The following is a 57,445-nucleotide window of genomic DNA, read 5'->3' as shown; positions in this document are numbered from 1 at the left end:
GTCTCTCCGATCGCGCGGATGCGGTCGTTCCCCCGCGCGACCGACGCGACGCGTGCGATCGCGTCGTCGAGGGTCACGTCGTACGGCTCCTCCGGGTCGAGCCCGTCGGCCGCGACCTCCCGGACGCCCGCGTGCCGCACGGCCTCGTTCGGGTGGATCGCGACGGCGCCCAGCAGCGCGTCGTGGGACCGGACGACCGCCGAGGTCCACTCGAGCGCCTCGAGGTCGCAGCCCACCTGGACCATCCGGGTCACGCCGACGGACGCAGCGCGCTCGAGCTGGGAGCCGAGGTCGGCGGCCGTCTCCCACCCGTCTGCCCGCCAGCCGAGCACCGAGTCGAGGTGCGTGTGGTTGTCGACGACCGCGAGAGGCAGCGGCTCCGGGGGCGCCGGCCAGCCGCGCTCCGTCTTCGAGCGGGCCATCAGGCCTGGCGCAGCCGGTCGAGCTCCTCCTCGACGATCGAGTCGTCGAGCTTGGTGAAGACGGGCGTCGGCTTGGCCACTTGGGTGCCGGGCACCAGCGGCTTCGACGCCCACGGCGCGACGGTCCGGCCGAGCTCGTAGTCACCCGTGATGATCGGGTAGTGGCGCGAGTCGTCGTCCAGGTCGGTGACCTCGTCGATGCGCGGCAGGGGCGAGAACACGCCCGTCCCGCCGAGGACCTCGTGCACCTGCTGGGCGGAGTGCGGCAGGAACGGCGCGAGGAGCGTGTTGGCGTCGCTGACCGCCTGTGCGGCCGTGTGCAGCACCGTGCCCAGGCGGTCGCGGTCGGTGGTCAGCTTCCACGGCTCGGTCTCGGAGATGTAGCGGTTGGCCTCCTGGACCACCCGCATCGCCTCGCCGATCGCGGCCTTGTTGCGGTGGCCGCCGAGCAGCTCGCCGACCTTCCCGAACCCCGCAGCCGTCGTCGTGAGCAACGCCTGGTCCACGGGCTGCAGCGCACCCTGCGCAGGGATCTCGCCGAAGTTCTTGGCGATCATGCTGGCGGTCCGGTTGACGAGGTTGCCCCAGCCCGCGACGAGCTCGGTGTTGGTGCGCGTCTTGAAGTCCGCCCACGTGAAGTCCGAGTCCTGGTTCTCGGGGCCGTTGACCGACAGGAAGTAGCGCAGCGCGTCCGGCTGGTAGCGGGACAGGACGTCCCGCACGTAGATGACGACACCGCGCGACGAGGAGAACTGCTTGCCCTCCATGGTGAGGAACTCGCTCGAGACCACCTCAGTGGGCAGGTTCAGCGTCCCGAGGGGCCCCGGCGACCCGCCGCGCGTGCCGCCGCCGTCGTAGGCGAGCAGCTCCGCCGGCCAGATCTGCGAGTGGAACGTGATGTTGTCCTTGCCCATGAAGTAGTAGCTCAGGGCCGTGGGGTCGTTCCAGAACGGGCGCCAGGCGTCCGGGTCGCCGGACCGGCGCGCCCACTCGATCGACGCCGACAGGTAGCCGATGACGGCGTCGAACCACACGTAGAGCCGCTTGTTCGGGTTGGTCTCCCAGCCCTCCAGCGGCACCGGGATGCCCCAGTCGATGTCCCGCGTCATGGCGCGCGGGCGCAGGTCGTCGATGAGGTTCAGCGAGAAGTTCAGGACGTTCGGGCGCCAGTCCGTGCGGGTCCTGAGCCACGCCTCGAGCGCGGACGCGAACGCCGGCAGGTCGAGGAAGAAGTGGTTGGACTCGACGAACTTCGGTGTCTCGCCGTTGATCCGGCTGTGCGGGTTGATGAGGTCGATCGCGTCCAGCTGGTTGCCGCAGTTGTCGCACTGGTCGCCGCGGGCGCCGTCGTAGCCGCAGATCGGGCAGGTGCCCTCGACGTACCGGTCCGGCAGCGTGCGGCCGGTGCTCGGGGAGATGGCACCCATGGTCGACTGCTCGATCATGTAGCCGTTCTTGTGCACCGTGCGGAACATCTCCTGCACGACCGCGTAGTGGTTCCGCGTCGTGGTGCGCGTGAACAGGTCGTACGACAGCCCGAGGTTGGTCAGGTCCTCGACGATGACGCGGTTGTACCGGTCAGCGAGCTCCTGCGGGCCGACGCCCTCCTGCTCGGCGAGCACCAGGATCGGCGTCCCGTGCTCGTCGGTCCCGGAGACCATCAGCACCTCGTTGCCCGCCATCCGCATGTATCGGCTGAAGATGTCCGACGGGACACCGAAGCCGGCGACGTGACCGATGTGGCGGGGGCCGTTCGCGTAGGGCCATGCGACGGCAGACAGGATGCGGGACATGCGCCCGATCCTATTTGCACGCGAGGGTGCCGGGTTCGCGCCGTTCACCGACCGAGGTGCGGGTCAGCCGATCGCCACCCGCAGGATCCGGTCGTCGCCCGGGCGCGGGTCGCCGCGGCCGTCCGTGTTGTTCGTGAGCACCCACAACGACCCGTCCGGGGCCACCTCGACGGCACGCAGGCGGCCGAACTGCCCCTCGAGGAGCGACACCGGGGTGCCGACGCCGTCGGAGGTCAGCGGGACCCGCCAGAGCCGCGCGCCCTTGAGCCCGGCCAGGTAGACGGCGTCGGCGGTGACCGCGAGGCCGCTGGGCGAGGCGTCGTCCGTGGCCCACGTGGCCACGGGGTCCACGAACCCGCCGACCCCGCCGACCCCCTCGACGTCCGGCCAGCCGTAGTTGCTGCCCGGCTCGATGACGTTGAGCTCGTCCCAGGTGTCCTGGCCGAACTCCGAGGCGAACATCCGGCCGTCGTCGGCCCACCCGAGACCCTGGACGTTGCGGTGCCCGAAGCTCCAGACCGCCGTGCCGAACGGGTTGCCCGGTGCCGGAGCACCATCGGCGGTCACTCGCAGGATCTTCCCGTTGAGGCTGCTCGGGTCCTGGGAGCTCGGGCGGTCGCTGGCGTCGCCCGTGGTCACGTAGAGGTAGCCGTCCGGGCCGACCGCGAGCCGGCCACCGTCGTGGTTGCCCGCCTTGTGGATGCCCGTGACGATCGGCGTCAGCTCACCGAGCACGTGGCCCTGGAGCGTGCCGCGCAGCACGCGGTTGTCGTCGGCCGCGGTCGCGTAGAGCACGAGGTCGACGGACGTGGGGTGCACGTCGAGCACCGCGACCCCGAGCAGACCGCCCTCCCCGCTGGGCCGCACGATCTGACCGAGCTGGTCCGCACCCGGTCCGGTGACCGGCGTGACGGCCCCGGAGCCGTCCACGACGATCAGCTGGGCCGCGTCACGCAGCGTCACCACGGCCCGCCCGCCGGGCAGGAACGCCAGACCCCAGGGCACGTCGAGGCCCGTGACGACGTCGGCGACCGACGCGACCGTCCCGGCAGGGCTGGGTGCGACGGGCGTCTCGGACGGGACCGCAGGGGTGGGCGCCGTCGACTTGTCGGGGACGATCGCGGTGCTCGTCGGGCTCGGCGCGACGCGCTCGTCCGGCGAGCAGCCCGCGAGCGCAACCAGCAGCACCGCGACCGCCGCGATGCTGCGTCCCCGAGCCATGGTCCAGCCCAGCACGCTCCGAGCAGCGACGCACTCCGGGAGCACCCTGACCCGCCGCTCGGGGACCACCCGGAACCAGCCCCGGTCTTGCCCTGGGAACCGGTCCGGGCGCCTGTGCGTGGGCCTAGCGTCAGCCGGGTGACCACTGTCGACGTCTCCCGCGTGCAGTTCGCGCTGCTTGCCGGCATCCACTTCCTGTTCGTGCTGGTGACGCTCGGACTCGGCCCGGTGGTCGCGATCTTCCAGACCCGCTGGGCGTTCACCGGTTCGATCGTCATGGAGCGAGCGACGCGGTTCTGGGGCCAGCTCTACCTGGTGAACTACGGGCTCGGCATCGTCGCGGGGATCCTGCTCGAGCTCCAGTTCGGGCTGCACTTCCCCGGCCTGCTCGACGTGGCCGGCGAGGTCTTCGGTGCGCCGCTGGCGGTCGAGACGATGGTCGCGTTCTTCCTGGAGTCGACGCTCCTCGGGCTCTGGATCTTCGGCTGGCACCAGCTGAACCGCGGGGTGCACACGATCGTGTTCTGGCTCGTCGTCCTCACCGGGTACGCCTCGGCGTTCGCGGTCATGGTGGCCAACGGCTTCCTGCGCCACCCGGTCGGCTACGAGCTGGTCGACGGCGTCGCCCACATCACCGACACCGCCGCCCTCGTGCTCAACCCCGCTGCCGTGCTCTCGCTCGGGCACGTCGTCGGCGCGTGCCTGGTGGCCGGCGCGTTCGTCGTCATCGGGATCAGCGCGTGGCACCTGCGTCGGCAGACGGGTCACGACGAGCTCTTCCAGCGCTCGCTGCGCACGGGCGTGGTGGTCGGTGCCGTCGGTGCGCTGCTCGCCGTCGGCTTCGGGTTCTCGCAGTTCGGGTATCTCGGCGAGACCAACCCGAGCTCCGTGGTCGGCGTCGCGCTCGGTGTCATGGTCCTCGGCGGGTTCGCCCTGTTCCTCGGCGCGTTCCCGATGCTGGCGCTCATGCCCGGCGGGACCTTGTTCCGGCTCCCGCGCGGACTGCGCAACACGATCTACGGCTTCCTCACGCTCGTCATCCCCGTGCCGTTCGTGATCGCGATCCTCGGCTGGCTCGCGCGCGAGATCGGGCGGCAGCCGTGGGTGGTCGTCGGCGTCCTGAAGACCTCCGACGCCGCGTCCGCACACACGCCGACCACCGTCCTCGTCTCGCTCGGGGTGCTCGTCGGACTCATCGCGGCGCTCGCGGTCGTCGACTGGGCTGTCCTCGCACGTCTGGCACGGCGCGGCCCGCAGGAACCGACCCTCGGAGCACCCCCCGAGGTCCTCGAGTTCGCGGAGGCGTCCCGGTGACCGCCCTCTGGATCATCCTGCTCACGGGTGCGTTCGCCGGTTGGGCGGTGCTCGACGGCGCCAACCAGGGCCTCGGCGCGACGCTGCGACGGGTCGGCGCGACACCCGCTGAACGGCGCACCGTCCTGACCGCGCTCGGACCCTTCCTGCTGTCCGGGGAGGTCTGGCTGATCGCGGGCGTCGGCGTCCTGCTGGCGGGCTTCGCGACGTTCGAGGCCGAGCTGTGGTTCGTCGCCTATCCGCTCGTGATCGCGCTGCTGGTCGCGTGGGTGCTGCGCGACGCGGGCGTCTGGCTGCGCAGCCGGCGCCCGGCGCCCGGCTGGAGATCCTTCTGGGAACGCGTCGTGGTCGTCGCGTCGGTAGCCCTCCCGGCCGCCGCCGGTGCCCTGCTCGGGGCCGCGCTCGCCTGGCTGCCCGGGCTGCCGCTCGCCTCGCGGGCGATCGTGCCGACGCTGGCCGCGGTCACCGCCGTGGCGACGACGCGGGTGCTCGGGTCGGTGTTCGTCGCCACCCGGACGTCGTCCGTGGTGCGCGAACGCGCGCTCGACGTCGCGGTGCGCGCCCTCCCGCGCGCGGCGACGCTGCTCGCCGTGTGCGCGATCGGGTACGGCATCCTCGTCCCGGCCGCGCACGTCGCCTGCGCGATCGTCCCCCCGATCCTCATCGTCGGGGCGGCCGGGAGCCTGCTCGTCGCGCGGCGGCTGCTCGCGGTCCGACACCTCTCCTCGGCCCGCCTCGCGGTCGTCGTCGCGGGAGCCCTGCCGGTGGTCGCCGCGGCCGTCGGCCTCTGGCCCGCGCTGGCCGACAGCGCCGCGAGCGCGTCCGGGCTCGGGTTGGTGCTCGCGGCGTGCGTGCCGGTGCTGCTCGCGGCCCAGTGGTGGGTGTGGTCGACGTTCCGCCACCCGGTCGGTCCGCGGGACGCCGTGTTCTTCTAGGCCCCGACCACTCGACCTCTGGGACCGTGGCGTCGGTGCGGGCTCGCGGCGTAACGTCGAACGGACCAGGAACCACGGTGCGGACGAGAGCGGGCGAGCAGCGATGAGCATGATGGCGGACATGATGAAGTCCATGTCGATGCAGGGGACGGCCGGCATGTCGGGCATGGACATGTCGATGATGCAGGGCTGCGTGGAGGCGTGCTCCGCGGCGGCGATGGCGGCCACGATGTGCGCCGACGCGGACGGCGGGGAGGGCATGGGCCGATGTGCGTCCATGTGCATGAACACGGCGGACGTGGCCACGACGATGATGCGGATGATGATGCGCCCGGCCGGCTACGACATGGGCGTCATGACGTCGATGATGACCGCGTGCATGGCGATGGGCGAGGCCTGCGCCGCGGAGTGCGACATGCACGCCGCCATGTCCGAGCACTGCCGCATCTGCGCGTCGGCGTGCCGGGCGATGGTCGCCGCGTGCTCGTCGGCGATGTCGTCGATGCAGACTGCCTGACCTAGTCGATGCAGACGGCCTGACCTAGGAGACGGTCGGCCGGCGCGCGACCCCGGCGTCCTGGACGGCCAGGCTGCGCGCGGAGTACCACGCGCCCCCGACCGCGACCAGCTCCGCGACGGGGTGCACCGCCACGGGCTCCCCCGGCGCGGGCGTCGCGCGGGTGGTCAGGGCCGTGACCTGGCCGTCCAGCAGGGCGACGGTCAGCACGTCCTGGTTGCGGGACACGGCGATGCCGTCGCGCCACGCGCTGGGCGAGGCGGTGGCGACAGCCTCCTGGATCGGAAGGACGTCGATACGGGTGTGGTCGAGCATGTCGGCTCCATCGGGTCGTTCTGCGAGACGTGTCGGTCCGCTCCGTCCCCGGGTCACGGGATGCACGGTGGCGGGCTGCGCCGCGAGGCGGCGGGTCAGGTCCCACTTCCACCGACCAGGCGTGAACGCCTTCGTGGGCTCGCTAGAGCTGCGGGGACCGGGACGACTGGGTCGTCAGAAACACATTCGACAGAGACACTCGTGCGTCGACGCGACGTCGACGGAACCCGCGGCACGCGGGGTCACTGGCACGGGTGTGGCGATGGACATGAGACGAGTCTGAGCACCAGTCCACATGCTGTCAAGGAATCTCACATGTCGGACGGATGATGTTCGCGGTCGCTAGCCCGGGACGCTCGTCAGGCGGTCGAGCTCCGCGTAGGCGCCCCCCGTCGCGACGAGCTCGTCGTGCGAGCCGATCTCGACGAGCCTGCCCGCGCGCATGAACGCGATGCGGTCGGCACCGCGGATGGTGGACAGTCGGTGCGCGACGACGAACGTGGTCCTGCCCGACATGAGCCGCCCGAGCGCCTCCTGCACGAGCCGTTCCGACGCGGTGTCGAGCGCCGACGTCGCCTCGTCGAGCACGAGGATCCGCGGGTCACGGACCAGCGCGCGGGCGATCGCCAGCCGCTGTCGCTGCCCGCCCGACAGGCGGGCACCGCGTTCGCCGATCACCGCGTCCAGGCCACCCATCTGCTCGACGAACTCGAGCGCGTTGGCGTCCCGCAGGGCGTCGTGGACGACCTCGTCGGTCAGGTCGGGGCTGCCGTAGGTGACGTTGTCGCGGACCGTCCCCTCGAACAGGAGCGACTCCTGCGGGACCACCGCGAGCGACCGCCGGTAGGAGCGCAGGTCGAGGTCGGCCATGTCCCGACCGTCCAGCAGGATCCGGCCCGACGCCGGCGTCAGGAACCCGATCACCATGTTGAGCACCGTCGACTTGCCCGAGCCCGAGGGTCCGACCAGCGCGATCGTCTCCCCCGCGCGCACGTGCAGGTCGAGGCCCTCGACCGCGACCTCGTCCGGAGCGTCGTCGTACCGGTACGTGACGTGCTCGAAGTCGACGTCACCGCGCACCTGCTCGACCGTCGCCTTGCCTGCGTTGCGCTCCAGGTCCGGCTCGGTGAGCACCTCGGACATGGACCGCACCGACTCCAGGCCCTTGGTGATCACGGGGGCGAGGCTCATCAGGGCGGTCACCGAGGCGGTCAGCGCCACGAAGTAGCTGCTCAGCATCGTCACGTCGCCCGCGGACATGCCCCACAGCCCGGACCACGCGACCCAGGCGGCGCCGACGAGGCACCCGACCGACAGCAGCTGCATCGCCGTCCAGGACATCGCGCCGAACCGGCCGTTCGTGATGTCCAGCCGGATGCCGGCGTCCCGCACGTCGCCGAGCGTCGCGTCCATGCGGTCCAGCTCGTCGCGCTCCAGGGCGTGCGCGCGGGTGATCGGGATCAGGTGGGTCATCTCGCTGACGCGCGCGGACATCCGCTCGACCTGCGCGCGGAAGTCGGCGTTGCGCGACGTCATGCGTCGCCGCATCGAGACGACGAGCGCCGCCGACGCCGGGACCGCGAGCGCGAACACCGGCAGGAACTCGGGCACGCGGAAGGCGGTGATGACCAGTGCGCCGGCCAGCGTGGTGATCGCCGCCATGCCCGAGTCGAACGTCTGGCGGCTGCTCTCCACCACGTTCTCGACGTCGCGCACGATCTTCGCCTGCAGCACCCCGGCGCTCATCCGGCGGTGGTAGCCGATCGAGAGCTCCTGGAGCCGCCGCGACAGCGCCATCCGCAGGTTCGTCTCCACCGTGCGCACCGCGATCGAGAGCTGCCGGTTGTACACGTTGGCGAGCGGGAGGTTCTGCGCGACGACGAGCGCCATGAGCGCCGCCGCGATCCACAGCTGGCGCAGGGGCTGGTGCTGGACCACGACGTCGATCACGTTCGCGGTCAGCGCGGGGATGACCCAGATCGGTGAGTGCTTGGCGGTGAAGGCGAGCGCCGCGACGACCATGCGGCGCCGCTGCGGGCGAAAGAGGTGGCCGAGCGTGCGGACGGGGTGGGTGCCGTCGTACGACTCCTCGAGCGGCGGGTGGGCTGCGTGCACGCGTTCATCGTAACGATTCGAGCCACTTCATTCGATGGTCGAACTTTGTGGTTCAGCGGGACTTCGCTGCCAGTGCCGCCGCGTACAGCTCCCGCTTCGGGACGCCGGCGGCCGCCGCGACCTCGGCGACGGCGTCCTTGAGGCGCTCTCCGAGGTCGGCCCGTGACAGGACCTCGGCGACGAGGTCGGCGGTGGACAGCTCGACCGCGCCCGACGCACCACCGACCACGACGACGATCTCACCGCGCACCTGGTCCGCCTGCGCCCAGGCGAGCAGGTCGGCCAGCGGCCCTCGTCGGATCTCCTCGTACGTCTTGGTCAGCTCGCGGCACACCGCGGCGGGCCGGTCCGCGCCGAACGCCTCGGCCATCGCTGCGAGGGTGTCGTCCAGACGGTGCGGCGCCTCGAAGAAGATCATCGTGCGGCGCTCGTCGGCCAGGAGCTCGAAGGACCGAGCGCGCTCCCCCGGCTTGCGCGGGGGGAACCCCTCGAAGCAGAACCGGTCGGTCGGCAGACCGGACAGCGCCAGCGCCGTGAGGACCGCGCTCGGCCCGGGCGCGGCGGTGACGGGCAGACCGGCGGCGACGGCCGCCGTGACCACGCGGAAGCCCGGGTCGGAGACGGCCGGCATTCCGGCGTCGGTGACGACGACGACTGTGCCGCCGCCGGCCACGACGGCCAGCAGGTCCGCGGACGACGACGACTCGTTGTGCTCGTGGTGGCTGACGACGCGCCCACCGATCGTCACGTCCAGCCGGGAGGCCAGCGCGCGCAGGCGGCGGGTGTCCTCCGCGGCCACGACGTCGGCCTCCGCGAGCAGCCGGCGCAGGTGCGCGGAAGCGTCCTCCGCGTTGCCGATGGGGGTTGCGGCGAGCACGAGCCGGCCGAGTGAGGGTGCATCCACCCGGTCAGCCTGCCACCTGCACCGTCGGGTACAGCCGCCGCCCCTACGATGACGGCGTGCCGCCCTCCGAAGACGACGCCGCGCCGCCGCCCGCCGACACCACGCCGCCGGTCGCGGTTCCGTGGGCCGCGCTCTACGGCGCACCGCACGGCGCGAGCACCACCGACACCCCGCGGTCGCCGTGGCCGTCGGACCCGACGCCCCTCGATCAGGGCGAGACCGGTCCGGAGCTTGCGCTCGAGGAGAACCGCCCCCGGCTCCTGCGCTCCCTGCTCGGCACCGACACGCTCACCCTCGACGACGCCCCGGGTGCGCGGCTCAAGGGGTGGCTGTGGCCGCTCGCCGTGACCGTCCTGGCGGGCCTCCTGCGGTTCTGGGACCTCGGCCGCCCGCACAGGCTCGTGTTCGACGAGACGTACTACGTCAAGGACGCCTGGTCGTTGCTGGTCCACGGCTACGAGGCGAACTGGGCGGACAACCCGAACCCCGCGTTCGAGTCCGGGGACGTCAGCGGCCTGGGCACGAGCGGCGAGTACGTCGTGCACCCACAGGTGGGCAAGTGGCTCATCGCGCTCGGGATCCACGTCGGCGGCGGCATCGGGAGCTCGAGCGCGTGGCGGCTCTCGGCGGCCGTCTGCGGCACGCTCGCCGTGCTGATGGTCGCGCGTATCGGGCGGCGCCTCTTCGCGTCGACGGCCCTGGGCACGCTGGCCGGCCTGCTGCTCGCGGTCGACGGCGAGGCGATCGTCCTGTCGCGCGTCTCGCTGCTGGACCCGTTCCTGATGTTCTTCATGCTCGCCGCGTTCGGGGCGCTCCTGCTCGACCGCGACCAGGCGCGACGGCGGTTGGCGGAACGCACCGCGGTGATGCTCGACGTAGGCGCACCGCTCGGCTGGGGACCCGGGCTCGGGGTGCGCTGGTGGCGGATCGCGGCAGCGGTGCTGCTCGGGCTCGGCCTGGGCACCAAGTGGTCGGCCATGTACTTCCTCGCGGTCTTCGGGCTGCTCAGCGTGCTCTGGGACATCACCGCGCGGCGCACCGCGGGCGTCCGTCAGTGGGTCTGGGCCGGGATCGTCAAGGACGGCCTGATCGCGGGCGTCTCGATGGTGCTCATCGCCCTGGCCGTCTACGTCGCCAGCTGGTGGACCTGGTTCACGCATCCCGAGTCGTACGGACGGCAGTGGGCCGAGCAGCACCCTGGCGAGGGCGTGCAATGGCTGCCGTCGACGCTGCGGTCGTTCTGGAAGTACCACCAGGACATGTGGGCGTTCCACAACGGTCTGGAGACGCCGCACTCGTACGCGGCGCACCCACTGGGCTGGATCGTCCAGTGGCGGCCCACGTCGTTCTTCTACCCGACGGAGATCTCCGGGCTGACCGGCCAGCAGGCGCAGGACGCGTGCGGGTCGGACAACTGCTCGCAGGCGATCACGGCGCTGGGGAACCCGGTCCTGTGGTGGTGCGCGGCCGCCGCGATCCTGGTCGCCCTCGTCTGGCTGATCCGGTACCGCGACTGGCGCGCCGGCGCGGTGCTGTCCGGCATCGTCGCGGGCTGGCTCCCGTGGTTCGCCTACTCGCACCGCACGATCTTCACGTTCTACGCGATCGTCTTCACGCCGTGGGTCGTCCTGACCCTGACCTACGTGATCGGCCTCATGGTCGGTCCCAAGGACCTCGAACCCGTCGGCAGACGACGTGCGATCGTCGGCTGCGGCGTGCTCGTCGGACTGATCGTGCTGGTCAGCGCGTTCTTCTACCCGATCTGGAGCGCGTGGGTGGTGCCGTACGACTTCTGGCACGCGCACATGTGGCTGAGGACCTGGGTCTGACCCGGAGCTCCTGCCCCGGGCTCGCTACCAGTCGACCTGAGGGCTGCGGTACCAGGACAGGCCGAGGCGGTCCCAGAACGCACCCTGGCCGGCGACCCGCGTGCGGAAGTCCGACCAGTCGCGCTGCTCGGGCGCGGTCCACGCGACCTCGGCGATCGCGGCCAGGCGCGGCAGCAGCATGGACGTCAGTGCCGGCAGGTCACGCAGCGTCTCGGTCCACACGGCTGCCTCGACGCCGATGACGGACGCCTCGGGAACGCCCGGGATGAGGGTCGAGGGCTCCCAGTCGTAGGCGTCGCGCAGCTCGATGTACCCCGCCCACTCCAGGCCCAGCACGGTGCTCGGGTCGTACTTCATGTCGAGGTACGCCTGGGAGCCGGGTGACATCAGGAACAGCGCACCCGCGGCCGCCGCCTCGACGAAGGGCTCCGGGTCCACCCGCGTGTCCCAGTACTGCACGACCGTGCCGGGCTCGAGCGGCGTGTGCGCGATCTCCTGCCACCCGACGACCTTCTTGCCCGCTGCGCGGACCGCCGCGGCGGCCGTCGCGACGAGGCTGGCGTACTCGTCGGCCTCCATCGTCAGCACCTCGTCGCCGCCGATGTGCACGTAGTCGCCGGGGGTCATCGCCGCCACGTCGGCGAACACCTCGCGCAGGAAGTCACCGGTCGCGGGCAGGTCCGCGTAGAGGCGGCTGAACCCGACCTCGATGCCGAGGTACGCGTCGGTGGGCTCGCCGCTCGGGGTGAGGTTGCCGTAGGCGTGCGTCGCCGCGTTGACGTGCCCCGGGACGTCGACCTCCGGCACCACCCGGATCCCGCGGACCGCGGCGAACGCGATGATCTCGGCGTAGTCGTCGGCCGTGTAGAAGCCGCCGGGGTCGCCGTTGACCGACGTGCTGCTCGACAGCCGCGTCAGCTGCGGGCGCGAGCGCACCTGCAGGCGCCAGCCCTGGTCGTCCGTCAGGTGCAGGTGCAGGACGTTGAGCTTGTAGTGGGCCATCAGCCCGAGGATCACCTTGAGGTCCCGCTTGGCGACGAAGTGCCGGGCGACGTCGATCGACAGCCCGCGCCACCGGTACCGCGGCGCATCCTCGACGCGCAACGCCGGGACCTGGAGGGTGCCGTCCGGCGCCGCCGTCATCAGCTGACGCAGGGTCACGATCGCGCGGACCAGACCGGCGGGCGACCGGGCCTCGAGGTCCACCCGACCCGCGTTCGAGACCAGCTTGTAGGACTCGTCGTCCTCGGCGCCCTCCGGCCCCGTCAGACGCAGGCGCACGACGTCGGGCGCATCCGACTCGGCGTAGCGGATCTCGATCGTCCGCCCGCTCACGCGCCCCAGCAGGTCGGCGGCCAGGACCGCGATGGCGATGAGGTCGGAACGCCCGTTGACGACGACCGTGGTCGTCTCGGAGAACACGAACGGGTCGCCGCCCGTCGCTTCCAGGCGTGCCGGCTTCGGGATGACGGCGGGGACGTCGGGCACGAGGCTCCTGATGTTTCCGTACGGGTCGAGGGTTGCCGGGGAAACGCTACTCGACGCGGGCTGCGAGACGGCGCGCCAGCACCGCGCACGTCGCGAGCTGCAGCTGGTGGAAGACGATCACCGGCAGCGTGACGCCCGCCGCGACGGCCGGTGTGAAGAGCACCGCAGCCATAGGAAGGCCGGTGGCCACGCTCTTCTTCGAGCCGACCATGAGCAGGGCGATGCGGTCACCGACGGCCAGTCGCCGCCCACCCGCCCAGGTGATCGAGAGCATCGCGGCGAGCAGGAGGGCGCTGACACCGACGAGCGCGACGAGCGCGGGCACCGTGACGTGGTCCCAGGCGCCCGAGCCCGTCGCCTGGCTCACGGAGACGTACGCAACGAGCGCGATCGTCGCACGGTCCGTCGTCCGGGTCAGGCTCGGGTGGCTCCGGAGCCACGGTCCGGTCCACGGCTGGACCAGCTGCCCGACCGCGAAAGGCAGCAACAGCTGGAGGACGATGTCCGTGGCGTCGATCGTCCCGTTCGTCTGCACGAGCAGGAGCCCGACCAGGAGCGGCGTCAGCACGATGCCGACCAGGTTCGAGATCGTGGCACCCGTGAGCGCGGCCGCCACGTTGCCCCGCGCGATCGAGGTGAACACGACCGACGACTGGACCGTCGACGGGAGCAGGCTCAGGAAGAGCAGACCGCGCTTCGCCTCGGCGTCGAGCCCGGGGACCAGCTGGAGCAGGAGCCCGAACGCGGGGAACACCACGTACGTCGCCGCGAGCATCCGGCCCTGCAGGCGCACGTGACGCAGGCCGTCCCAGACCTCGCGGGTCGCCATCCGTGCGCCGTACAGGAAGAACAGGAGCACGATCGCTGCCGTGCGGACCGTCTCGACGACATCCGCGGCGCGACCCGTCGCAGGCAGCAGGAGCCCCACGACCAGCCCTGCCAGGACCACGATCACCTGCGGGTCCAGCCACGCACGCACCCGGGTCACGGGCGACAGTCTGCCCCGTCTCGACGAGCGGTCCCGGCCGTCGCGCCCTATCGTCGCTGGTTGTCGTGGGGGGCCCGTCTTCGAGAAGGAGTTGGACCATGACTCAGAACGGCATCCTCAGTGCCATCGTCATCGGCGCGATCGTCGGCATCCTCGGCCGGCTGGTCGTGCGCGGCAAGCAGCGGATCTCGATCCTCGTGACCGTGCTGGTCGGCATCGTCGCAGCCCTCGTCGGCACGTGGCTCGCGACGCTGATCGGCGTGCGCGACACCGGCGGCATCGATTGGATCGAGCTGTTGCTGCAGGTCGGCCTGGCCGCCGTCTTCGTCGCTGCCGTGTCGTCCCGCGGGCGTCGCCGTCGCTCGATCCTCTAGGCCGGAGCGCGCAGCGAGCCAGGGACGAGCACCCGCACGAGCTCCGGTCCGCGCGCGGAGCGTGCGGTTCATCGGCGCGGCGCGACATGACGACGGCGGCCCTCCGGAGGGGGCTGCCGCGGTCGGCCCGAGCGTGCCCGGCCGGGGCCGGGCGACACCATGGTCTGGCGCACCTCCGGGGGTAGCGAGTACCTTGCGAAGGGTCGTCCGATTTCTACCTTTTGTCCCGACTCGACGCCGTCTGTTGACCGCCTGAGCCGGCCAGCGCACCGATCGAAGGTGTCGCCAGCGCCACGGTGTGCGCTGGGCGGGGGTCCTGGAGCGAACCGCTCGGAGGCGGGCTCATGGAGAGGTCGTCGCACGTTGCCCGAGGTGCAGGGAGCGGCAGCGCTCGAACGACTCGGGCCGTGCGAGCGACCCAGCGTTCGCACCCCCACATACAGACCCTTCTCACCGTCGACGTGGACCCGCGCACGGGCATCGACGCCGCGCACCTTCCCGACGTCGTGCGCCACCACCAGGCATGGGCCGCCGGCATCGTCGGCATCGCGCTGGGGCTGGCCTCCGGGATCACCGTCGGCGTCGGGGACGGCCCGTCGAGCATCGGACCTGCGGCGCCGTCGGAGGCGAGCGGTGGGCTGGTGTCGACGGTCCGGTGCCGGCTGCCGCTGTGCGACGCCTGCGACACCTACGACCGCGTCGGGATCCCCCACTTCGGCCGCTGAGGGATGTCAGCGGATGCGGCGGCCCATGCGCCACGCGCCGAGCGCGGCGAAGACGACGACCACCACGAGCAGGACGACGACCGCCGTCGCGGTCGTGACCTCGGTGCCCCCGACCGAGGCCGTGATGCCGAAGAAGGACTCCACCTCGGCCAGCGCCGCGGGTCGGCCGTCGGTCAGTGCAGCGATCGACGCCTCCGTGAACGGTTGGCGGACGAGCATGGCCGACTGCGCGAACGGCAGGGCGTTCATGACGTTGACCGCGCCTGCGGGGAGCGCGCCGATCGGGATGTAGGCACCCGCGAGGAAGCCGACCAACGTGCCGACGATGGTGCTGAGCGCCGCGAAGGCGCCGTTCGTCCGCACGAACGTGACCGCGAACGCCGACAGCGCCGAGAACGCACCGGCGGACAGGAGGATGACGAGGAAGCACCGCCCGAGCTGCGGGGCGGACATGACCGAGTCTCCGCGGGCGAACGTGTACAGCTGGGAGACGACCAGGAAGAACGTGGTCATCCCCACCGCGATCACGACGGTCGCGCCCATGTAGCCCAGGACGAGGCTCGACCGGCGGATCGGCGAGACGAGGAAGTCCCTGAACCGGCCGCTCTCGCCGTCCTCGACGAAGACGCTGAGCGCAGCGAGACCCGTCGTCAGCGCGGTGATCATGGTGATGCCCGCGAACACCCAGGCGTCGACGAACCCCCGGACGTCGTCGCCCGAGGCGCCGGGGAACTGCTCGGTGAGGCTCTTCACCTGCAGCCCACCCAGGAAGAACGCGTACACGGCCAGCAGGATCAGCGGCGACAGCAGCGAGAAGAACACCGCCGTGCGGTCGCGAACGAACAGGAGCAGGTTCCGACGAGCGATCACGCCGGCCACCGAGAGCACCGTGCCGGCCCCCACGCGCGTCGACTCGCTGGTGCTCGTGCTCAGGCCCGCGCTCATGCGTCCACCGTCCGGTCCGTCAGCGCGAGGAAGACGTCGTCCATCGTCCCGTGCCGGAACTCGAAGTCCTCGATGTCGGCGTCGTGCAGCTGCAGGATCGCGCGAGCGGTGGCACTCGAGTCGACGCGGATCGTCAGCACGCCGTCGGCGCCCTCGCACGTGAGGCCCCGCGCTGCGCAGGTCGCCCTGATCGGGACAGGGTCCCGCGGTGTGAGGGTCAGGATGCTGCTGCTGTGGCGTTCGCGCAGCGCTCCCGGTGTGCCCTGCTCGACGATCCGGCCCGCGTTGATGATGCAGACCTGGTCGGCCTCCTCGGTCTCGTGCATGTAGTGCGTGGTCAGGAAGACAGTCAGGCCCGCGTCACGTCGCAGGGTGTGCACCGTCTCCCACACCTGCTCGCGACTGGCCGGGTCGAGGCCCGCGGTCGGCTCGTCGAGGAAGAGGACGGTCGGCCCGTGCACCAGCGCCCGGGCGATGTCCGCGCGGCGCTTCTGGCCGCCTGACAGGTCGCCGTACCGCTTGTCGAGGAACCCGTCGAGGCCGATGAGCGGGGCGACCCGCCCGATGCTGCCGCGGCGGGCGGGCTTGTCGAGACCGTAGAACGCCGCTCGCACCTCGAGGTTCTCGCGGACCGTGAGGATCGGGTCGAGCAGCGACTCCTGGAACACGACGCCGACCAGCCGTCGCACCTCGTCGTCCTGCGTGCCGACGGCCATGCCGCCCACCTCGATCGTCCCGGCGTCCGCCGCGAGCACCGTGGTGACACAGCTGATCGTGGTGCTCTTTCCCGCGCCGTTGGTGCCCAGGAACGCAAAGATCGAGCCCGGTGCGACGTCGAACGAGATGTCGTCGACGGCACGGACAGGCCCGTAGGACTTCGACAGGTTGCGGACTGTGATCACGGAGCCGACCCCCTCGGTTCGGAGCCAACGTAGCGGACCCTCCAGGGACCCGGACGGCCTCGCGCGACCCGGCGCGACCGCCGCTGCGACTCGCACCGACAGACGGCGACGGCGGCCTCCCGGAGGGGGCCGCCGTCGTCTGCGGGTGGAGCTGAGGGGATTCGAACCCCTGACCTTCTCATTGCGAACGAGACGCGCTACCAACTGCGCCACAGCCCCGCGAGCGGGCTAAAGACTAACACCACGGCGAGGCCGTTCGCGAAATCGTCGGACCCGTCGGGGACCGGCGACCGGTCACTCCCCGGCGGCGCGGCGCTTGGCGAGGACGGCGTTGAGGTCGATGCTGCCGGTCGTCTCGACCGGTGCCTCCAGCGGGGCGCGCTCGCCGTCGGTCGTCTCGGCCGTCGCGTCGGAGACCGTGGAGGTCCGCACCGCCGTGGAGCCTTCGAGGTTCTCGAGCGGAGCGGGCTCGCGACGGGGCGCGGACGCCTTCATCGTGTACGTCGGGCGCGGGACCGGGACGGGCGACCAGGCCTCGTCCGTGCTGCCCTCCGACACCGTGTCAGGCGCGGCCACGGAGACCTGGTCGACGGGCTCGGTCAGGACCGACCGCCGCACGACCGGGATCGCGCCCGTCGCGTGCCGGACCGGACCACCGGTCTCGCCCTTGTCCTCGACGATGCGCTCGAACACCTCGGTGCTCGCGTCGGACGGGTGGACCGCACGACCGGTGACGAACGACCGCGTCGACTCGCGGCGCTCCTCGGTGGCGGGCGCGGCCGGTGCGGCGGCCTCGGCGGTAGCAGCGGGCTCGGCGGTGGCGGCAGGCGTGGAGGCGGCTGCGGGCGTCGCGGTGCTGGTCGTCTCGGAAGGAGCGGCGGTCGCGCGGGCCCGGGTGGCGGCGGTCGCGACGGCGCGCTGGGCGCCCGTGCGCGGAGCACCGGCCTCGCGACGTTCGTCGGCGATCCGGGCCTCCCACTCCGCGTCGGCCTCACGGCCGGCCAGGACGGCGCGCCGGCCGAGGACGAGGACCGCGCCGAGCAGGACGGTGGGCGCGACGCCGACGAGCCAGCCGACGGTGGGCACGATCGCAACGGCGGCCCATCCGGCGACGGTCGCGACCAGGAGCAGACCGGCCAGCAGGGCGCGACGACGAGCAGCGGCGGCCCGCCGGGTGACCGCTGCGGCGCGAGCGGAGCGTGCCTGTGCAGCACGCCGTGCCGCGTCAGCGGTGATCCTGTCCTGCATGCCGTGCGGTCGGTCCACGGTGGTGCCTCCTGTCGCGCTGCCGATGGCGTACACCGGGAGCCCCTTGCCCGGGGTCAATAGCCCCGCGGTACTGCCTGCCGACGAGACACCGGTCGGAGCCACCGCCGACGGCCGCTGCGACCTGGTCGTCACCGCGACCACGCGCAGCGCCTCGGAGAACCGGTCGTCCGCCCGAGACTCGAGCAGCTGTTGCCGGTGACGCAGCTTGTGCGGCACCAGGTAGGCGACCCACAGGCCGACCAGCGCGAGCGCGACCGGTCCTGCGAGATCGTTCACGTGCCGACGGTAGGCGCCACAGACTCCGCTTCCGGGGAGGGGCGCGGCGTGTCGGTGACTCAGGCCCGCCGGGCGTGCCAGCGGGCGAGCAGACCGTCGGGGACGTCCTCCACGGTGAGCGCGAAGGTGCGGTGGTCGCACCACTTGCCCTGGATGTGCAGGAACCGCTCGCGCACACCCTCGTCGCGGAAGCCGAGCTTGTCGACGACCCGCAGCGACGGACCGTTCTCGGGCCGGATGTTGACCTCCACGCGGTGCAGCCGCAGGGCGTCGAAGCAGTGGTCGGTGGCCAGCGCCACGGCTGTGGGCGTGATGCCACGACCCGCGACGTGCTCGGACACCCAGTACCCGATCGAGGCCGACCGCAACGACCCGTAGGTGATCGAGGAGACGGTCAGCTGTCCGACGAGCTCGCCGGCCAGGTCGATCGCGAACGGGAGCGTCGTGCCCGCGCGGGCCTGGGCGCTGAGGGTGCGCACGAAGGTGCCGAACGACGGTCGCGGTCCGGAGACCGGCACCGGGCTGGTGGCGTCCCAGCGGTCGAGCCACGTCGCGTTGAGCTGCCGCAGCTCCATCCAGGCGTCCTGGTCGCGGCGTTTCAGCGGACGCAGCCGGATCTCACCGTCGACGAGGACCGCCGGCCAGCCGACGGCCGTCATCCTTCGAGCACCAGACAGTGGATGGTCTGCCCGGGGTGCACGGTCAGCTCGTTCTCACCGACGACCGCGAGCGCGTTGGCGTGCGCGAGCGCGCTGATGCTCGGCTCGGCCGGGTCGCCCAGCGGGGTGAGGCGGTAGCCCTCGTCGGGTGAGCCCAGGACCGTGGCGGGCACGAACTGGCGGAGCCCGGGCGGCGAGAGCCAGCCGGTCGCGGCCTCGGCTGCCACCGACGGGCGGAAGACCTCGGTGTGGCCGGCCATGGACCGCAGCGCGGGCCGCACGAACACCTCGAACGACACCTGCGCGGCGACGGGGTGCCCCTGCAGGGCGAAGATGGGAACGGCCCTGTCGTCAGCGGAGTACTCCCCGGAGAACATGCCGAACCCGTGCCGGTGCCCGGGCGTCATGGCGACCTGGTCCAGGCGCACGGTGTCGATCGGCGCGAGCACGTCCTTGACCGTGTCGTGCGTGAGCTCGGACAGCCCGCCCGTGACGATGATGAGGTCGGCGCGCACGAGCTGATCCTCGAGCGCCTCGCGCAGCACCGCCCGGTCGTCGGGCAGCGCGGCGACGCGCACCGACGCCGCGCCGGCGTCTCGGACAGCCGCCTCGAGTGCGTGCCCGTCGGCCTCGAACACCGTGCCCGGGAGCGTGCCGATGCTGCCCGGCTCGACGAGCTCGTCGCCGACCGACAGCAGGACGACGCGCGGGGTCGGGTGCACGCGCAGACGCCCGCGACCCATCGCCGCGGCCAGTGCGAGCTGTCGGGCACCGAGCCGGGTGCCCGCCTCCAGCACGACCTGTCCGGCACGCACGTCGGAGCCTGCGGGCCGGACGTGCTGACCGGCCACGGCCGGACGCTGCATGGACACCCGGGCGGCGCCGCGGTCCGTCTCCTGGAGCGGGACGACCGCGTCGGCGCCGATCGGCAGAGCCGCTCCCGACGCGATGCGCACGGCGGTCCCGGGCACGAGCCGCAGCGCACCGCCCTGACCGGGCCGGACGTCGTGGGCGACGGGCAGCGGCGTCTCCGTGGCGTAGCCGGACCGCGACGTGTCGTGCGCGGCGACGGCATACCCGTCCAGGGCAGCGACGGACATCGCCGGGAGGTCCTGCGTCGCGACGACGTCGGCCGCGAGGATGCAGCCGACCGCATCGTGCAGGACGACGTCGAGCGCCGACACGGGCCCGACGGCCGCGAGCACCGCGGCCAGGTGGTCCTGCACCGATCTCATGCGCGCATTCTGCCCCGCCGGACGACCCGGCGCGGGACGTCAGCCGTCGAGCTTCGCCGCATAGCCCACGAGCCACTCGCGGAAGTCCGGTCCGAGGTCCGGCCGGTCCGACGCGATCTGGACGACGGCCTTGAGGTAGTCGAGCCGGTCGCCCGTGTCGTAGCGGCGTCCCCGGAACACGACGCCGTACACGCCGCCGCCCTGCTCCGAGGGCATGTCGGCGAGCGTCGCGAGTGCATCGGTCAGCTGGATCTCGCCGCCCCGGCCGGGCTCCGTGGTCTCGAGCACCTCGAACACGGCGGCATTGAGCACGTACCGGCCGATGATCGCGAGGTTGCTCGGCGCGTCGGCCGCGTCGGGCTTCTCGACGAGGGCGGTCACACGCACCTGGTCGTCGTCGGCACCGCCGAGCGGCTCGACCGCCGCGCACCCGTACAGCGAGATCTGGGACGGCGGGACCTCCAGCAGGGCGATGACCGACCCGCCGGTGCGCTCCTGGAGCGCGAGCATGGTGCTCAGCAGCTCGTCGCGCTCGTCGATCAGGTCGTCGCCCAGCAGGACCGCGAACGGCTCCGAGCCGACGTGGTGCTTGGCCTGGAGGACCGCGTGGCCCAGGCCCTTGGGCTGGCCCTGCCGGACGAAGTGCACGTGCCCGAGGTCGGTGGACGCGCGGACCTTGGCCAGACGCTCGAGGTCACCCTTCGCCTCGAGCGCCGCCTCCAGCTCGGGTACCGCGTCGAAGTGGTCGGCGAGGGTCCGCTTGGAGCGGCCGGTAATGAGCAGGACGTCGTCGAGCCCGGCCCGCACGGCCTCCTCGACGACGTACTGGATCGCCGGCTTGTCGACGATCGGGAGCATCTCCTTGGGAGTCGCCTTCGTGGCGGGAAGGAACCTGGTGCCCAGGCCCGCGGCGGGAATGACTGCCTTGTGGATGGTCATCTGGGGACGATAGCGGCGAGGTGCGCGGCTCGCAGTGGCGTAGGTCACCAGATCAGCCTCGAGGCGGATCACCCGACCGGTCCCGGATGCGACACTGACGTCATGAGCAGCGTCGCCCAGCCGTATCCGCACGTCGCCGACGGGGACGAGGTCGAAGACGTCAAGGAGCGGCTCCGTCTCGCTATCCGTGAAGCACGCAAGGCACGCTCGCCGCGTCGTCGCGACGAGGCGGCGAAGGCCCTCGCCGAGGTCGTCCTGACCATCCCCGCCGTCGAGCACGCACGCTGCGTCTCCGTCTACGCGGCACGCTCCACCGAACCGGGAACCGGCGCCCTGCTCGAAGAGCTCTCCGCACGTGGTGTCCGCGTGCTGATGCCGGTGCTGGGCAGCGGGCTGCAGCGGGACTGGGCGGAGTACGCGGGTGCCGACGACCTGCGCGAACGCGCTCCTGGTCGCCCGCCGGAGCCGGGCGGCCCGACCCTCGGACCCGAAGCCCTGGGCGATGCGGACGTGGTGATCGCCCCGGCGCTCGCCGTCGACACCAGCGGCGCGCGGCTCGGGCAGGGTGGCGGCTGGTACGACCGCGCGCTCGAGCACCTCCGGCCCGGCGTGCCCGTCGTCGCGCTCGTGTTCCCCGAGGAGCTCTACGACGCGGACGTGCGACCGCTCCCCCGCGAGCAGCACGACCGGGCGGTCGACGCCGTCGCGACGCCCGAGGAGTGGCGCCGCCTGAAGGTGTAGGGCTTCGGGGGCTAGGGGTGCAGCGTCAGGCGGTCACTGGCGTCCGCCTCGGTCGCTGCCGCCGAGAACGGCCACGGGAACGTCTCGCCCCGCGACCACGGCCCGAACTGGTCCGTGTAGTGGACGCTCGCGGGGTGCCCTGACGCGCCCGTGAGGTTCACCCAGGTCGACGAGTCCAGGTCCCCGAGGTCGACGACCATGCGCATGGACGGCGCTGCGGTGACCTCGAACGAGCCCGAGCTGGCGTCCCACGCCGTGGCGTCGACGATCGACGACCCGCCGCCGACCGTGATCGGCGAGGGGTTCACGAGCGCACGCACGACCCCCGTCACGGACGAGCCGCCGAGCAGCGGGTGCTCGGGCGCGGCAAGGTGCAGCTGGCCCCACCGCCACTTGGTCGCGTCCCGGCCCAGCGACGCGGTCAGCTGGCGCCGCGCCGCGATCATGGCGTTCGTGAGGACCACGTCGCGCCCCTCCACGACACCCGGAGTCGACTTGTCGTCCCACCACGGGGACGTCGGCTCGTCGAGGAGGTTGCGCACCACCTCGAGCCAGCGCGACCCGCCGGTCGGACCGTAGCCGTCGGGCAGGTCGTCGGCGAAGGTCGTGCGCAGGATGTCGGCCCAGACGGCGGCGAAGTAGGCCGCGGCGGCCGAGTCCTCGGCCTGCACGCGGTCCCAGGTCCGCAGCAGGTCCTGGCCGTCGCGGTCGAACGCGGTCGGGATGTGCTGCTCCAGCAGGGCCGGGACGAGGACGTCCGCGTAGGGGTTGTGCTGGTCGAACTGGAGCTCGCTCATGTCCGCGACGGTGAGCTTGTGGTCGGCGGCCGCCGTGATCCGGTCCCGGATGCGCTGCGAGCGGTACCCGTAGTCCCAGTCGTCGGTGAGGAACGGTCCGACCCCGTCGGGCGCGACCGCGTTGTTCGCCGTCACGATGAAGCCGGCATCGGGATCGAGCGTGCGCGGCATGTCGTCCGGGTCCACGTATCCCTGCCAGTCGTAGGCGCTGTCCCAGCCCGGGCGCGGCCAGGTGCCGTCCGACGGGACCAGGGATCCCACGACGTTCGCGCGGACCGGGATCTTGCCCGGCGCCTGGTAGCCGATGTGGCCGTCCGTGGTCGCGAAGACGATGTTCTGCGACGGCACGTCCAGGAGCTCCGCGGCCGCCCGGATGTCGTCGGCGTCGCGCGCGACGTCCATCGCGAGCAGCGCCTCCATGGTGTGGGTGGGCTGCAGCGCGGTCCAGGCCAGCGCGACCTCGAACGTGCTGCCCGGCGCGTCGTCGGGCACGGGTGCGTCCGCGACGGGATCGAGGTCCAGGACGTCGGAGACGATCGGCCCGTGCACCGTCTCTCGGACCTTGAGCTGGATCAGGTCGGCGCCGTTGACCGCGATGGTCTCGGTGCGCTCCTTGATCGGCTCGGCACCGCCGTCGACCCGTGTGGTGGTGCCGTCGACCTTCTCCAGGAAGAAGTCGCTGACGTCCGCCCCCAGGTTGGTCAGGCCCCACGCGAGCTGCGCGTTGTGCCCGATGACCACGCCGGGGATGCCTGCGAAGGAGAACCCCGAGACGTCGTAGGGGCATTGCGACGAGACCTTGCTGCAGCGCAGACCGACCTGTGCCCAGACGCCGGGCGCCGAGATGCCCAGGTGCGGGTCGTTGGCGAGGATCGGCTTGCCGGACTCGGTGAGCTGACCTCCGACCACCCACGAGTTCGAGCCGACGCCCTCCCCGTCACCGACGAGGTGCGGAACGGCGGCGAGGGCCTTGTGCGCACTCTCCATGGCCCGTTGGAGGTCGTCCGACGTCAGGTCGAGGCTCGTGGCCGCCGACGTGGTGGACACCTCGGACGGGAGGTCCTCGGCCGTCAGGATCGGCGCGTTCAGGTCCTGCGGGTAGGCCGGGTACAGCTCGTCGACGCGCGCGACGTCACCGATCACCGAGAACGCGGCCGCGCGGCCCAGCTCGTCGTCGAAGTTGCCGCGCAGGTCCCAGGCCATCGCCTTGAGCCACGCGAGCGAGTCGACCGGGTCCCACTCCTCCGGGTCACGGATGTCGAGGCGGAGGTCGAGGATCGTGTACTCGACGGCGATGGCACCCTTCGGCTTGCCGTCGAGATAGGCGTTCACGCCGTCGGCGTACGCCTGGAGGGCCCGACGCGTCGCCGGTGAGGCGACGCGCCACTCCTCCTCCGCGATGCGGCGCCAGCCGAGGGTCCGCGTGACCTTGTCGGCGTCGATCGCGTCCTTCTCGTCGCCGACGAGCTCGGCGAGCCGTCCGGAGGTGACGTGCCGGCGGTAGTCCATCTCGAAGAACCGGTCCTGCGCCGCGACGTACCCCTGCGCCATGAACAGGTCGTCGGACGACTGTGCGGTGATCGTGGGGACCCCGCGGTCGTCGCGCGTGACCGTGACGTGGTCGCTCAGCCCCGGCAGGGACAGGTTGCCGGCGACCTCGGGCAGCGGGCGGCGGACCACCACGAACCCGGCGACGACCACGCCGACGAGGACGATGACGAGCACCACGGCGACCGTGACGAGCGAGAGGCGGACCAGGTGGCGACGAGACACGCTTCGGAGGGTACTTCGCCCGACGGCGACCGGCGTTCGCAGCGGTGCGCTCACGTCCCTCGCAACAACCCTCGGAATGTCCTGGTTGCCGTTGCCGTTAGGATTGGCACTCGGATGAAGTGAGTGCCAGGCCGCTGTCGGGGCGCCTGCGCCGCCGACCACCTGCCAGGAGACGTCTTCGTGCCTACCTATGCCTACGCCTGCACCGCGTGCGGTCACGCCTTCGAGGCCGTGCAGTCCTTCAGCGACGACTCGCTGACCGTGTGCCCCGAGTGCGACGGCCGGCTGCGCAAGGTGTTCTCGTCCGTGGGCGTGGTGTTCAAGGGCTCGGGCTTCTACCGCAACGACGCTCGTGCCGGTGCGAAGTCCTCGACGCTGAGCCCCGTGCCGTCGACGTCGTCCTCGTCCTCCGACTCCTCGGCCTCGTCGTCGTCCTCCTCCGACTCGTCGTCCTCGGCGTCGTCGTCCGCGCCGGCACCCGCCTCAGCCGCACCCGCCGCCTCGGCTGCCAAGCCCGCCGCTTCCTGACCTCGGCCCGGCTGGTTCGTCCTGCTGGATGCTCCGTCGCCGGGTCACCGTGAGGCGACCACAGCCCTGCAGCCCCGAGCCGGCTGCACACACGTGGCCGCTGCGGTTCGCCTGACTTCTACGGTCGCCGCATGCGCGATCTCGCCGGCCGACCGCCCCCACTGACCGCTCGACACCGGCCGGTCTCCGTCCGCCTCCGGATCACCCTGTGGCGGTGCCGTTTCCTGGTGGCCGCGATGAGCCTCGGCATCGCGGCGTCTGCGACCGTCCACGCGCTGCGCCCGCCCAACGCACCGACGGTCGCCGTCGTGGTCGCCGCGAACGCGATCGAGGCGGGGGTCGCACTGACCTCGTCCGACGTGCGGGTCGCCCGGTATCCCGTCGCGACCGCGCCGGACGGTGCGCTGCCCGACGCGACGTCGGCGGTCGGCGCGTCGACCGCCGTCCCGTTGACCGCGGGCAGCCCGCTGGTCCCCGGCATCCTGGCGGACGACGACGTCCGCGGACCGTCCGGCACCGTCGTCGCGACCGTTCGCTTCGCCGACCCGGCGGTCGCCGGACTGCTCGCCCCCGGCATGCACGTCGACGTCCTCGCCGCGACTGCCGAGGGAGGACCGGGCGGCTTCGTCGCCAGACGAGCGCTCGTCCTGCCGACCGCGCGGAGGTCGCCCGCGACGGGCGGCCTGCTGGGCGGCGGCCCGACCGACGACTCGGTCCCGGTGCTCCTCGCCGTCTCCCCCGACGAAGCGCCGGACCTCGCGGGCGCTGCCGCCTCCGCCTTGCTGTCCGCGGTCGTCGTGCCATGATCGATCGAACCGGAAGGCCCAGCGCGGCGTCGTTCGGACGACCAGTCCGCCCACCACGAGGAGCACCATGACCGACCGGATCAACAGCGGCCTGCGCGGAGCAGGTGCCACGCTCAAGGGCACCGCGAAGGTGTTCCAGGGTTTCAAGGACTTCATCTCGCGCGGGAACGCGGTCGAGCTGGCCGTCGGTGTCGTCATCGGCGCCGCGTTCGGAGCCGTGGTCAAGGCGATCGTCGACGGGCTCATCACGCCCCTGATCGCCGCGATCTTCGGCCAGCCGAGTCTCGCGGAGACGTTCACGTTCACGATCAACGACGCGAAGTTCTCGTTCGGGCTCGTCCTGAACGCCCTGATCCTGTTCCTGTTCACCGCGGCGGCGATCTACTTCTTCGTCGTCGTGCCGCTCAACGCCCTGGCGAACCGTCGCAAGAAGGGGCTGGAGGAGGAGCCCGCGGCACCGTCCGAGGACATCCTGCTGCTCCAGGAGATCCGCGACCTGCTCGCGGCCCGCCCGTCGCCCGCGGTCACCAACGACTCCGGCCCCGACGACGCTGCACCCCGTGGCCCCATGCCGCCGTCCATCCCGCCGAGCGCGTAGCCATTTCGCGCGAGAACCGGTCCCGGCCATCGCTCGGCCTCGCGGCCGTCACGAGCGAGGCGACTCGTCCACCGGGCCTGTGGGTTGCGCGTAGACGCTGGCATTCACCAGTGGGGTGGCTTGTCCGCCGTGAGCCGGTCGTCGTTCGAGCCCTGCTCCCGATCGCCCCAGCCGACGTCCGTGTCGTCGGCGCTGCGGTCCAGACCGCTGGCGGGCCGCTCGGTGGGGGTCACCGGCCGCGGCGGGGCGGGCGTATCGACGGCCGGAAGCGTCGAGACGAGGTGCGCGTCGTCGCCGCCGACCGTCCCCGCCTGCCGCACCGCTCGCCGGGACCGCCGCGGCACAGCCGCCACGTCCCGCTCCTCGAAGTCCGCCACCCCTCGATGATCCCACCCGGCGAGACCCGGAGAGTCGGTCAGGACAGGGCGCGGGAGATGGCGCTGCGGACCGCCGTGTCGATGCGGTAGGAGCGGCGGGTGACGCCGAGCTCGTCGCGCAGGGCGTCGGCGAGCTGCTCGCGGGTGCGTTCCTGCTCGTCCGACTGGAGCCAGGTGACGAGCTCGTCCAGCTGGTCGTCGCTGTACGCGCCGATCGGCAGGCCCTTGCGGACGTCGGGCCGCTCACGCGTCGGGACGGCGAGGGCGAGCTGCAGGGGGCGGCTCTTCGGGACGTCGGCTGCGTCGATCGGGCGGCTCTTGGGGACGTCGGCTGCCTCGATCGGGCGGCTCTTCGGGACGTCGGCTGCCTCGATCGGGCGGCTCTTCGGGACGTCGGCTGCGTCGACAGGCTCGGCCGCGTCGGCCGGCGCGGCCGAGCCCCCGGCCGGCTCGGCTGCGGCCGGCGGTGCCGGGACGACACCAGCAGGAGATGCCGGGGCCTGGGCCGGGATGCCGCGCGGGGCGCTGTGGGCCGAGCGGGACGCGTTCGTCGGTGCCGGTGCCGCGGGCTTCTGGGCAGCCCGGGCGCGGACCGCGGCGGCGCTGAGCGAACCGGTGAGGACCGAGTCGACGAGGATCGGGTCGGCCGGGACCGACCGCACCGGACCGGAGTCCGGGTGAGCCGTGTCGTCGGGGTGCGGCGCGAACGCCCCAGAGTCCGTCGAGACGGACCCGTCGGGGTGCACGGCCAACGAACCGGACGTCGTCGGGACGGTGTCGTCCGCTGCGTCCCCGACGACGGGAACCGCGCCTGATGCCGTCGACTCGCCTTCGTCGACCACGACGTCCGCGGAGGGCGTCTTCACGTCGACGGTCGTGCTGGCGGCGGCGGCATCCGTGGCCACCGCGTCCGGTGCGGCCACGGTCGGCAGGACCTCGGCGTCGTCGGACTCGTCGAGCAGCGCCGGCAGGGCGGACAGGCCGAGGTGCAGCGGGCCGCTGCGCGGGCTGGCGGGCGCTGGGACGCGGGCGTGCACGGCGCGGCGGATCCGGTCGACCTCGGCCTGCGGGTCGATGAACGCCGCGGCGGACCAGACGCGTACGACGGACCACCCGACGCGCTCGAGCCGGTCGGCGGTGAGCCGGTCGCGCACCCGGATGCTGGGCTCGGCGGTGTACTCGGCGTCGTCGGTGAGGACGGCGACGAGCATCTCGTCGGGCAGGTCGGGGTGACCGACGACGAGCGGGATGCGATCGCCGCCGGGGATCCCGTGGTTGGCCTCGACGAGCAGGCCGTGCTTCCACAGGCGCTCCGCGATGTCGAGCAGGAGGCGGTCGGGCTCGGGTGCCTCGGGCGTCGGGGCCTCGAGCGCGGCGGCCGACCCGGGCGCGACGGCCAGCGCGACGGTCGAGTCCGGAGAGGTGAACCGAGGGGCCACGAGGTCGGCGTCGGCAGAGCCGGCGGCGCGACGAGCCGCGAACGAGAGCAGGTCGGCCAGCAGCTGCGGACCGGCGCCGCGCAGACGCGCGGGGTCGAGGTCGTCCGCGCCGAAGCAGGACACCACGGTGAGCCGGTGCCGGGTCGACCCGAGGGCGTCGAGCAGCAGTGCGTCACCGCCGGGCCCGGAGATCGGTCCGAAGCTGTGCAGCACGCGCTTGTGCGGGGTCCGGCCGAGCCCGACCGACAGGATGATCGCCTCACGACGCAGCCCGGCGACGTTCGGCAGGTCGGTCACGATGAACGGCTCGGTGCGCCCGGCGTCGAAGAACGCGGCGAGCGCGAGGTTCGCCCGGACCTCACCGAGCACGGCCTCACGGACGGCCTCGGCGTGCGCGGGCGTCGCGGTGATGACGGCGAGGGACTCGTCCGGGCGCAGCAGCGCGTGCGTCAGGACGAGCTCGACGACGTGCTCGACCTCGTCACGCGTCGAGTCGATGATCCCGCTCGCGCGGTCGGGCATCCCCGTGCCGTCGACGAGGTCGAGGTGCACGAGCGGCCGGTGCTGCGGCAGCGGGGTCGGACGCAGCACCCCCGCGTAGCCGTGCGCGGCGAGGAACGCGGTCAGGTACGGGTCGCGTCGGGACGCCTCGGCGAGCAGTGCGACCGTGGGCAGCACCTCCGCGAGCGCACCGACCGCGGTGCTCGAGGCGCAGCGGGCGTCACCGATCACCACGACCTGACGGCCGCGGGCGATCGCCGCGAGCGCGACCTCGACGGGCAGGTGGGCGGCGGAGTCGAGCACGACGAGGTCGACGGTCCGCGTGGGCGGGAGGACCTGAGGGACGAGCATCGGGCTGGCGGCGATCACGGGGCGCAGCCGGCGCGCGACGTCCGGGTGCCGGGTGACCGTGTCGCGCAGGGTCGTCAGCCGCTCCTCGACCAGGTCCGCGAACAGCGCCTCGGCCTGCTCACGGTGCTGACGCAGCGCGTTGCCGATGTGTCCGACAACCGAGCTGAGCACCGGTCCGGGCAGGCTGTCGACGTGCGCGCGGTCGAGCGTCGCGTAGTGCGCCGACAGGTTGCCGAGTGCGGTGCCGTCGTAGCCGGCGAGCGCGGGGTCGTCGGTGAGGATCTGCTCGATGACCGTGCTCCACCACGCCAGGTCCAGCTCGGCGGTGGCGAGCGACGGATCGGTGCGGCGCGAGGCCAGGTCCTCGACGAGCGGTCCGAGGCCCGCGTTGCGCAGGCGGTGCAACAGACCGGTGCGGTCGGGCAGCGTCTCGAGGGCTGTCGTGTCGGCGCGCAGCCGGGTCAGGCGCTCGAGCAGGGCCGGGAACGGCAGGCCCGACATGCCCGCCCCGAGCGGCGTGCCCGCGAGCACCTCGTCGAGCTCGGCGAGGTCCGCCCGCACCGCGGCGAACTCCTCCTCGATGAGCTCCAGGCCGTCGGGAAGACGCGGCCATCCACCGGACGGGCAGTGCGCCTGCCAGACCTCGCGCTGCGCCTGGACCTCGAGCAGCGCGGCGTGCAGGTCGGCGATCGGTCGACCGGGACGCAGCATGTCCTTGGACTGCTTGCGCAGGCGCCGACGCACCCAGTAGCCCATCGGGACGTCGTGCGACTCGCGCCACTGCTTCGAGGCCGTCGCCGCGACGAGGTCGGCGGCGGTGCGCTCGAACACGATCGGCTGGAACACGTCGAGCGCGGCCCGCACACCGTCGAGCATCGTCAGCTGCTCGGCCCAGGCGTCCAGGGTCGTCGCCTGCAGCAGGCCCGTCTCGACGGCCACCTGCCCGGTGCGCTCGACGAGGCCCGGGAGCGTGCCGTCGAGCAGGCGCTCGATGCGCCGGACCGCGTTGTCGGCGTCGGCACGCGTGCGCAGGTCGGCGCCGTACCAGGGGGTGTCCGTGGGCCGGACCTGGAACGCACCGAGCTCGCCTGCGCGCACGAGGTCCGCGGTGAGCTCGGCCCGTCGGTCCGCGTCGAGCACGCGCGCGACGTCCGGGGTCAGCCGCACGGTCGTCTTCGGCGTGGGTCTGGTGGACGTCAGTCGCGCGAGCTGCTGGAGCGCGTCGTAGGCGGAGACCCCCCAGGGGGAACGCTCCGCGTGCAGCGCGTCGACGTAGGCGCGCAGGCGCTCCCGCTCGGCGACCAGGGACGAGCGCAGGGCGACGACACCGTGCGCGTCGACCGCGGGCGCCTCGAGCGTCATCGCACCGAGCAGCCGACGCGAGATGGCCGACCGCCAGCCGGCGTCGGGCGCGACGTCGAGCAGCAGGTCACCGAGTCCGAGCGAGCCGAGTCGAGCGGCCAGTGCGGTCGCCGCACGACGGTGGCCCGGTACGTAGAGGACCGTGCGGCCGGACGCCGCGGCGTCGGCGACGAGCGCGGCCAGGGTTCCGGTCACGTCGGCGCCGGCCGGGGCGTCGACGAACAGGTGCGTCCCCGTCGCCACGACGTCGAGCACGTGCTGCTGGGCAGGGTCGAGGTCGCCGACGCCACGCTCCAGGGCGGGGTCGCGGTCACCGGGGACGGGCGCCGGGAGCGGACGGAGCAGGCCGTTGTCGATGCCGGCGAGCGCCGCCACGACCTCGTGGCGCTCCAGCGTGCCGGAGAGGTTGTCCAGGTCGTCGACGAGGATCTGGCCCGGGTGCACGAACGTGCCGACGACGACGCGCTCCGTCAGGGAGAAGTCGTCGAGCACGGCCTCGCCGAGCGAGGCGAGCCGCTTCAGGGCGCCGCGCGGGTCGAAACCGTTGGACGTGAAGGTGCCGCGCGCGACCGCAGCCGGGTCGAGCAGCGCGCCGCGGCTGCGCAGCGCGCGGGCGAGCACGGGGTTCACGTCGAGCGACGGCTCGAGGGCGAGCTCGTAGTCGCTCTCCCCCGAGCCACGGGCCCGGAGGCTGACCGGCCGGAGCAGGACGGGGGCGCGGACGGTGCGCGGGGCCGCCTCGGGCTGCTCGACCCCGGACTGGTCGCGCTGCCGCGTGACGGAGGCGAGGGCAGCGACGTCGTCGGTGGCCACGTCGGGCGTCGTGCGCTCGGTCCAGGTGGCGACGCCGATAGCGAGCGAGGTGGGCGAGATGCCGTAGCGCTGGGCGTAGACGGCGGCACGGGCGGCGACCGCGCGGGCGCGGCGTCGTGCGGTGGACAGCGCGGCGCCTTCGCGGATCAGGTTCGACAGGCGGGTCTCGCGGCCGGCGAAGAGCTGCGAGATGCCGGACGGGTGCGCCGCGGACAGGTCGAGCGCGGCCTCGCCCAGCAGCTCGACGTCGACGAGCGTGGACCCACCGGCGGCCTCGACCAGGGCGGCGCGCCAGGTGGCCACCGCGCCTTCGAGGAGCTCGGCCGGGCTCGGCGGCTCGACGAGCGTGATCGTCTGCGGGCCGACGCCGTCCGCAGCGTCAGCAGCAGGACCGACGGCGGGGTCGAAGACGGCGTCGACTGCGGGGTCGGCTGGGGCGATGGACTCAGGAGCCTGGTCGGCCCCCGAGCCGGAGGAGCGCGCGGGGACGGTCACGCTGGAACGCTAACGGCGGACCCCTGCACGGCCCGGGAGGGCGCGCCGTGCGCGTCCAGACAGCGCGTCGGTGCCGGACGCACGAAGGGCGCGGTCCGGATCTGGTGATCCGCCGCGCCCTTCGTGAAGCCAAGACGGTGCGCACCGCGCAGGGGGCAGGCGATACGCACCGTCAGGAACGAGTCTGAGGCACAAACGAGTGCTGGTCAAACGTCCAATGGGGTTATTTGGCGAATTCGATCCGTGACGCAGCACGCGTCCGATGCGCGTGATCATGCGGCAGGGCGGGGCCGTGTTTTGTCAATTGGAGCAGTGGAAAGAGTCGTAGGCGGCCTCACGTGATTATCGCGCGGAAGCCCATTCGTCAGGTATAAGACGACGTTCGTGACATTCATGTAGACAGAACAGGATCGAACAGTGTCGAACACGAGCACGCGCAAGCGTTCACTCCCGGGAAAACGGCTGAACCTCACCCGCAGGCCGTACCCGTCAGGGTGATCGCCCTCCGGTTTTCCGGCGTGCCCTCGACGTGACACGGGTGCGCGGGCGAGAGTACGGGGCGACGACGCGAGGAGACCCGATGAGCACCACGACCGACCAGCCCGGCCGGTCCCTGACCGCAGCCCTGGCCGCCGCGGTCGACCGACGCGCGGGCTGGCCGGGCCGCGAGCGCGCGCTCGCCGCACTGGCGGCGGTGGAGACCGACGACCCCGGCGGGCCGGCACGGCAGCACCTCGCCACGGTGGGTGACATCTTCGGGCTGACGACGACCGAGAGGTCGCTGCTCGAGGTCGCGCTCCTGGCCGAGCTGCACCCGAGCGCGCACCTGCTCGTCGGCCTGCTGTCGGGGGACGACGGACCGGGACGTCCGACGGCAGCGCTCGCCCTGGAGCTGGCGGGCGCGAGCGTCGTCGACGCAGCTGCGCGAGCGAGCCTCACCGACGACAGCCCCCTGCGGCGGCGTGGGCTGCTGACGCTCGAGGGTGACGACGTCCTGCTGGCGCGTCGGTTGCGGATGCCCGACCGCGTCGTCGCGCGACTTCTCGGGTCGCACCGCGTGCCGGACGACGTGGCCCGCGTCCTGCGCGAGCCGCAACCCGTGGACGTGGCCGGATACCTCGACGTCGCCGGCGCCCTCGCGCACGGTGAGCAGCTGGTGTGGGTTCACTCCCCCATCGGCACCGCCGGCATCGCGCTCGCCGTCGCCGCCTGCCGAGAGGTCGAGGTCGGCTGCCTCGTCGGCGACCTGGAACGGCTGCCCGTACAACCGGGCCTCGGACCGGACCCGACGCAGGTCCGCGACGTCACGCGGGCGCTCGTGCTGGAGGCCGCGCTCGGCGGCAGCGTGCTGGTGCTCTCTGGCGCCCACCTCGCCGCCCACCTGCTGGGCGACCTCGACTCTGTCGTCCCCGTGGTGGCAGTCGGGCGCTCCGCCTGGGACCCGCGGTGGTCCGTACGGCTGCCCGCGGCCGTCGTCGCCACGCGGCTCACCCAGGAGGAGCGCGCCGAGCAGTGGTACCGCGTCGTCGGGCCGGACGCGACGACGCGCGACGTCCTCACGCTGCGCATGACGCCCGAGGAGATCAGCGCCGTCGGTCGCCGGGCCGAGACCGACGCCGCGCGGGACGAGCGGGCCGTGACGCCCGACGACGTCCGCATGGCCGCACGGCGGCTCGGGAACACGCACGGTCCACGCGTGCGTACGAGCGGGACCCCGGCGACCCTCGACGACCTCGTTCTCCCCCAGCGGACCCGACGCGAGGTCGAGCGGCTGATCGGCTGGGCACGCGACCGCGACGACGTCCTCGCGCTCGGCGAGCTGCAGGGCAAGGGCGGCAAGGGGACGGGCATCTGCGCGCTCTTCTCGGGCAGCCCCGGCACCGGCAAGACGCTCGCCGCGCACGTCGTGGCCGACTCGCTCGGCATGGACCTGTTCCAGGTGGACCTGTCGTCCGTCGTCGACAAGTACATCGGCGAGACCGAGAAGAACCTCGAACGGGTCTTCACGCAGGCCGAGTCGCTCAACGCGGTGCTGTTCTTCGACGAGGCCGACTCGCTGTTCGGGAGCCGCTCCTCGGTGTCCGACGCCCGCGACCGGTACGCCAACCAGGAGGTGTCCTACCTGCTGCAGCGGATGGAGGCGTCCGAGGGCATCACGGTCCTGGCGACGAACCTGCGCGGCAACCTCGACCCGGCGTTCGCCCGGCGGCTGCACTTCATGATCCACTTCCCCGACCCCGACGAGCCGACGCGGCGCATGCTCTGGGAGCACCACCTCGCGCAGCTCCCGGACACCGACCCGGGCGACCCCATGGACGTGAGCTTCCTGGCCGGCCTCGAGCTGGCGGGCGGCGACATCCGCAACATCGTCCTCGCGGCGGCGTACGACGCGGTCGCGGAGCACCGGGTGATCGGGATGCGTGACGTCCGCGGCGCCACCGTGCGCGAGATGACCAAGCTCGGCCGGCGCACGGCGGACACCCGCTGGACGGACGAGGTGGGCTAGCGCCTCAGTACCACCGACCCGACGGCACGAAACCACGCACGCCCGCCGCCGTGAGCGCGCGGGTGTACGCCTCGATGACGCGCTCGTCCTGGTCCTGCGCGAGCCGCAGCCTGTCGCCGATCCGTCGCCACAGAGTCGCCGCGTGGCGGCCCGAGACGATCATGTCCATCAGGTCTGCTGCCCGTCGGAACTCGGCCCGGGCCTCGGGGCGGGCTCCGAGAGCGAGCAAGGCGTCACCGAGCACCTCGTGCGCTGCGACCGCGTCACGGCGGACGCCGTCGCCCAGCAGCTCGAGCGCTCGGCGGGCGTGCCGCTGCGCGGCGTGCGCGTCCCCGAGCTGGAGCGACGCCCGCGAGCGCACGGACGACGCGCGGGCCAGCTCGACGGAGGACTCGTCGACCTCGAGCGCCGCCTGGGCCACGTCGAGCTCCCCGAGCGCCTCGTGCGGGCGCGGAGGGTCGTCGCTGACCAGCAGGAACGCACGATCGAGCCGGAGGCGGGGCAGGTCGCGGTTGACGTCGTCGACCTGGGTCAGCGCGATCGCCGCGTCGAGCTGGCCGAGCGCCGACGGCACGTCGCCGAGCGCCTCGTCGACGAACGCCAGGTTCCAGTGGACGGACGAGACGGCGCGATCGCTGCCCTGGAGTCGCGTGCGCTCGAGCAGGAGCTGGCCGCGGAACCGCGCGTAGGTGGCGTCGCCGCGCGCGATGTGCGCCCAGAGGAGCGTCGACTCGAGCCGGACCACCTCGTCGGTCCCCGCGACCGACGAGGGCAGCATCGCCAGCAGCTCCTCGCCGCGGACGACGGCGCGCTGCAGCTCGGCCGACTCGGTCAGTGCCATGACCACCCGCATCGCGGCCCGGGCGGCCAGTTGGTAGCGCCGGGCACCGGCGACGGTCGCGAACACCCCCTCCAGCACCTCGACGGACGCCTCGAGCTCACCGGCGACGTCGAGCGCCTCGGCGTGCGCGAGGCCGACCTCGGCCGCGGTGTCGAGGTCCACCTGCGTCACGTCGACCTCCGAGAGCAGCTCGGCCGCCGCGAGCGGGGAGCCGGACCTCGAGAGCTGTCGGGCGGCGGCGATCGCGTCGTCGACCGCGCGATACGCAAGCGCCCGCTCGCCGTCGAGCAGGAACTCCGGCGTCACGTCGAGCGCCGCCGCGGCCCGTCCCAGCACGTCGACGCCGAGCGAGCGCTTGCCGCGCTCGACGTGCGACACGTACGTCGGGTGCACGCCGATCACGCGCGCCAGGTCGCCCTGGCTCAGACCGGCGCGCAACCGGGCTTCGCGAAGATGGCGACCGAGCGAGCTCACGGACCCACGATAGGGATGCCCCACGAGGAGCCGGAACCCGGACGGACGTCCGGCGCGGGCGGCGAACGGGTGATCTCCATCGGACACGGCAACCTCCGTAGCCCTTACGGATGCTGACCCACGGGGCGTCGGGGCACGCTAGTGCCGGTGGGGGGCCGCTGAGCCGTACCCGGACGCCCGGAGGACATGTTGAGCAGCCACGACGCACGCGTACCCGTCGCCATGGGCGCGCGTCCCGCCCCTGCCCCGGAGCAGGCGACGAGGTTCGCCGCCGCCCCGTCGTCCGTGGCGCCCGTCGCCGGCCTCACCGTCGGGCACGCGCAGGACCCGGCCGAGCACGCCGCCGACCAGATGGCCGACTCGGCGCTGGAACGTCTGCACCGCACGACCGCACCGGCGACGACAGACAGCGCCAGCGACGTGCACGCGCACGACCCCGGCTGCGGCCACCTGCGACGGTCCGCGACGCATACGCCGACAGCGATGCTCGGTCTCGAGGGCGGCGCGCTCGACTCGTCGTCGACCGCACGGATCGAGGCTGCCCGCGGCGGCGGGTCCCCGCTCCCCGACGGCGTCCGTCGACGCATGGAGACCGGTTTCGGCACCGGCCTGGGCCACGTCCGGGTGCACGACGGCGCGGAGGCCGGCCAGCTGAGCGCGGGGATGAGCGCCGAGGCGTTCACGACGGGCAACGACATCTTCTTCGGAGCGGGCAGGTTCGCCCCCGAGACGCCTGCGGGCGAGCAGGTCCTGGCCCACGAGATCGCGCACGTCCTCACCGAGGGTGGTTCGACGACCAGGCGCCTCTTCGGCAAGAAGAAGACACCCGAGGAGAAGGCCGCCAAGGCTGCCGCGAAGCGCGAGGAAGAGGCCAAGGCCGTCCGCGCCAAGCAGAGCAAGAAGACCGAGGCGACCGAGAAGTCGCAGCTCAAGGAGTCGCGCAAGGAGGGCGTCGCCGGACGCGCGGCGATGACCGCCGAGCTGTACGACACCACCAACGACGCACCCCAGACGCCGGTCGCCGGCAAGGTCAACGACGTCGGCCACGTGCCGCTCGGCAAGGACGCGACCGGCGCGCGCATGGACGACCTGCACGCCCGGTTCGAGGAGGCCCTCGAGCGCGAGCGCGAGGTCTTCGCGCACCTCAAGGACAAGAAGCTCGGCGGTTCCGACGAGAAGCGCGCCGAGATCGCCTACGACCAGGTGTGGAAGGGCGAGTACGACGACCTCAAGGCCGTGCGCCCGCCTCGTGAGACCGCCGCCGAGCGCCTCGTGATCCAGGTGCGGCAGGCGCGGACCGAGGGCGAGGTCGTGACGAGCGCCGCCGAGGAGGAGAAGGCGGTCCTCAAGGTCAAGATGCTCCCCAAGGAGGTCGAGTCCGCCTACGAGCGCATGGTCACGCACCGCAACGACCTCATGAAGAAGGACCCCAAGCGCAGCGACGTCCTGGCGCAGGACGAGGCGTACGAGCTGATCAAGAAGCAGCTGCCGCCCAAGGAGGCCGCGCTCCTGCCGCCGAAGGACGGCGCGCTGGACCAGGCCGCGTTCACGGCGGCCGAGGGCCGGGTCGCCGCACGCGACAAGCAGGCCAAGCGCGACGAGGCGACCATGGAGGAGAACCTCATGCTCCTCGATCCCGCCCAGCGCGGCGGTCCGCAGAAGGCGCCCCAGGGGCCTTCCGAGACGGCGCAGACCATCAAGGACGTCGGCACCGGTGTGGGCATCGGCAAGACGGTCATCAACGGCGTCGGCGGCGGGATCGCGGGTCTCATCGGCAGCAAGCAGGACAAGAAGCTGCGCGCGGACAAGGGCATCGTGAAGGACAAGGAGTTCACGACCCACCTGCCCGGGTTCGTCGACCAGGGCACGGGCGAGGCGGTCCGCTCGGGCATGCGCGCCGACAAGCAGCTCGCCACGGGCCAGCGGGACTGGAAGGAGCAGACGCTCCCGGAGTCCGACGCGTCGAAGGCGAAGTTCGGGATCAGCCAGGTCACCGGCATCCTCAGCGGGCTGATGACCGCGGTCCAGTCGGCTTACCAGATGTGCGACTCGATCGAGAAGTCGTGGACGACGAAGGACCCGTACGAGGGTCTCAAGGCCGCCAAGGCCGGGGCCGTGGGTCTGGACGGGCTGGTCAGCGTCGCCCGGAGCTCGGCGAACCTGGCCAAGACGATCGATGCGGGCGTGTCCGCGGGCGTGAAGTCCGTGATCCCGGGCCTCGACATCGCGTCGTCGGCACTCGGGATGGCACGTGGTGTGACCGAGGTGGCGATGGCCGGCATGCGGCAGCGCGAGACGGACATCTCGATGTTCGAGGCTCGCGCGGGCAGCGGCGAGAAGGTCAACGTGATGGTCTACCCGCTGATGAAGGTGTCGCAGGTGTACACCAAGCACCTCGAGCAGCAGTGCTGGTCGCTCGGCGTCAACATCATCAACTTCAGCACGTCGGTCGCCCAGGTGGCCTCCGCGGGCGGGTTCGGCGTGCCCGCGGCGCTCAAGGCGGCAACGACCGTCATCGACAACCTGCACTCCATCGCCCACTACATCGCCAGCAAGATCCTCAACATGATGGCCAAGACCGCGGAGAAGGAGTCCGCCGTCATGCACCTCGAGGGCGGCGCCGAGGACGAGCTGAAGAAGCACCCGAAGATGGCCGTCGACGGGATCATCATGAAGGCCGCCGCGGGCGACAAGACCGCGCAGCAGTTCCTCTCCAACTACCGGATCGACGGCAAGCCGATCACGCCCGACTACGTCCGGCAGATCAAGCCCAGACCCGTCAAGCCGTTCGACCCGAAGGCCAAGCCGGACGCCAAGGAGGAGCAGACGAGCAACGACGCCCTCCTGCTCAAGATCCGCGCGGTCGTGCTCGAGGGCATGGACACCAACGCGGACCCGCAGTCGGTGTTCGAGGACCTGAAGAAGAAGGCCAAGCCCGTGACCGGCGCGCTGAGCGGCGTGGCCGAGGCGTGGGCAGAGACCGACGAGCTGAAGAACAAGCGCAACGAGCAGGCCAAGCAGGGCAAGCTCGGCGACAACAAGAAGACCGACCGTGGCCTGGGCTGGCGCATCAAGCAGATGTTCAGCTCCGAGAACCGCGGCATGCTCAAGGAGAAGACCGCGGCGCTCGGGTCCGCGGAGAAGCTGCCGTCGGGCATCGTGTGCGTCGTCGGCGACCTGCAGCTCAAGGACCAGTCCAGCCCCGTGGAGATCAAGACGTTCACGGATGCGCTGACCGTCGCGGGCATCGAGGCCGAGCTCAAGCGCACCCCGCGCCGCAACCCGCCCGAGTGGATCGAGTTCCTGCGCGTGGCTCTGCAGAACAAGGCCACCAAGGCGACGCCGGCACCGACCGGGTCCACCTGGGTGTCCGCCAGTCCGTCGGGGAAGCCGTGACCGAGGACCCCTTCCTGACCCTGGTCGCGGAGGCGCTCGCGTCGGCGGGTCGCGACCTCGAGATCGACGCGAGCCTGAACGCGATCGACATCGCGTCGGACGACCCCGCGATCAGCAACGTCCTCGCCGTGGTCCGCCCGATCACTCGCGGCGTGACGTTCTTCGTCGTGCACCCGAGCCTGGTGCCGCCGACCAGGATGGACGTCGTCGGCGCGTTCGTCCTGCGCCTGTCCAGCGACCTGCTCGACGCCACGCTCGAGGTCGACCTCTCGTCAGGGTCGATCGCCTACCGGATGCCCGTCCTGCTGGGCGAGCTGGAGATCGACGTGGACGATCTGGGCGCGCTCCTGATCGCCGCGGTCGAGGCCGTCGAGGTGAGCGCGGCACGCTACCGGGACACGGTCGACGCCGTCGTCGCGGGCACGATCGACGCGCGCGCTGCGTCCGCAGCCGCCCGGCGCGCACCGCTCGAGGAGCTGCAGTCCGAGCTCGACGCGCTCGGGGGCCGCTGACCGTTGCGCCTGGGGGCCCAATGGCCCGCGCGGCGACGACTCAGCCGCGAAGGGCGAGCGCGAAGGGCAGGACCGCGGGCGCGCCGGCCCGTCGGAGCTCGCGGGCGGCGACGGTGATGCTCCACCTGCTGTCCACCAGGTCGTCGACGAGGAGCACCGGACCCGGCGGAAGGTCGATACCCGAGGCGTCGAACCGCTCCCAGACGGCGGCGAGACGGAACGCGCTGCTGCCGCCGGGCTCACCGCTCGGGCCGCCGTCGCGCAGCGTCAGGGCACCGGCGTAGGGCAGGCGGCCGACCTCGGCGAGGCCACGAGCGAGCGAGTCGACGAGCGACGGCCGCCGCCGCGACGGCATGGCGACCACCGAGGTGGGTCGCTCGTCCCAGCCCCACTGTGCGAGAACCCGGACGCAGCCGGCGAGCATGGCCGGCGTGACGGGCGCGTCCGGGGCGCCGGCCGCGAAGATCTCGCGCAGCGCGTTCCCCCAGCCCAGATCGGTCAGCCGGGCGAGGGCGCGACCTTCGAGAGCCCGTTCACCCGGGGCGATGTTGCCGCGGACGCCCAGGCGGTCGGCGACGCCGACGGGCCACTGCGCACGCGGCTCGACGGGCACGCCGACCCGGTCGATCGCGCGGGCGGCCTCGTCCGAGGCGCTCGTCACCACGTCGAGGGGGTACCACGCGCCGGCGCACGAGTCGCAGCGACCGCACGGGGTCGCGGTGTCGTCGTCGAGCGTGCGTTGCAGGAACTCCATCCGGCACCCGTCGGTGCGCTCGTAGTCGAGCATGTGCTGCTGCTCTGCCTCGCGTGCGGCCGCGATGCGCTCGTACCGGTCGGCGTCGTAGGTCCACGGCTGGCCGGTCGACTCCCAGCCGCCTCTCACGCGCCGCACCGCGCCGTCCACGTCGAGCACCTTGAGCAGCAGCTCGAGCTGGGTCCGGCGGACGTTGACCAACGCTTCGAGCGCAGGCGTCGACAGGGTCGACCCGTCCGCGAGCTCGCGGAGCACCCGTGAGGCCCGGTCCTGCGACGGCATCGAGGCCGTCGCGAAGTACCGCCAGATGTCGCGGTCCTCGGGGCCGGGCAGCAGCAGGACGTCGGCGCTGGCGGTCGCACGGCCCGCGCGGCCGACCTGCTGGTAGTAGGCGACCGGTGATGACGGCGCTCCGAGGTGCAGCACGAACCCGAGGTCGGGCTTGTCGAAGCCCATGCCGAGCGCGCTCGTCGCGACCAGCGCCTTGACCGCGTTGGCCTTGAGCGCAGCCTCCAGGTCCTCGCGCTCCGCCGGGTCGGTCTGGCCCGTGTAGGCACGCACCTGGTGTCCGGCCTCGCGCAGCAGGCGTGCGGTGTCATCGGCCGCGGACACGGTGAGCGTGTAGATGATCCCGGACCCCGGCAGGTCCGCGAGGTGGCTGAGCAGCCAGCCGAGCCGCGTCCGGGCGTCGGGCAGCCGGAGCACGCCGAGGCGCAGGGACTTTCGCGCGAGCGGACCGCGGATCGTCAGGACCGACGAACCGCCCAGCTGGTCGGCCACGTCCGCGACGACCCGGCTGTTCGCGGTCGCCGTCGTCGCGAGGACCGGGACGCCCGCGGGCATCTGCGCGATCAGGTCCCGCAGCCGCCGGTAGTCGGGCCGGAAGTCGTGGCCCCAGTCGCTGATGCAGTGCGCCTCGTCGACCACCAGCATCCCGAGCCTGCGCACGAGCGCGGGCAGCTGGTTCTCCCGGAACGACGGGTTGTTCAGGCGCTCGGGAGAGACGAGCAGCACGTCGACCTCGTCGGCGTCGAGCGCGCCCAGGAGCGACTCCCACTCGTGCGCGTTGGTCGAGTTGATCGCGACCGCCCGGACCCCTGCCCGTTCCGCGGCCGCGACCTGGTCGCGCATGAGCGCCAGCAGAGGAGACACCAGCACGGTCGGGCCCGCGCCCCGCGCACGCAGCAGCATCGTCGCGACGAAGTACACCGCCGACTTGCCCCACCCGGTGCGCTGCACGACCAGCGCCCGTCGGTGCTCGTCGACGAGCGTCTCGATCGCCTCGTACTGCCCCTCGTGGAACTGGGCGTCGGGGTTGCCGACGAGCCGGCGCAGCACGGCCAGGGCATCGTCGCGGGTGGCGTCGGTCACGCGGTCACCCTGCCATGCACCGACGACACCCACGCCCCGAGCGCTACGAGGCCGAGACCGTGTACCTGCCGGTCGCGCAGCCGGTGACCTGCCAGCCGCCGGGCACCTGGTCGACGGACACGTCGGTGACTCCGGTCGTGTCGAGCGACGGCTCCGCCGCACCGGGCACCCAGATGTCGAGGTCGCAGCTCACGGCGTCGTCGTCCGACGTCGCGGCGAACGAGAGGCCGACCTGGGTGGCGTCCGAGACGAGTGAGTCGATCGTGCCCGGGAACACCCGCGGGTACGCGCGAGTCAAGGGCGTCGCGTACTCCTCCGGAGGCGGCGACAGCTCACCGGTCTGGCAGTCGACGGACACGAAGTTGCCGGAGCTCGTCGCGTCGTCGCCCGTCTCGGGCGAGCCGCAGCCCTGCCGCCACACCCAGAACGCGCCACCGATGCCCAGCTCGTCCTGCGCGGTCACGAACCGTTCGACCTTCGCGCCGTCGACCGCGGGGTCCCCGAACCAGCCCCACTCGCCCGCCCACAGCGCGGCGCCGTACGACCGGGCCGCGTCCTTCGACACGCTCAGGTTCCGCTCGATCGACGCGATGGTGAACCCGAGGCTCTGGTCGAGCGTGATCGACTCGGAGTACGGGTGCGGGGCGAAGACGATCTGCGTGTCGTCGGTGAACCCTGGCGGCGGCGTCACGTCGAACGCGAGCCCGGACCACAGGACGCTCGGCTCGAAGAACGCCAGGTGCGCGAACCCACCGGGCGTGGCGGACTCGGCGGCGCGGATCGCGGTGATCGCCTCGTCGTAGTAGCGCCCGAGCAGCAGGGACGACGTGATGGGCGGGCTCGTGCCGATTCCCGGCTCGTTGAGCAGGTCGTAGCCGGCGACGGCAGGCTCGTCGGCGAACTCCTGCGCGACCTTGGCCCATGTCCGGACCAGCTCGGTCTGGATGCCGTCACGGTCGGTGTAGAAGTTGCTGAACGCGGTGGCGACCGCCGGAGCGAGGTCGCGCGCGAGGAACTCGCAGTGCAGGGTGCCGTCCGTGATCGTCGCCCACGTCGGGGCGCCGTCCCACCCGGTCGTCGGCGAGGTGCCGCCACCGCACTCCTCGTCGGGCGCGGCCAGCGCGTTCCCCCAGGCGTCCTGGTGCAGGTCGAGCACGGTGTAGATGCCGTGCTTCTTGGCCGTCACGACCGCTGCGCGGATCTTGTCGAGGTAGCGCTCGTCGAACTCGCCCCGCATCGGCTCGAGCCGGGACCAGGACATGCCGAGGCGGACGACGTTGAAGCCCATCGAGGCGATCCCGGCGAAGTCCCGGTCGGTCAGCGGGCCCGTGGCGGGGACGTCGGGGTGGCGCAGGTAGTAGTCGATGAGCTGGTTGACGTTGACGCCGCGCAGCAGCACCTGCCGCCCCGTCTCGTCGCCGATCACGGGCGGGTCGCCGGGCAGCAGCTGAAGCCGCGGCACACCGGTCGCCTGCACCGGCGCCACGGCGGACGGGCTGCTGGGCGAGGGCGCGGGGAGCACGAGCGGGATCGCGACGAGCACGACGGCCACAGCGGCGACGACGAGCCGAGGCAGGTGCGGCAGGCGGACCCGGCGCACCGCCCACGTCACCGCAGCGGCGAGCAGCCCGACCGTGACGCCGTAGCCGATGCCGGTCGCCAGGCTGATGACCGTGGTGGCGAACCACCAGCTGTCGGACCCGGCGTAGGCCACGGCGGCGATGATCGCGTCCACGAAGCCGAGCACGACCCCGGCGACCACGGCCGCGAGCCACACCGCGACGACGACACCGCTCGTCGCCCACCGCCGGACCAGCCAGGCGAAGACGAGCCCGAAGAGCGCGATCCCGGCCAGCGTGCCCAGGACGCCGGCGGACACGGTCGGCGCGACGAGCGGTCCGACGAACGCGTAGCCGACCGAACCCCCGCGCCACGCGGTGGCCGCGAACCCGACCGCGGCCAGGGACATCACCGCGAGCATGACGAGGACGGGCTGGCGCACCGCGGCCCGGCGCCGCGCGCCACGCGGGGTGGACCGGTGGGCGAGCACCGCGACGACCGCGACCAGCGGACCCGCGACGAGGCCCTTCAACCCCGCGAACCCGGAGGTGGTGAAGGCGAACCGGAGGGCGTCGAGGATGCTGAGGCTCGGCCCCACCGTCGGCAGGGCGATGACGAACCCGGTCACGGCAGCGGCGACGGAGACCGCGCCGACCGTCGCGGCCCAGGTGACGACGAAGACCGGTCGGCCCGCGCGGGCGACCACGGCGACCGGCAACGCCGTCCCGACGAGCGTGATCGGCAGCCCGATCAGCAGCGGCGCCCAGCGGAACACGCCGCCGGTGCCGACGAGCGGCAGCCCGTGACCACCCACGGGTGCGAGCAGTCCCGACGGGTCGACGAGCGCGAAGACGGCGACGAGCAGGAGGACGGTCAGGGCCGCTGCGAGGGGTGCGCGGTAGTCCGGGCGGCTCAGGAGGGCACGGCCGCGAGGTGTCGACGTCGTTGTCATGGTGAGGGCGGAGCGTATCGGCCGGCGGTGCTCCACGGCGTGATGCGGGTCCCGCGTTCACTCGGACGGGCGCCCAGGTCAGGTGCGGCTCGGCCCCGTGCGCGGCAGTCCGAACCAGGCGAGGACCGAGCTCTCGAACCGGGTCAGCGCGCTGATCCCGTCCTGGCGCACCGTCAGCACGAGCAGTCCGGTGCCGTGCGTGACCCCGTCGGCACCGTGCAGGTAGGTGCCGAACGCCAGCTGCCCGTTGGCCCTCGTCGGCACCAGGGAGAATCGACGTCCTGTGCCGAGGATGCTCGCGCAGAAGCCCGCCGCGAGCGCGCGGCCCTCGTACTCGAACGGCATCGGCGGCATGGAGATGAACACGTCGTCCGTCAGCAGCGCGACCACCGCGTCGACGTCGGCAGCCTCGTACGCCCGGACGAACTCGGCGACGAGGGCGTCGCTCGGCGCCACCACGGGTTCGGGCGCGGGGAGACGCGACCGCGCACGCTTGAGCGCGCTGTTCACCGAGTCGAGGCTGGTGTCGAGCATGTCGGCGACCTCGGCCGCGGGGAACCCGAGCACGTCGCGCAGCACCAGGACGGCCACCTGCCGCGGTGGCAGGAGCTGGAGCGCCGTGACGAACGCGAGCGACAGGTCCTCGCTCCGCTCGACGCGCTCGGACGGGTCGTCCGGGAACGGCTGCAGCCAGACCACCTCGCCCAGGCGGCTCGGCTCCGGCGGCGTCACCCCGGGCACGTTCCACTCCTGCGCGGGACGCCGGCTCTCCGCCCGCCGCAGGTTCAGGCAGCGGTTGGTCGCGATCCGGTACAGCCAGGTGCGCAGCGAGGCCCGGCCCTGGAACGCGCCGATCCCCTGCCACGCGCTCAGCAACGTGTCCTGCAGCGCGTCCTCGGCGTCCTGGTAGGACCCGAGCATGCGGTAGCAGTGCACGAGCAGCTCGCGGCGGTGCGGCTCGGTCACCTCCCGGAACGCGCGCGCGTCGCCCGCGCGGGCGAGCTCGACGAGGTCCTCCACCACTGGTGCTCTCTCCATGCTCGTACGGACACCGGCTGTGCACCGAACTGGGCGCCCAGTCCTGCGCCGATCCGGTGTCTACATCCTCGACGTCCCGGACCGACCGGGCGAGTGAGGAGGCCGGGAATGTTGCTCGAGGACAAGGTCGTCGTGGTCTACGGCGCTGGCGGGGCGATCGGAGGCGCGTTCGCCCGGGCCGCGGAACGCGAGGGAGCCCGCGTCTTCGCGACCGGACGCACCGCCGCCCCGGGGATCGAGCCGGTCGACGCGCTCTCGCCGTCGGAGGTCGCCGACCACATGTCGTCGGTGATCGACCGGGCGGGCCGGGTCGACGTCTCCTTCAACGCCATCGGCCTGCCTGACGACGACACCGTCGGCATCCCCCTGCTCGACCTGTCCCCCGACGCGTTCGTCCGCCCGGTCCGCGACTACGCACTCTCGTACTTCCTGACCGCGCAGGCCGCAGCCCGCTGCATGGTCGCCGCCGGCAGGGGCGTCATCATGACCGTCACCGCGCTCCCGGCGAGGTCAGGCAGCCGGCTCATCGGCGGCTACGGTCCCGGGAGTGCGGCCAAGGAGGCCCTCACGCGCGGTCTGTCGGTCGAGCTCGCACCGTCGGGCGTGCGCGTGGTCGGCGTCCGTCCGCACGGCATCCCCGAGGCAGCGTCGATGAAGCACGTCTGGGAGCTCAAGGGCGCCGGGACGTCCTGGGAGGAGTTCCAGGCCTACCTGGCGGGAAGCACCCACCCGAAGCGCGTGATGACCCTGTCCGAGGTTGCCGAGGTCGCGGTGTTCATGGCCTCGGACCGCGCGAGCGGCATGACCGGGTCGACCGTGAACCTGACGATGGGGAGCCTGGACGACTGACGTGCGTGAGGCCCGCCGCCGCGACGCGGGACGGGCCTCACGAACGCACCCCGAAGCTCAGGGGCGCGCCTCCAGCACGAGGTTGAACGGCGTCTCCCCCGCGACGCGAACGCGACTGAAGCCAGCCGCGTGGAGCACCTCGGTCAGCGCCGCCGGCCCCGCCTGCGCACCCAGCGCGTGCTGCCCGCCCTGAGCGAGCGCGCCCGGGGTGCACAGGAACGTCGATCCCGCGTAGTAGGTGCGGCTGACCGGTCCGACGTTGTCGTCGAGACGGTCACCGGCACGGGGCTCGACGACCATGAGGACACCGTCGGCGGCTAGCGCGTGGCGTGCCGCCGCGGCTGCGCCCACCGGGTCGCCCATGTCGTGCAGGGCGTCGAAGAAGCAGACGAGGTCGAAGCCGTCGGCCGGCACGTCGGCTGCCGCGAGCTCCTCGAACCGGACCCGTTCGGCCACCCCCGCCTGCCGGGCGCGGTCACGGGCAGCCACGATCGAGGCACCGTGGTTGTCGTACCCGACGAACGTCGAACGCGGGAAGGCCGCAGCCATCACGTTCGTGGACAGGCCGTAGCCGCACCCGACGTCCGCGACCCTCGCCCCTGCCTCGAGCCGCTCGACGACGCCGTCCAGCGCCGGCAGCCAGCCCTGCACCAGGCTCGACCGGTAGGTGGCCCCGTAGAACCGCTCGACCCCGCGGTACAGCCGAGGGTCGTGCGCACCCCACGCGAACGAGCCGTCGCCCCGGAAGGCGAGCTCGAGCTGGTCGGCGTCGGCCCAGATCGCGGCGACGATCTCGAACGCCCCGCCGAGGAAGTACGGCGACGCCTCGTTCGCGAGAGCCTCCGCGTGCTCCAGCGGGAGGCGGAACAGGTCCGCCTCGTGCTCGACGTAGCCGCCGGCCGTCTGGTTGCGCAGCCACTCGAGCACCAGCCGCTCGTTGGTCCCCGTCCGCGCCGCGAGCTCGCCCGCGGTCAGCTGCTCCCCGGACGCCATCGCCCGGTAGAGCCCGAGCCGGTCACCCAGGTACGTCGCGGCCGAGCTCTCCGCTGCGGCCAGGTCGGTCACCGCTCGGCCCATGAAGGCCTCGAGCTTCGTCGCGTCCATCGTCTGGACTGTCATGGTCATCTCCTTGTCGTTGCTCCACTTTGGAGTACCGATGGTTACTCAAATATGGAGTAGTGTCAACCCATGCCTCCCACGCCTTCGACCACCCAGCGCGCGCTGCTCGGTCTGCTCTCGATCCGACCGTGGACCGCCTACGACCTGACGCAGCAGATGCGTCGGGCCTTGCGGTGGGCATGGCCGCGCTCGGAGGCAAACCTCTACAACGAGGTCAAGCGCCTGGTCCCGAACGGCTTCGCGACGGCGGTGGAGGAGGAGACCGGCGGCCGCTCCCGGACCAAGTACGAGGTGACGGAGCGGGGCCGCGAGGAGGTACGGGCGTGGCTGGAGAGCCAGCCGCCGGCGCCGCCGCAGGTCGAGTTCGAGGCACTGCTCCGCCTGTTCCTGGCAGACCAGGGCACCGTCGAGCAGCTCAGGCGCACGATCGCCGAGACACGCGCCCAGATCCTCGAGCAGCTCGAGCTCGGAGTGGTCATCGCGGAGGACTACCTGAACGCTCCTCCGTTCCCCGAACGCGCGCACCTCAACGTGCTCTTCATGCACTTCTCCGCCGGCTTCGCCCGCCACGTGCTCACCTGGTGCGACGACGTGGAGGCCGAGATCGCAACCTGGCCGGGTACCGCCACGGACGTCGGTCTCACACCGGGCACGCACCAGATGCTCGAGCAGACCCTCGCGTACTACCGCTCGACGCTCGACGAGGCATCGACATGACCGGCCGCCTGACGGTGGCCGACCTCGGGACCGTTCTGGGCGTGTGGGCGCACCCCGACGACGAGTGCTACCTCATGGCGGGGACGGCGATGCTCGCCGCGGCCGCGGGTTCGCACGTCGCAGTCGTCACCGCCACCTTCGGCGAGGCCGGCCAGACGTCCGACGAGTCCCGCTGGCCCGTCGCCTCGCTCGCCGAGATCCGCCGACGCGAGATCGCCGCAAGCCTTGCCGAGCTCGGCGTCGAGGACCACGACTGGTGCGGACTTCCCGACGGCGGGCTGCCGGACGTCGACCCCGAGGTCGGCATCAACCTGGTCGCCGACATCATGGCCCGGGTGCGCCCGGACACCGTCCTGACGTTCGGGCGCGACGGTGTGACCGGGCACCCCGACCACGTCGCCGTCGGCGACTGGGCGCACGAGGCGGCTCGTCGCGTCCTGGGCGAGCGGTGCTCGGTCCTCTCCCCGACCATGACCGCCGCGCTCCTCGCACCGTTCGCCGAGGTGAACGCGGTCGTCTACGAATGGGCGCCACCCCCGGTCGCCGCACCTGAGGACGTCGTGCTGGAGGTCCAGCTCAGCGGTGCGTTGCTCGACCGGAAGGTCCGCGCCCTCCAGGCACAAGCCAGCCAGACCGCCGCGCTCGAGGCATGGATGGGCGCGCAGACCTATCGGGCCTGGGTCGCGGCCGAGCTCTGGGTGCGCCGGGGCTAGGTTCCCCCGAGCGCTCGTCATCCCCCGGTCGGCGTCGGAGTCGCCTGGGCCGGCTCGGAGGGTGGGGGCTCGGGTGTCGGCGTCTCGGTCGGGGTCGGCGTCTCGCCAGGCGTCGGGGTCGGCGTGGGCGTCGGCGTCGGCGTCGGCGTCGGCGTCGGCGTCGGCGTCGGCGTGGGTGTCACGGTCGGCGTCGGTGTCGGCTCCGGGGTTCGCGTGGGCGTCGGGGTCGGAGTGGGCGTCGGCGTCGGCGTGGGCACGGGGGTGGGTTCGACCGCGGGCTGCTCGGGCGGGGTGACCGGCGTCTCCGTATTCGGCTGCCCGTTCACCAGGATCGGCGTCGACGTGCCGGTGCCACGGTTGTCCGTCGTGCCGAACTCCCAGTGCCACGGCTCGTGCGGACCGCGTCCGCCCTCGTCCATGTACGTCGGGTGGTGCCAGCCGAACAGCACGGCGTTCGCCTTGAGCCACAGGTACTGCGCCGAGCGGTAGCTGCCGACGCCGTCGCCCAGGTCGATCGCCAGGCCCCACCCGTGGTTGGACGTACCGGGCGTCGCGGCGAGGCCGCCCTTGGCCGCCTTGGTGCGGACCTGCTCGGCGAAGGTGCGGTACGAGCCGCTGAGGACCATGTCGTGCCCGAACGCCTCGCGGTAGGCCACGTTCATCCGAGCGAGCGCCTCAGCCGCGTCGCACCGCAGGTGGTGCTGGGGGGCGAACTCGACCGGGCAGAGCACCTCGAGCGGGATGTTCCCGTTGGCGTAGCCGTCGGTCGAGCGAGCCTGCTGCTCGGCCCTGGCGATCGCGGCCTTCGTGGCGTCGTCCGCGGTCAGCGCCTTCTGCTGGGCGGCCGCGGTGATGCCGGCGACCGCGTCGCGCGCCTGGATCGCGGACTCGGCGGACAGGACGACGTCCCGTTCCTCCGCGGCCGCGTGGGTCGCCCCGACAGCCGCGTCGAGTGCACTCACCTGCGGGTCGGACCCGACGAGCAGGCGGGACAGCGCCGCGTTCTGCGCCGACTGGTCCGCGAGGTCGATGGCGACGAGCAGGACGTCGGTCTCGACGCCGGTGACCGTGCGCGCCGCCAGGGTGACGTCACCGTCGGCGACGTCGTCGCGGGCGTCCTGGACCCGGGTCGGCAGCTGCTCGGCCGTAAGCGTGGCGGTGGGGATCGGCGCCGCGTCGGTGACGGGCTGCGCGACATGCTGCACCACAGGGGCCGTCGGCGGGGTGATCCACCACGTCTCCACCGGCTCGGCCTCGGGCTCGACGAGCGGGTGTCCGACGAGCGTGGCGGTCGCCGTCGCCGCCGCCTTCAGCCGCGCGTCGAGACGCGCCAGCGCCATCCGCAGAGCCGCGCCCGTCGGCGCCGCCTGGGGTGCGATCTGGCCCTCCGAGAGCACCCGGTCGGCCGAGGTGAGCCCGACGTCGGACGCGCGCGACGACGAGACGAAGGGGTGCGCCGCAAGAATCGCGCCCAGGACCGCGACGGCCGACACCGCAGCGACCGACGCGAACGCCGGCCGGTTGCGATGAGGGCGCGCTCGGTGCTGAGCGTGGCTCTTCCGTAGAGATGCGAGCACTGGTGCCCCTCCGACGTGCGTCGTCAGTCGACCCTCTCACTGCCTGCGTGCGCCCGTCGAGGGCGATACCGGCTGATTTGGTCGTCAATGCCCGACTTGGCATGAACGGGCCACGAACTGCCCTCACGCTCAAGTTGCCCCCTGCCGCCGAACGGTCGCAACTCGTGGTGAACACCGGGTCGACCCGGCCCGGCACGCCGATGAACAGCGAGCGGCCGCTCGCCGAGCGCCCGTGCAGGTCAGGGCCGCGCGGAACGTCTGATGATTCGATCGTTGACAGTTAGAGATCAAACAGTTAGTGTTCTCATCATGAACGCACCACTGAGCACCCACCCACTCGACCTGGTCCGCTGGATCGGATGGGCCCAGCTCAAGGCCGGCGAGGACTGGGTCCGCGAGCGCGGGCTCAGCCACCAGCAGAGCTTCGTCCTCGGCTACCTGGTCCAGAACCCCGGTGCGATCCAGCGCGACATCGCTGCGGTGAGCCGCACGAGCGCGGCGAGCGTCTCGAGCCTCCTGCAGGGCCTCGAACGCCGCGGCCTCGTCGAACGCCGCACGGAGGACGGCGACGAGCGCAGCAAGCGCGTCTTCGCGACGCAGGCCGGCACCGAGCTCATCGCCGGCTTCGACACCGCGATGGCCGCCGCCAACGAGACGATCCTCGCCCCGCTGGACGAGGCCGAGCGGGCCCAGCTGCACGCGCTGCTCAGCAAGATCACCGCAGAGCTGCCCCAGCCCACCCGCTAGCCCCAGCACTCCCCCTGCCGCGCCGGCACCCGCCGGCGCGCGATCGAACCTGCCCGAAAGGAGCGGTCATGACCACCACGACCCTCGAAACCCCGGTCTCGGCCGCCGTCGTCGGCTCCAACCGCTGGTACCTCTCGGCCGCCCCGATCGCCCGAGCCCTCGTGCACCTGTGCGTGCCGATGGCCGCCGCGATGATCGTCGGCGCCGTCTACAACGTCATCAACGCCGGCTTCATCGGCTCCCAGCACGACAGCACGCTGCTCGCCGCGGTCACGCTCGGCGCGCCTCTGCTCGGCCTCGTCATGGCGGTCGGCGGCGTGTTCGGCGTCGGCGGCGGGGCGCTCATCTCCCGGCTGCTCGGCGCCTCGGAGCACGAGCCCGCCGAGGCGGGCACGATCAAGCACGTCGCGTCGTTCGCCGTCTGGGGCGCCGTGCTCACCGGTGCGGTGCTCGGCGTCGTCGGGCTGCTCCTGCTGCACCCGCTGGTCTCCCTGCTCGGCGCGGACTCCGCGGCCGTGCCCGCGACCAGTGCCTTCGTCGGCGTGCTGCTCGCCTTCGTCCCGGTGCTCGCCGCGGCGTTCTGCCTCGAGCAGATCGTGCGGGCCGAGGGCGCCGCGCGGCAGGTGATGATCGGGCTCATCGGATCCACGGTCGCGAGCGTCGTGCTCGACGTGCTCTTCATCCTGGTCATGCACTGGGGCGTCGCCGGCGTCGCTCTGTCGATGGGCCTCGCGAACCTCGGGGTCGTCATCTACTTCGTCGTCTGGCTCCAGCGCAACAGCGAGCACATCAGCCTCGCGCCGCGGTGGTTCACGCTCTCGCCTGCCGTGCTCAAGCCCGTCTTCGGCGTGGGCGCCGGTGAGCTGTTCCAGTCGTCGTTCCTCATCGTCACCTCGCTCGTGCTCAACAACCTCGCCGCCGCCTACGGGGACAGCGCGCTCGCGGCCATGGGCGTCGCCGTCCGCATCGCGCAGGTGCCCGAGTTCCTGGTCATGGGCGTCACGATGGGCGTGCTTCCGCTGCTCGCCTACTCCTACGGCAAGGGCGACCGGGCGCGGCTCTTCTCGGCGCTGCGCGTCTCCGCGATGACCGTCGGTGGCATCGTCGTGATCTCCGCGACCAGCGTGTTCCTCCTGCGCGAGCAGGTGTTCTCCGCCTTCTCGGCCGACCACTCGGTGCTGGCCATCGGCGTCACCGTCCTCGCTGCGCAGCTCGTCGCGATGGTCGTCAACGGGTTCACCGGCCTGCTCACGTCGCTGTTCCAGGCGACCGGCCGGTCCGGTCCGGCGATCATCATGTCGATGGCGCAGGGCGTGCTGTTCATCCCGATCGTCATCGTCGGGAACCTCTGGTTCGGGCTCTCCGGCATCATCTGGTCGCTCACCGTGTCGGAGGGCATCGTGCTCGTCGTCGGCGTCGTGCTGTGGCTCGCGTCGCGCCGGGCCATCGACCGCGGCCTCGCCGAGGGCAGCCCGGAGCGGGCCGACGAGGCGCTCGAGGCAGCCTGAACGCGGGGCCTCAGCACCCCGCGCCGGTCGGCGGCGGCCGGACTAGGCTCGACGGATCCGTTTTCGCCACCCCCCGGACCGGAGGCTTCGCCATGGGCCGCCTGCACATCGACCTGTTCACCACGCTCGACCTCGTCGCCCAGGCGCCTGGCGCTCCCGACGAGGACCGGTCCGGTGGCTTCCCGTTCGGCGGCTGGCAGGCACCGCTGGACGACGACTTCGTGGGCGAGCAGGTCGGGGCCGGGATAGCCGCGATGGACGCGTTGCTGCTCGGCAGGCGGACGTACGACATCTTCGCGGCGTACTGGCCGCAGCACGAGACCGGGCTCGACGGGGAGATCGGAGCCAAGTTCGGCGCGATCCCGAAGTACGTGGCCAGCCGAGGCAACCCATCGCTGAGCTGGCGGGGCTCGACGCTGCTCGGCCCCGACCTCACCGCTGAGGTGGTGTCGCTGTGCGAGCGGCACGAGAACGTCCACGTCATCGGGAGCGTCGACCTCGTGCAGACGCTGCTGGCCGAGAACCTGTTCGACGTCCTGACGCTGTGGGTCTACCCGATCGTGCTCGGGCAGGGCAAGAAGGTCTTCCCTGACGGCGCCACCCCGTCCGCGCTGCGGCTGCTCGAGCCGCCCGCGACCGGCAGCAGCGGCGTCGTCCAGCTGCGGTACGGGCCGACGGGCTCAGCCCCGACGACCGGGGACATGAGCCAGCCGGACCGCGGCCTGAAGTCCCCGTAGCCCGAGCGCGAGAAGGGGTTGACGTCGTACTTGTTTTTTGCAAGTGTCGTCGTGTCAGCAATCCCAGGGACACGAGAGGCAACCGAGATGACCGCGATGTTCGTCAACCTGCCGGTGACCGACCTGGAGCGCGCGAAGGCGTTCTACGCGGGGGTGGGGTTCGCCCTCAACCCGATGATGTCGGACCACAACGCCGCGTGCTTCGTCGTCGAGGAGGACCACAGCTACCTGATGGTCCTGGTGCGCGAGTACTTCCAGACCTTCACGGACAAGCCGCTCGGCGACCCGGCCGTGAGCCCGTCGGTGTCGGTCGCAGTGTTCCTGGACAGCCGCGACGCGGTCGACGCGACCGTCAGGGACGGGCTCGCGGCGGGTGGCGTGGAGGAGCGGCCCGCCTCGGACTACGGCTTCATGTACCAGCGCCAGCTCACCGACCCCGACGGCAACATCATCGAGCTCGGCTGGTTCGACCCGTCGGCCGCTGCGCCCGAACCCGAGACCCTCGCGACCCAGCAGGCCTGAGGCCGATGTCTCCACGCGACTACGGGCAGTACTGCGGCGTCACGCAGGCCCTGGAGCTCGTCGGCGAGCGCTGGGCCCTGCTCATCGTGCGCGACCTGCTCGTCGGGCCGCGCCGCTACGGGGAGCTCGCCGCGGGGCTCCCCCGCATCCCGAGCAACATCCTGGCGGCGCGGCTCAAGGAGCTGCAGGCGGCCGGCGTCATCCGCCGGGCGCCACGCTCGCGCATCATCATCTACGAGCTGACGCCCTACGGGCGCGAGCTCGAACCCGTCGTGCTCGCGCTCGGCGCCTGGGGCTTCAAGGCGCTGGGCGACCCGCGCGACGAGCAGGTCATCACGCCCGACTCGATGACCATGACCCTGCGGACCGCCTTCCGACCGCTCGTAGCGGCCGACCTTCCCGCGACCGCGTACGCCGCGCACTTCGGCACTACCGGGCTGCTCATCCAGGTCGACGGGTCCACCCTCGCCGTCGCGCGCGGGGACGGGCCGGTCGACCTCGCCTTCGCCACCGGTCCCGGCATCCACCAACTCATTTCCGGCGAGCTCGCCCCGGACCTGGCGATCGCCAACGGCGTGGTCGAGGTGCTGCACGGGCGCGGCGACCTGCTCGACCGCTTCGCCAGCACGTTCCACCTGGCCGCCTGACCCGAGCCCTAGCCGTCAGTACGCCCGTCCGCTGGTGAAGGCTGCGTGCCTTCCACTCGCGCGGGCTGCACGACGAGGATCTCGCGCGCCTGCTCCGCGGCGCGGGCGATGCTCTCGCCGACGAAGTCCATGAACCGCGCGACGTTCTCCAGACGGACGGCGGCCGGCGTGCCCGGGCCCAGCACGCCGACACCTTGCCGCGCCGTCTCGGCCAGTCGGGCGTTGGACCGGGCGCTCTCGATCATCGACTGGTACCAGACGTCGGCGTCGGCGACGTAGCGCTCGCGCCGGCGTTCGTCGCGCTCGCGCAGGACGAGTCCCTGGCTCTCGAGGTACGCGATCGACTTGGAGATGGACGCCGGGCTGACCTGCAGGCGGGCGACGAGCTCGGACGCGGTGAGGCTTCCCGCATCCGTCGTGTAGAGGCAGGTCAGGACCCCCGCGGCGATCCTGGGCAGCCCGGACCCCATGAGCAGCGTCGTGAACGTCTCCTCGTACTCACGCACGGCGTCGGGGTCGCGTCCGTCGGCCCTGAACGACGGCGCAGATCCGGGCGTCGTCACGGCCCGACGTCGGTGGGCACGACGCTCGGTGGCGCGGTGGGCCAGCTCGGCGCGGTAGGCGGTCGGGCCGCCGTTGCGCATCACCTCGCGCGTGATCGTCGAGGTCGGGCGGTCCAGACGTCGGGCGATCTCCGCGTACGCCAGGTCGTCGGCGAGACCGAGAGCGATCTGGTGCCGCTCCTGCTGCGTGAGCCTGCCTCCGGGCATCGCGACCTCCATGGTTCCGACGAGAGCAGGAGCATAGCGTTCACTCATCGTCCATTGCAACGTCGGCTCGGTCCTGATGTTGCGTTGAATTCTGAATCATTGCAATGATTCGTGCGCTCTGATCTGCATGGATGTGCAGTCATCGCAAACTCATCGTTGCCCAAATGGCGAACGCAACGTAGCGTTTCGAATGTCAGAAACACAGAGCACGCCAAGCCACAGGAGTTGAGCACGATGCAGAACTTCGCCACCACCGCCCCCATCACCGCCGTCCTCGACATCCCGGCGGGCCGCGTCCAGGTCATCGCCGCCGACCGTTCCGACACCGTCGTGGAGGTCCGCCCCGCGGACGCCTCGAAGGGGCGTGACGTGAAGACGGCCGAGCGGACCACGGTCCAATTCCAGGACGGCATCCTGATCATCGAGACCCCGACCAAGCACGAGGTCCTCGGCAACTCCGGCTCCCTCGAGGTGACGGTCCAGGTTCCCGCCGGTTCCCGCGTCCAGGCCAAGGCGGCCAGCGCGGAGATCCGGGGCGTCGGACGCCTCGGCGACGTGACGTTCGACGGCGCCCAGGGCGTCATCAAGCTCGACGAGGTCGCGAGCGTGCAGGTCCGCACCCACACCGGTGACGTCTCGGTCGGCCGCCTCGACGGACCCGCCGAGATCAGCACGGGCAAGGGCGACATCCGGATCGACGAGGCCGTCCGCGGCAAGGTCGTCCTGAGCACCCAGCTCGGCGACGTCTCGGTCACGGCGGCCGCCGGATCGTCGGCCTCGCTCGACGCCGGCGCCACCTACGGCCGGATCCAGAACGGGCTCGTGAACGCCTCCAGTGTCCCTGAGCTGAACATCCACGCGACGACGGCCTACGGCGACATCACCGCCCGCAGCCTCTGACGCAGCCCACCCGGCGGCGCGAACCGACCCTGGGTCGGTGCGCGCCGCCGGTCTAGTGCTGCGGGTGCCGCACCGGGCCGATCCAGCGAGGCACGCGCCGCCGGTAGTCGTCGTACGCCACACCGAACCGCTCGTGCAGGAAGCGTTCCTCGGGCAGGACCGCTCCCCAGCGCACCAGCGCCACCGCAGCCGGGAACAGCACGAGCCCCCAGAACGTCGGCACCAACAGCGCGACACCGACGTAGAGCCCGAGCAGGCCGACATACAGAGGGTTGCGGGAGAGCCTGAAGGGCCCCGACTCGATCATCGCGTGCGTCGCCTGCCCCGGCAGGAGCCCGGTCTCGTACCGGGCGAAGAGCCACAGCGCCCAGCCGTTCCACCCGACGAAGAGGACCACCAGCGCCCAGCCGAGCGGGACCCGCCACCCGCCGAGCTCGACGGGGTCACCCCACGCCAGCGTCGCGAGCCACCCGACCAGCCAGGGGACGCCGATCGCCACCGGCGGCCAGAGCCGGAACGAGACCACTGCCTGCGCCATGCCCCCATTCTTGCGACGCCGACGGATTCACGTTGCTGTCGCCGGGGCCCCGCGGCGAGGCTGACCCGATGATCGATCTCGTCACCGTCCCCGCCGACCCGGACCATCCCGACGCCTGGACGGTGGAGGGGACCGTGCTCGTCGCCGACGCCATCGACCGCGAGATCCACGGCTCGAACGACTTCGCGGTGGACGTGCCGACCACGCGGGCGACGCTCGTCGAGCCGCACCGCAAGGTCCACCGGCTCGTCGCGGTCCCCCGCGGTACGAGGGACGTCGTCGGCAGGGCGATGGTCGGCCTGCCGCTCGTCGGCAACACCCACACCGCGGTGGTGTTCGTCGCCGTGCACCCCGACTGGCGACGTCAGGGCATCGGCTCCGCGCTGTTCGACGCCGGGATGCAGCTGGCCCGCGACGGCGGACGCAGCGTCGTCATGTCGGACTCGTCGTACGCCGTCGAGCCACCCCCGGGCCAGCCGGGGATCGACTCACCGACGGGCAGCGGGCGCATCCCGCTCGACGACGACTCGACCCGGTTCGCACTCTCCCGCGGGTTCACGCTCGAGCAGGTGGTCAGGCACTCGGTGCTCGACGTCCCGGTGCCTGCCGCCGTCGTCGACCCGCTGCGCCCGAACCCCGGCCCGGACTATCGCGTCCACACGATGCAGGACGCGTACGACGAGGTCTGGCTCGACCAGCTCGCCATCCTGCGCACTCGCATGAGCACGGACGCACCGCACGCCGGGCTCGAGCTGACGGAAGACCCGTGGGACGCCGACCGGGTGCGCACCGGCGCCGCAGACGTGCGCGGACGCGGGCAGGGCTTCCTGTCGGCCGTCGTCGAGCACGTGCCGACGGGGACCTTGGCCGGCTTCTCGGAGGTCGCGTACCCGTGGGACAAGCCCGCGGTGGTCTTCCAAGAGGACACCCTCGTGCTCCGCGAGCACCGCG

Annotated in this window: 48 protein-coding genes and 1 tRNA gene (2 of these 49 cut by a window edge); 23 read left to right on the top strand and 26 right to left on the bottom strand. The window is 72.3% G+C overall.

The genetic code is table 11. The annotated features are described in order from the left end of the window. The 3 genes from AC1DPN_RS08610 to AC1DPN_RS08600 all read right to left on the bottom strand — a co-directional run. Positions 1-422: the start of a TatD family hydrolase gene (locus AC1DPN_RS08610; RefSeq protein ID WP_477084318.1), read on the bottom strand. 490 nt of this gene lie to the left of the window's left edge; the window shows 422 of its 912 coding nt (coding positions 1-422); it begins with the start codon at positions 420-422; its stop codon lies off the left edge, out of view. Continuing rightward, entirely contained in the window at positions 422-2,215 is a 1,794-nt protein-coding gene (metG, locus tag AC1DPN_RS08605) for a methionine--tRNA ligase (RefSeq protein WP_477084317.1), read from the bottom strand. Before metG ends, AC1DPN_RS08610 begins: the two co-directional genes overlap by 1 nt. 63 nt (positions 2,216-2,278) lie before the next feature. Continuing rightward, entirely contained in the window at positions 2,279-3,451 is a 1,173-nt protein-coding gene (locus AC1DPN_RS08600; RefSeq protein ID WP_477084316.1) for a PQQ-dependent sugar dehydrogenase, read from the bottom strand. A gap of 123 nt (positions 3,452-3,574) precedes the next feature. On the opposite strand from AC1DPN_RS08600, the gene AC1DPN_RS08595 reads away from it, so the two are divergent. From AC1DPN_RS08595 to AC1DPN_RS08585, 3 genes are all read left to right on the top strand, one after another. Continuing rightward, positions 3,575-4,750, top strand: coding sequence for a cytochrome ubiquinol oxidase subunit I (locus AC1DPN_RS08595; protein ID WP_477084315.1), 1,176 nt, complete (start codon positions 3,575-3,577; stop codon positions 4,748-4,750). Beyond that, a complete protein-coding gene (locus tag AC1DPN_RS08590; protein ID WP_477084314.1) occupies positions 4,747-5,685 on the top strand; it encodes a cytochrome d ubiquinol oxidase subunit II in 939 nt (312 codons plus the stop codon). Before AC1DPN_RS08595 ends, AC1DPN_RS08590 begins: the two co-directional genes overlap by 4 nt. Positions 5,686-5,788: 103 nt before the next feature. Further along, positions 5,789-6,202, top strand: coding sequence for a four-helix bundle copper-binding protein (locus AC1DPN_RS08585; protein WP_477084313.1), 414 nt, complete (start codon positions 5,789-5,791; stop codon positions 6,200-6,202). A 24-nt stretch (positions 6,203-6,226) separates the two neighbouring features. On the opposite strand, the gene AC1DPN_RS08580 is transcribed toward AC1DPN_RS08585, so the two are convergent. From AC1DPN_RS08580 to rsmI, 3 genes are all read right to left on the bottom strand, one after another. Beyond that, positions 6,227-6,517 (bottom strand): nuclease, encoded by a 291-nt coding sequence (locus AC1DPN_RS08580; RefSeq protein WP_477084312.1) that lies wholly within the window; start codon positions 6,515-6,517, stop codon positions 6,227-6,229. 342 nt (positions 6,518-6,859) lie between these two features. Next, positions 6,860-8,632, bottom strand: coding sequence for an ABC transporter ATP-binding protein (locus AC1DPN_RS08575; protein WP_477084311.1), 1,773 nt, complete (start codon positions 8,630-8,632; stop codon positions 6,860-6,862). 52 nt (positions 8,633-8,684) lie between these two features. Further along, positions 8,685-9,536 carry a 16S rRNA (cytidine(1402)-2'-O)-methyltransferase gene (gene rsmI / locus AC1DPN_RS08570; RefSeq protein ID WP_477084310.1) on the bottom strand — a complete coding sequence of 284 codons (852 nt, stop codon included), beginning with the start codon at positions 9,534-9,536 and terminating at the stop codon, positions 8,685-8,687. A gap of 56 nt (positions 9,537-9,592) precedes the next feature. Here rsmI and AC1DPN_RS08565 point away from each other — a divergent pair, with 56 nt between their 5' ends. Continuing rightward, complete coding sequence (locus AC1DPN_RS08565) at positions 9,593-11,365, top strand: dolichyl-phosphate-mannose--protein mannosyltransferase (protein WP_477084309.1); 1,773 nt, start codon at positions 9,593-9,595, stop codon at positions 11,363-11,365. A gap of 24 nt (positions 11,366-11,389) precedes the next feature. Here the strand turns inward: AC1DPN_RS08565 and AC1DPN_RS08560 are convergent, their stop codons facing one another. Together AC1DPN_RS08560 and AC1DPN_RS08555 are read right to left on the bottom strand one after the other, a co-directional pair. Beyond that, positions 11,390-12,853 carry a family 20 glycosylhydrolase gene (locus AC1DPN_RS08560; RefSeq protein WP_477084308.1) on the bottom strand — a complete coding sequence of 488 codons (1,464 nt, stop codon included), beginning with the start codon at positions 12,851-12,853 and terminating at the stop codon, positions 11,390-11,392. A 46-nt stretch (positions 12,854-12,899) separates the two neighbouring features. Next, positions 12,900-13,841 (bottom strand): bile acid:sodium symporter family protein, encoded by a 942-nt coding sequence (locus AC1DPN_RS08555; protein ID WP_477084307.1) that lies wholly within the window; start codon positions 13,839-13,841, stop codon positions 12,900-12,902. Between the two features lie 98 nt (positions 13,842-13,939). On the opposite strand from AC1DPN_RS08555, the gene AC1DPN_RS08550 reads away from it, so the two are divergent. Together AC1DPN_RS08550 and AC1DPN_RS08545 are read left to right on the top strand one after the other, a co-directional pair. Next, on the top strand, positions 13,940-14,215 hold the full coding sequence (locus tag AC1DPN_RS08550) for a GlsB/YeaQ/YmgE family stress response membrane protein (RefSeq protein ID WP_477084306.1): 276 nt from the start codon (positions 13,940-13,942) through the stop codon (positions 14,213-14,215). A 461-nt stretch (positions 14,216-14,676) separates the two neighbouring features. Further along, positions 14,677-14,940, top strand: coding sequence for a hypothetical protein (locus AC1DPN_RS08545; protein WP_477084305.1), 264 nt, complete (start codon positions 14,677-14,679; stop codon positions 14,938-14,940). A gap of 6 nt (positions 14,941-14,946) precedes the next feature. On the opposite strand, the gene AC1DPN_RS08540 is transcribed toward AC1DPN_RS08545, so the two are convergent. From AC1DPN_RS08540 to galU, 7 genes are all read right to left on the bottom strand, one after another. After that, positions 14,947-15,885: an ABC transporter permease gene (locus AC1DPN_RS08540; RefSeq protein WP_477084304.1), complete on the bottom strand. Its 939-nt coding sequence runs from the start codon at positions 15,883-15,885 to the stop codon at positions 14,947-14,949. Next, complete coding sequence (locus AC1DPN_RS08535; protein WP_477084303.1) at positions 15,882-16,787, bottom strand: ABC transporter ATP-binding protein; 906 nt, start codon at positions 16,785-16,787, stop codon at positions 15,882-15,884. Before AC1DPN_RS08535 ends, AC1DPN_RS08540 begins: the two co-directional genes overlap by 4 nt. A 146-nt stretch (positions 16,788-16,933) precedes the next feature. After that, a tRNA-Ala gene (locus AC1DPN_RS08530) sits at positions 16,934-17,006 on the bottom strand. 75 nt (positions 17,007-17,081) lie between these two features. Continuing rightward, positions 17,082-18,332, bottom strand: a complete 1,251-nt coding sequence (locus AC1DPN_RS08525; RefSeq protein WP_477084302.1) for a hypothetical protein — start codon at positions 18,330-18,332, stop codon at positions 17,082-17,084. 59 nt (positions 18,333-18,391) lie between these two features. After that, positions 18,392-18,991: a GNAT family N-acetyltransferase gene (locus AC1DPN_RS08520; protein WP_477084301.1), complete on the bottom strand. Its 600-nt coding sequence runs from the start codon at positions 18,989-18,991 to the stop codon at positions 18,392-18,394. Continuing rightward, positions 18,988-20,226, bottom strand: a complete 1,239-nt coding sequence (locus AC1DPN_RS08515) for a molybdopterin molybdotransferase MoeA (RefSeq protein ID WP_477084300.1) — start codon at positions 20,224-20,226, stop codon at positions 18,988-18,990. The genes AC1DPN_RS08520 and AC1DPN_RS08515 overlap by 4 nt, the downstream gene beginning before the upstream one ends. A gap of 39 nt (positions 20,227-20,265) precedes the next feature. Then, positions 20,266-21,165, bottom strand: coding sequence for a UTP--glucose-1-phosphate uridylyltransferase GalU (galU, locus tag AC1DPN_RS08510; RefSeq protein WP_477084299.1), 900 nt, complete (start codon positions 21,163-21,165; stop codon positions 20,266-20,268). 102 nt (positions 21,166-21,267) lie between these two features. Here galU and AC1DPN_RS08505 point away from each other — a divergent pair, with 102 nt between their 5' ends. Beyond that, entirely contained in the window at positions 21,268-21,906 is a 639-nt protein-coding gene (locus tag AC1DPN_RS08505) for a 5-formyltetrahydrofolate cyclo-ligase (protein ID WP_477084298.1), read from the top strand. A gap of 11 nt (positions 21,907-21,917) precedes the next feature. Here AC1DPN_RS08505 and AC1DPN_RS08500 read toward each other — a convergent pair whose 3' ends face one another. After that, positions 21,918-24,476 (bottom strand): penicillin acylase family protein, encoded by a 2,559-nt coding sequence (locus tag AC1DPN_RS08500; RefSeq protein ID WP_477084297.1) that lies wholly within the window; start codon positions 24,474-24,476, stop codon positions 21,918-21,920. 180 nt (positions 24,477-24,656) lie between these two features. On the opposite strand from AC1DPN_RS08500, the gene AC1DPN_RS08495 reads away from it, so the two are divergent. The 3 genes from AC1DPN_RS08495 (at position 24,657) to mscL (ending at position 26,408) form a co-directional block, all read left to right on the top strand. Beyond that, positions 24,657-25,004: an FmdB family zinc ribbon protein gene (locus AC1DPN_RS08495; protein WP_477084296.1), complete on the top strand. Its 348-nt coding sequence runs from the start codon at positions 24,657-24,659 to the stop codon at positions 25,002-25,004. Positions 25,005-25,135: 131 nt separating this feature from the next. Further along, positions 25,136-25,810 carry an SAF domain-containing protein gene (locus AC1DPN_RS08490; protein ID WP_477084295.1) on the top strand — a complete coding sequence of 225 codons (675 nt, stop codon included), beginning with the start codon at positions 25,136-25,138 and terminating at the stop codon, positions 25,808-25,810. A 67-nt stretch (positions 25,811-25,877) separates the two neighbouring features. Next, positions 25,878-26,408, top strand: coding sequence for a large conductance mechanosensitive channel protein MscL (gene mscL / locus AC1DPN_RS08485; protein WP_477084294.1), 531 nt, complete (start codon positions 25,878-25,880; stop codon positions 26,406-26,408). 104 nt (positions 26,409-26,512) lie between these two features. Here mscL and AC1DPN_RS08480 read toward each other — a convergent pair whose 3' ends face one another. Further along, a complete protein-coding gene (locus tag AC1DPN_RS08480; RefSeq protein ID WP_477084293.1) occupies positions 26,513-26,785 on the bottom strand; it encodes a hypothetical protein in 273 nt (90 codons plus the stop codon). A 38-nt stretch (positions 26,786-26,823) separates the two neighbouring features. After that, positions 26,824-31,746, bottom strand: coding sequence for a hypothetical protein (locus AC1DPN_RS08475; RefSeq protein ID WP_477084292.1), 4,923 nt, complete (start codon positions 31,744-31,746; stop codon positions 26,824-26,826). 580 nt (positions 31,747-32,326) lie between these two features. Here AC1DPN_RS08475 and AC1DPN_RS08470 point away from each other — a divergent pair. Next, positions 32,327-34,252 (top strand): ATP-binding protein, encoded by a 1,926-nt coding sequence (locus AC1DPN_RS08470; RefSeq protein ID WP_477084291.1) that lies wholly within the window; start codon positions 32,327-32,329, stop codon positions 34,250-34,252. A gap of 4 nt (positions 34,253-34,256) precedes the next feature. Here AC1DPN_RS08470 and AC1DPN_RS08465 read toward each other — a convergent pair whose 3' ends face one another. After that, a complete protein-coding gene (locus tag AC1DPN_RS08465; RefSeq protein ID WP_477084290.1) occupies positions 34,257-35,567 on the bottom strand; it encodes a helix-turn-helix domain-containing protein in 1,311 nt (436 codons plus the stop codon). Between the two features lie 186 nt (positions 35,568-35,753). Here AC1DPN_RS08465 and AC1DPN_RS08460 point away from each other — a divergent pair, with 186 nt between their 5' ends. Together AC1DPN_RS08460 and AC1DPN_RS08455 are read left to right on the top strand one after the other, a co-directional pair. Then, a complete protein-coding gene (locus AC1DPN_RS08460; protein WP_477084289.1) occupies positions 35,754-38,963 on the top strand; it encodes an eCIS core domain-containing protein in 3,210 nt (1,069 codons plus the stop codon). Beyond that, positions 38,960-39,475 carry a hypothetical protein gene (locus AC1DPN_RS08455; protein WP_477084288.1) on the top strand — a complete coding sequence of 172 codons (516 nt, stop codon included), beginning with the start codon at positions 38,960-38,962 and terminating at the stop codon, positions 39,473-39,475. The genes AC1DPN_RS08460 and AC1DPN_RS08455 overlap by 4 nt, the downstream gene beginning before the upstream one ends. 40 nt (positions 39,476-39,515) lie before the next feature. Here AC1DPN_RS08455 and AC1DPN_RS08450 read toward each other — a convergent pair whose 3' ends face one another. The 3 genes from AC1DPN_RS08450 to AC1DPN_RS08440 all read right to left on the bottom strand — a co-directional run bounded on the left by AC1DPN_RS08450 (position 39,516) and on the right by AC1DPN_RS08440 (position 45,150). Next, positions 39,516-41,600 (bottom strand): RecQ family ATP-dependent DNA helicase, encoded by a 2,085-nt coding sequence (locus tag AC1DPN_RS08450; RefSeq protein ID WP_477084287.1) that lies wholly within the window; start codon positions 41,598-41,600, stop codon positions 39,516-39,518. Between the two features lie 43 nt (positions 41,601-41,643). After that, positions 41,644-44,112, bottom strand: a complete 2,469-nt coding sequence (locus AC1DPN_RS08445) for a glycoside hydrolase family 5 protein (RefSeq protein WP_477084286.1) — start codon at positions 44,110-44,112, stop codon at positions 41,644-41,646. Between the two features lie 78 nt (positions 44,113-44,190). Beyond that, positions 44,191-45,150 carry an RNA polymerase subunit sigma-70 gene (locus tag AC1DPN_RS08440; protein WP_477084285.1) on the bottom strand — a complete coding sequence of 320 codons (960 nt, stop codon included), beginning with the start codon at positions 45,148-45,150 and terminating at the stop codon, positions 44,191-44,193. Between the two features lie 108 nt (positions 45,151-45,258). On the opposite strand from AC1DPN_RS08440, the gene AC1DPN_RS08435 reads away from it, so the two are divergent. Further along, the gene (locus AC1DPN_RS08435) at positions 45,259-45,999 is read left to right on the top strand and encodes an SDR family NAD(P)-dependent oxidoreductase (protein ID WP_477084284.1); all 741 of its coding nucleotides are present in this window, start codon (positions 45,259-45,261) and stop codon (positions 45,997-45,999) included. A 57-nt stretch (positions 46,000-46,056) separates the two neighbouring features. Here the strand turns inward: AC1DPN_RS08435 and AC1DPN_RS08430 are convergent, their stop codons facing one another. After that, positions 46,057-47,118, bottom strand: a complete 1,062-nt coding sequence (locus tag AC1DPN_RS08430; protein ID WP_477084283.1) for a class I SAM-dependent methyltransferase — start codon at positions 47,116-47,118, stop codon at positions 46,057-46,059. 69 nt (positions 47,119-47,187) lie between these two features. On the opposite strand from AC1DPN_RS08430, the gene AC1DPN_RS08425 reads away from it, so the two are divergent. Both AC1DPN_RS08425 and AC1DPN_RS08420 read left to right on the top strand, forming a co-directional pair. Beyond that, positions 47,188-47,835, top strand: coding sequence for a helix-turn-helix transcriptional regulator (locus AC1DPN_RS08425; RefSeq protein WP_477084282.1), 648 nt, complete (start codon positions 47,188-47,190; stop codon positions 47,833-47,835). Then, positions 47,832-48,548, top strand: coding sequence for a PIG-L deacetylase family protein (locus AC1DPN_RS08420; protein WP_477084281.1), 717 nt, complete (start codon positions 47,832-47,834; stop codon positions 48,546-48,548). The genes AC1DPN_RS08425 and AC1DPN_RS08420 overlap by 4 nt, the downstream gene beginning before the upstream one ends. 17 nt (positions 48,549-48,565) lie before the next feature. On the opposite strand, the gene AC1DPN_RS08415 is transcribed toward AC1DPN_RS08420, so the two are convergent. Beyond that, positions 48,566-50,041 carry a M15 family metallopeptidase gene (locus AC1DPN_RS08415; protein WP_477084280.1) on the bottom strand — a complete coding sequence of 492 codons (1,476 nt, stop codon included), beginning with the start codon at positions 50,039-50,041 and terminating at the stop codon, positions 48,566-48,568. Between the two features lie 393 nt (positions 50,042-50,434). On the opposite strand from AC1DPN_RS08415, the gene AC1DPN_RS08410 reads away from it, so the two are divergent. The 5 genes from AC1DPN_RS08410 to AC1DPN_RS08390 all read left to right on the top strand — a co-directional run bounded on the left by AC1DPN_RS08410 (position 50,435) and on the right by AC1DPN_RS08390 (position 54,286). Beyond that, positions 50,435-50,872, top strand: coding sequence for a MarR family winged helix-turn-helix transcriptional regulator (locus AC1DPN_RS08410; protein ID WP_477084279.1), 438 nt, complete (start codon positions 50,435-50,437; stop codon positions 50,870-50,872). Positions 50,873-50,940: 68 nt separating this feature from the next. After that, on the top strand, positions 50,941-52,380 hold the full coding sequence (locus tag AC1DPN_RS08405) for an MATE family efflux transporter (protein WP_477084278.1): 1,440 nt from the start codon (positions 50,941-50,943) through the stop codon (positions 52,378-52,380). Positions 52,381-52,472: 92 nt separating this feature from the next. Further along, the gene (locus AC1DPN_RS08400; RefSeq protein WP_477084277.1) at positions 52,473-53,117 is read left to right on the top strand and encodes a dihydrofolate reductase family protein; all 645 of its coding nucleotides are present in this window, start codon (positions 52,473-52,475) and stop codon (positions 53,115-53,117) included. 87 nt (positions 53,118-53,204) lie between these two features. Next, complete coding sequence (locus AC1DPN_RS08395) at positions 53,205-53,639, top strand: VOC family protein (RefSeq protein ID WP_477084276.1); 435 nt, start codon at positions 53,205-53,207, stop codon at positions 53,637-53,639. Positions 53,640-53,644: 5 nt separating this feature from the next. Beyond that, a complete protein-coding gene (locus tag AC1DPN_RS08390) occupies positions 53,645-54,286 on the top strand; it encodes a winged helix-turn-helix transcriptional regulator (protein ID WP_477084275.1) in 642 nt (213 codons plus the stop codon). A gap of 8 nt (positions 54,287-54,294) precedes the next feature. Here the strand turns inward: AC1DPN_RS08390 and AC1DPN_RS08385 are convergent, their stop codons facing one another. Further along, a complete protein-coding gene (locus AC1DPN_RS08385; RefSeq protein ID WP_477084592.1) occupies positions 54,295-55,056 on the bottom strand; it encodes a helix-turn-helix domain-containing protein in 762 nt (253 codons plus the stop codon). 234 nt (positions 55,057-55,290) lie between these two features. Between AC1DPN_RS08385 and AC1DPN_RS08380 the strand changes: the two genes are divergently transcribed. Continuing rightward, positions 55,291-55,956, top strand: a complete 666-nt coding sequence (locus AC1DPN_RS08380) for a DUF4097 family beta strand repeat-containing protein (protein WP_477084274.1) — start codon at positions 55,291-55,293, stop codon at positions 55,954-55,956. A gap of 52 nt (positions 55,957-56,008) precedes the next feature. On the opposite strand, the gene AC1DPN_RS08375 is transcribed toward AC1DPN_RS08380, so the two are convergent. Beyond that, positions 56,009-56,494: a methyltransferase family protein gene (locus AC1DPN_RS08375; RefSeq protein ID WP_477084273.1), complete on the bottom strand. Its 486-nt coding sequence runs from the start codon at positions 56,492-56,494 to the stop codon at positions 56,009-56,011. A 68-nt stretch (positions 56,495-56,562) separates the two neighbouring features. Here AC1DPN_RS08375 and AC1DPN_RS08370 point away from each other — a divergent pair, with 68 nt between their 5' ends. Then, a protein-coding gene (locus AC1DPN_RS08370) for a GNAT family N-acetyltransferase (protein WP_477084272.1) crosses the window boundary here: on the top strand, positions 56,563-57,445 show its 5' portion. It continues 179 nt past the right edge of the window; only the first 883 of its 1,062 coding nucleotides appear in the window; the start codon lies at positions 56,563-56,565; the stop codon falls past the right edge of the window.

The organism is Cellulomonas sp. P4_H4, assembly GCF_056400865.1.
Note: the sequence above shows the minus strand (reverse complement) of the source record. Positions and strands in the feature narration are given on the sequence as shown.

Excerpts from the sequence above, each read along its gene's own strand:
- metG (WP_477084317.1), bottom strand. The coding sequence starts at position 2,215 with ATGTCCCGCATCCTGTCTGCCGTCGCATGGCCCTACGCGAACGGCCCC.
- galU (WP_477084299.1), bottom strand. The coding sequence starts at position 21,165 with ATGACCATCCACAAGGCAGTCATTCCCGCCGCGGGCCTGGGCACCAGG.
- AC1DPN_RS08380 (WP_477084274.1), top strand. The coding sequence starts at position 55,291 with ATGCAGAACTTCGCCACCACCGCCCCCATCACCGCCGTCCTCGACATC.
- AC1DPN_RS08445 (WP_477084286.1), bottom strand. The coding sequence starts at position 44,112 with ATGACAACGACGTCGACACCTCGCGGCCGTGCCCTCCTGAGCCGCCCG.
- AC1DPN_RS08550 (WP_477084306.1), top strand. The coding sequence starts at position 13,940 with ATGACTCAGAACGGCATCCTCAGTGCCATCGTCATCGGCGCGATCGTC.
- AC1DPN_RS08390 (WP_477084275.1), top strand. The coding sequence starts at position 53,645 with ATGTCTCCACGCGACTACGGGCAGTACTGCGGCGTCACGCAGGCCCTG.
- AC1DPN_RS08460 (WP_477084289.1), top strand. The coding sequence starts at position 35,754 with ATGTTGAGCAGCCACGACGCACGCGTACCCGTCGCCATGGGCGCGCGT.
- AC1DPN_RS08405 (WP_477084278.1), top strand. The coding sequence starts at position 50,941 with ATGACCACCACGACCCTCGAAACCCCGGTCTCGGCCGCCGTCGTCGGC.
- AC1DPN_RS08540 (WP_477084304.1), bottom strand. The coding sequence starts at position 15,885 with ATGAGCGCGGGCCTGAGCACGAGCACCAGCGAGTCGACGCGCGTGGGG.
- AC1DPN_RS08520 (WP_477084301.1), bottom strand. The coding sequence starts at position 18,991 with ATGACGGCCGTCGGCTGGCCGGCGGTCCTCGTCGACGGTGAGATCCGG.
- AC1DPN_RS08395 (WP_477084276.1), top strand. The coding sequence starts at position 53,205 with ATGACCGCGATGTTCGTCAACCTGCCGGTGACCGACCTGGAGCGCGCG.
- AC1DPN_RS08470 (WP_477084291.1), top strand. The coding sequence starts at position 32,327 with ATGAGCACCACGACCGACCAGCCCGGCCGGTCCCTGACCGCAGCCCTG.
- AC1DPN_RS08430 (WP_477084283.1), bottom strand. The coding sequence starts at position 47,118 with ATGACAGTCCAGACGATGGACGCGACGAAGCTCGAGGCCTTCATGGGC.
- AC1DPN_RS08425 (WP_477084282.1), top strand. The coding sequence starts at position 47,188 with ATGCCTCCCACGCCTTCGACCACCCAGCGCGCGCTGCTCGGTCTGCTC.
- AC1DPN_RS08490 (WP_477084295.1), top strand. The coding sequence starts at position 25,136 with ATGCGCGATCTCGCCGGCCGACCGCCCCCACTGACCGCTCGACACCGG.
- AC1DPN_RS08435 (WP_477084284.1), top strand. The coding sequence starts at position 45,259 with ATGTTGCTCGAGGACAAGGTCGTCGTGGTCTACGGCGCTGGCGGGGCG.
- AC1DPN_RS08585 (WP_477084313.1), top strand. The coding sequence starts at position 5,789 with ATGAGCATGATGGCGGACATGATGAAGTCCATGTCGATGCAGGGGACG.
- AC1DPN_RS08410 (WP_477084279.1), top strand. The coding sequence starts at position 50,435 with ATGAACGCACCACTGAGCACCCACCCACTCGACCTGGTCCGCTGGATC.
- AC1DPN_RS08400 (WP_477084277.1), top strand. The coding sequence starts at position 52,473 with ATGGGCCGCCTGCACATCGACCTGTTCACCACGCTCGACCTCGTCGCC.
- AC1DPN_RS08440 (WP_477084285.1), bottom strand. The coding sequence starts at position 45,150 with ATGGAGAGAGCACCAGTGGTGGAGGACCTCGTCGAGCTCGCCCGCGCG.
- mscL (WP_477084294.1), top strand. The coding sequence starts at position 25,878 with ATGACCGACCGGATCAACAGCGGCCTGCGCGGAGCAGGTGCCACGCTC.
- AC1DPN_RS08515 (WP_477084300.1), bottom strand. The coding sequence starts at position 20,226 with ATGAGATCGGTGCAGGACCACCTGGCCGCGGTGCTCGCGGCCGTCGGG.
- AC1DPN_RS08580 (WP_477084312.1), bottom strand. The coding sequence starts at position 6,517 with ATGCTCGACCACACCCGTATCGACGTCCTTCCGATCCAGGAGGCTGTC.
- AC1DPN_RS08505 (WP_477084298.1), top strand. The coding sequence starts at position 21,268 with ATGAGCAGCGTCGCCCAGCCGTATCCGCACGTCGCCGACGGGGACGAG.
- AC1DPN_RS08385 (WP_477084592.1), bottom strand. The coding sequence starts at position 55,056 with ATGCCCGGAGGCAGGCTCACGCAGCAGGAGCGGCACCAGATCGCTCTC.
- AC1DPN_RS08375 (WP_477084273.1), bottom strand. The coding sequence starts at position 56,494 with ATGGCGCAGGCAGTGGTCTCGTTCCGGCTCTGGCCGCCGGTGGCGATC.
- AC1DPN_RS08420 (WP_477084281.1), top strand. The coding sequence starts at position 47,832 with ATGACCGGCCGCCTGACGGTGGCCGACCTCGGGACCGTTCTGGGCGTG.